This window comes from Candidatus Methanoperedens sp., from assembly GCA_027460535.1.
Lineage (GTDB): Archaea > Halobacteriota > Methanosarcinia > Methanosarcinales > Methanoperedenaceae > Methanoperedens.
Genome location: JAPZAR010000027.1, coordinates 1 through 57,022, shown reverse-complemented (window position 1 = coordinate 57,022; position 57,022 = coordinate 1). Strand labels below are relative to the sequence as shown.

Annotated in this window: 64 protein-coding genes and 2 tRNA genes (1 of these 66 cut by a window edge); 40 read left to right on the top strand and 26 right to left on the bottom strand. The window is 44.4% G+C overall.

The features are described from left to right. The 4 genes in view from O8C65_11580 to O8C65_11565 are tightly spaced (at most 36 nt apart) and all read left to right on the top strand, a layout consistent with a single transcriptional unit that may run on beyond the window. On the top strand, window positions 1-402 hold the 3' portion of the coding sequence (locus tag O8C65_11580; GenBank protein ID MCZ7357565.1) for a tRNA (cytidine(56)-2'-O)-methyltransferase. 126 nt of this gene lie to the left of the window's left edge; only the last 402 of its 528 coding nucleotides appear in the window; the start codon falls outside the window, past its left edge; the stop codon is at window positions 400-402. Beyond that, window positions 399-1,502, top strand: coding sequence for an ATP-grasp domain-containing protein (locus O8C65_11575; GenBank protein ID MCZ7357564.1), 1,104 nt, complete (start codon window positions 399-401; stop codon window positions 1,500-1,502). The genes O8C65_11580 and O8C65_11575 overlap by 4 nt, the downstream gene beginning before the upstream one ends. 36 nt (window positions 1,503-1,538) lie before the next feature. Beyond that, complete coding sequence (locus O8C65_11570) at window positions 1,539-2,051, top strand: transcription factor (protein MCZ7357563.1); 513 nt, start codon at window positions 1,539-1,541, stop codon at window positions 2,049-2,051. Beyond that, window positions 2,048-2,575: an HD domain-containing protein gene (locus tag O8C65_11565; GenBank protein MCZ7357562.1), complete on the top strand. Its 528-nt coding sequence runs from the start codon at window positions 2,048-2,050 to the stop codon at window positions 2,573-2,575. The genes O8C65_11570 and O8C65_11565 overlap by 4 nt, the downstream gene beginning before the upstream one ends. On the opposite strand, the gene O8C65_11560 is transcribed toward O8C65_11565, so the two are convergent. Then, window positions 2,572-2,889 (bottom strand): DUF2551 domain-containing protein, encoded by a 318-nt coding sequence (locus O8C65_11560; protein MCZ7357561.1) that lies wholly within the window; start codon window positions 2,887-2,889, stop codon window positions 2,572-2,574. The genes O8C65_11565 and O8C65_11560 overlap by 4 nt on opposite strands. A gap of 140 nt (window positions 2,890-3,029) precedes the next feature. Between O8C65_11560 and O8C65_11555 the strand changes: the two genes are divergently transcribed. The 8 genes from O8C65_11555 to O8C65_11520 all read left to right on the top strand — a co-directional run bounded on the left by O8C65_11555 (window position 3,030) and on the right by O8C65_11520 (window position 13,429). After that, entirely contained in the window at window positions 3,030-3,347 is a 318-nt protein-coding gene (locus O8C65_11555) for an iron-sulfur cluster assembly accessory protein (GenBank protein ID MCZ7357560.1), read from the top strand. Window positions 3,348-3,352: 5 nt separating this feature from the next. Then, window positions 3,353-3,703: a nascent polypeptide-associated complex protein gene (locus O8C65_11550; GenBank protein MCZ7357559.1), complete on the top strand. Its 351-nt coding sequence runs from the start codon at window positions 3,353-3,355 to the stop codon at window positions 3,701-3,703. A 56-nt stretch (window positions 3,704-3,759) separates the two neighbouring features. Then, window positions 3,760-4,581, top strand: coding sequence for a pyrroline-5-carboxylate reductase (gene proC / locus O8C65_11545; GenBank protein MCZ7357558.1), 822 nt, complete (start codon window positions 3,760-3,762; stop codon window positions 4,579-4,581). A 191-nt stretch (window positions 4,582-4,772) separates the two neighbouring features. Further along, window positions 4,773-5,567 carry a methanogenesis marker protein Mmp4/MtxX gene (gene mtxX, locus O8C65_11540; protein ID MCZ7357557.1) on the top strand — a complete coding sequence of 265 codons (795 nt, stop codon included), beginning with the start codon at window positions 4,773-4,775 and terminating at the stop codon, window positions 5,565-5,567. Between the two features lie 7 nt (window positions 5,568-5,574). Then, complete coding sequence (locus O8C65_11535) at window positions 5,575-6,369, top strand: class I SAM-dependent methyltransferase family protein (GenBank protein MCZ7357556.1); 795 nt, start codon at window positions 5,575-5,577, stop codon at window positions 6,367-6,369. A gap of 893 nt (window positions 6,370-7,262) precedes the next feature. Further along, window positions 7,263-11,495, top strand: a complete 4,233-nt coding sequence (locus O8C65_11530; GenBank protein ID MCZ7357555.1) for a hypothetical protein — start codon at window positions 7,263-7,265, stop codon at window positions 11,493-11,495. Window positions 11,496-11,869: 374 nt separating this feature from the next. Then, on the top strand, window positions 11,870-13,144 hold the full coding sequence (thrC, locus tag O8C65_11525) for a threonine synthase (protein ID MCZ7357554.1): 1,275 nt from the start codon (window positions 11,870-11,872) through the stop codon (window positions 13,142-13,144). Between the two features lie 9 nt (window positions 13,145-13,153). Continuing rightward, complete coding sequence (locus O8C65_11520) at window positions 13,154-13,429, top strand: MoaD family protein (protein MCZ7357553.1); 276 nt, start codon at window positions 13,154-13,156, stop codon at window positions 13,427-13,429. A 2-nt stretch (window positions 13,430-13,431) separates the two neighbouring features. On the opposite strand, the gene O8C65_11515 is transcribed toward O8C65_11520, so the two are convergent. The 3 genes from O8C65_11515 to O8C65_11505 are packed head-to-tail and all read right to left on the bottom strand — an operon-like array spanning window position 13,432 to window position 16,979. Continuing rightward, a complete protein-coding gene (locus O8C65_11515) occupies window positions 13,432-13,959 on the bottom strand; it encodes a phosphatase PAP2 family protein (protein ID MCZ7357552.1) in 528 nt (175 codons plus the stop codon). 25 nt (window positions 13,960-13,984) lie between these two features. Beyond that, the gene (locus tag O8C65_11510; protein MCZ7357551.1) at window positions 13,985-15,133 is read right to left on the bottom strand and encodes a UDP-N-acetylglucosamine--N-acetylmuramyl-(pentapeptide) pyrophosphoryl-undecaprenol N-acetylglucosamine transferase; all 1,149 of its coding nucleotides are present in this window, start codon (window positions 15,131-15,133) and stop codon (window positions 13,985-13,987) included. Window position 15,134: 1 nt separating this feature from the next. Continuing rightward, window positions 15,135-16,979 (bottom strand): hypothetical protein, encoded by a 1,845-nt coding sequence (locus O8C65_11505; GenBank protein MCZ7357550.1) that lies wholly within the window; start codon window positions 16,977-16,979, stop codon window positions 15,135-15,137. A gap of 55 nt (window positions 16,980-17,034) precedes the next feature. Between O8C65_11505 and O8C65_11500 the strand changes: the two genes are divergently transcribed. Together O8C65_11500 and O8C65_11495 are read left to right on the top strand one after the other, a co-directional pair. Then, window positions 17,035-17,919, top strand: a complete 885-nt coding sequence (locus tag O8C65_11500) for a DUF1743 domain-containing protein (GenBank protein MCZ7357549.1) — start codon at window positions 17,035-17,037, stop codon at window positions 17,917-17,919. Further along, entirely contained in the window at window positions 17,916-19,361 is a 1,446-nt protein-coding gene (locus O8C65_11495) for a thiamine pyrophosphate-dependent enzyme (GenBank protein MCZ7357548.1), read from the top strand. The genes O8C65_11500 and O8C65_11495 overlap by 4 nt, the downstream gene beginning before the upstream one ends. An 18-nt stretch (window positions 19,362-19,379) precedes the next feature. Here the strand turns inward: O8C65_11495 and O8C65_11490 are convergent, their stop codons facing one another. Next, entirely contained in the window at window positions 19,380-20,537 is a 1,158-nt protein-coding gene (locus tag O8C65_11490; GenBank protein ID MCZ7357547.1) for a homocitrate synthase family protein, read from the bottom strand. A gap of 205 nt (window positions 20,538-20,742) precedes the next feature. On the opposite strand from O8C65_11490, the gene O8C65_11485 reads away from it, so the two are divergent. Beyond that, entirely contained in the window at window positions 20,743-21,144 is a 402-nt protein-coding gene (locus tag O8C65_11485; GenBank protein MCZ7357546.1) for a 30S ribosomal protein S8e, read from the top strand. Window positions 21,145-21,409: 265 nt separating this feature from the next. On the opposite strand, the gene O8C65_11480 is transcribed toward O8C65_11485, so the two are convergent. From O8C65_11480 to O8C65_11450, 7 genes are all read right to left on the bottom strand, one after another. Next, window positions 21,410-21,844: a nucleoside deaminase gene (locus O8C65_11480; GenBank protein ID MCZ7357545.1), complete on the bottom strand. Its 435-nt coding sequence runs from the start codon at window positions 21,842-21,844 to the stop codon at window positions 21,410-21,412. 34 nt (window positions 21,845-21,878) lie between these two features. Next, a complete protein-coding gene (locus O8C65_11475) occupies window positions 21,879-22,133 on the bottom strand; it encodes a hypothetical protein (protein MCZ7357544.1) in 255 nt (84 codons plus the stop codon). Window positions 22,134-22,153: 20 nt separating this feature from the next. Next, complete coding sequence (locus O8C65_11470; protein MCZ7357543.1) at window positions 22,154-22,660, bottom strand: hypothetical protein; 507 nt, start codon at window positions 22,658-22,660, stop codon at window positions 22,154-22,156. A gap of 312 nt (window positions 22,661-22,972) precedes the next feature. Next, window positions 22,973-23,785, bottom strand: a complete 813-nt coding sequence (locus tag O8C65_11465; GenBank protein MCZ7357542.1) for a flavodoxin family protein — start codon at window positions 23,783-23,785, stop codon at window positions 22,973-22,975. A gap of 502 nt (window positions 23,786-24,287) precedes the next feature. Next, entirely contained in the window at window positions 24,288-25,325 is a 1,038-nt protein-coding gene (locus O8C65_11460) for an NAD(P)/FAD-dependent oxidoreductase (GenBank protein MCZ7357541.1), read from the bottom strand. Next, entirely contained in the window at window positions 25,310-26,053 is a 744-nt protein-coding gene (locus O8C65_11455; GenBank protein ID MCZ7357540.1) for a biotin/lipoate A/B protein ligase family protein, read from the bottom strand. Before O8C65_11455 ends, O8C65_11460 begins: the two co-directional genes overlap by 16 nt. Before the next feature lies 1 nt (window position 26,054). Then, window positions 26,055-26,354: a hypothetical protein gene (locus tag O8C65_11450; GenBank protein ID MCZ7357539.1), complete on the bottom strand. Its 300-nt coding sequence runs from the start codon at window positions 26,352-26,354 to the stop codon at window positions 26,055-26,057. Window positions 26,355-26,437: 83 nt separating this feature from the next. Between O8C65_11450 and O8C65_11445 the strand changes: the two genes are divergently transcribed. The 6 genes from O8C65_11445 to tcmP all read left to right on the top strand — a co-directional run bounded on the left by O8C65_11445 (window position 26,438) and on the right by tcmP (window position 31,318). Beyond that, entirely contained in the window at window positions 26,438-27,346 is a 909-nt protein-coding gene (locus O8C65_11445; GenBank protein ID MCZ7357538.1) for an ATP-dependent protease, read from the top strand. Between the two features lie 110 nt (window positions 27,347-27,456). After that, window positions 27,457-28,797, top strand: coding sequence for an FAD-dependent oxidoreductase (locus O8C65_11440; protein ID MCZ7357537.1), 1,341 nt, complete (start codon window positions 27,457-27,459; stop codon window positions 28,795-28,797). A gap of 131 nt (window positions 28,798-28,928) precedes the next feature. Next, window positions 28,929-29,108 carry a hypothetical protein gene (locus O8C65_11435; GenBank protein ID MCZ7357536.1) on the top strand — a complete coding sequence of 60 codons (180 nt, stop codon included), beginning with the start codon at window positions 28,929-28,931 and terminating at the stop codon, window positions 29,106-29,108. Further along, window positions 29,095-29,265, top strand: coding sequence for a type II toxin-antitoxin system PemK/MazF family toxin (locus O8C65_11430; GenBank protein MCZ7357535.1), 171 nt, complete (start codon window positions 29,095-29,097; stop codon window positions 29,263-29,265). Before O8C65_11435 ends, O8C65_11430 begins: the two co-directional genes overlap by 14 nt. Before the next feature lie 172 nt (window positions 29,266-29,437). After that, window positions 29,438-30,391: a hypothetical protein gene (locus O8C65_11425; GenBank protein MCZ7357534.1), complete on the top strand. Its 954-nt coding sequence runs from the start codon at window positions 29,438-29,440 to the stop codon at window positions 30,389-30,391. A 6-nt stretch (window positions 30,392-30,397) separates the two neighbouring features. Next, the gene (gene tcmP, locus O8C65_11420; GenBank protein MCZ7357533.1) at window positions 30,398-31,318 is read left to right on the top strand and encodes a three-Cys-motif partner protein TcmP; all 921 of its coding nucleotides are present in this window, start codon (window positions 30,398-30,400) and stop codon (window positions 31,316-31,318) included. A 34-nt stretch (window positions 31,319-31,352) separates the two neighbouring features. On the opposite strand, the gene O8C65_11415 is transcribed toward tcmP, so the two are convergent. The 11 genes from O8C65_11415 to ribC form a co-directional block, all read right to left on the bottom strand. After that, a complete protein-coding gene (locus O8C65_11415; GenBank protein MCZ7357532.1) occupies window positions 31,353-32,033 on the bottom strand; it encodes a hypothetical protein in 681 nt (226 codons plus the stop codon). 4 nt (window positions 32,034-32,037) lie between these two features. Then, window positions 32,038-32,508 (bottom strand): hypothetical protein, encoded by a 471-nt coding sequence (locus O8C65_11410; GenBank protein MCZ7357531.1) that lies wholly within the window; start codon window positions 32,506-32,508, stop codon window positions 32,038-32,040. 6 nt (window positions 32,509-32,514) lie between these two features. Continuing rightward, entirely contained in the window at window positions 32,515-33,261 is a 747-nt protein-coding gene (locus O8C65_11405) for a dihydroorotate dehydrogenase electron transfer subunit (GenBank protein MCZ7357530.1), read from the bottom strand. Next, window positions 33,258-34,148 carry a dihydroorotate dehydrogenase gene (locus tag O8C65_11400; GenBank protein ID MCZ7357529.1) on the bottom strand — a complete coding sequence of 297 codons (891 nt, stop codon included), beginning with the start codon at window positions 34,146-34,148 and terminating at the stop codon, window positions 33,258-33,260. Before O8C65_11400 ends, O8C65_11405 begins: the two co-directional genes overlap by 4 nt. Before the next feature lie 91 nt (window positions 34,149-34,239). Continuing rightward, entirely contained in the window at window positions 34,240-34,875 is a 636-nt protein-coding gene (locus O8C65_11395) for a class I SAM-dependent methyltransferase (GenBank protein MCZ7357528.1), read from the bottom strand. Between the two features lie 193 nt (window positions 34,876-35,068). After that, window positions 35,069-35,326 (bottom strand): SemiSWEET family transporter, encoded by a 258-nt coding sequence (locus O8C65_11390; GenBank protein ID MCZ7357527.1) that lies wholly within the window; start codon window positions 35,324-35,326, stop codon window positions 35,069-35,071. 32 nt (window positions 35,327-35,358) lie between these two features. Beyond that, window positions 35,359-35,949 carry a hypothetical protein gene (locus O8C65_11385; GenBank protein ID MCZ7357526.1) on the bottom strand — a complete coding sequence of 197 codons (591 nt, stop codon included), beginning with the start codon at window positions 35,947-35,949 and terminating at the stop codon, window positions 35,359-35,361. 313 nt (window positions 35,950-36,262) lie between these two features. Next, a tRNA-Ile gene (locus O8C65_11380) sits at window positions 36,263-36,337 on the bottom strand. A gap of 23 nt (window positions 36,338-36,360) precedes the next feature. Continuing rightward, window positions 36,361-36,433 (bottom strand) — tRNA-Asn (locus O8C65_11375). Window positions 36,434-36,496: 63 nt separating this feature from the next. Beyond that, window positions 36,497-36,805, bottom strand: coding sequence for a cupin domain-containing protein (locus tag O8C65_11370; GenBank protein ID MCZ7357525.1), 309 nt, complete (start codon window positions 36,803-36,805; stop codon window positions 36,497-36,499). Between the two features lie 15 nt (window positions 36,806-36,820). Continuing rightward, window positions 36,821-37,282 (bottom strand): riboflavin synthase, encoded by a 462-nt coding sequence (gene ribC, locus O8C65_11365; protein ID MCZ7357524.1) that lies wholly within the window; start codon window positions 37,280-37,282, stop codon window positions 36,821-36,823. Window positions 37,283-37,495: 213 nt separating this feature from the next. On the opposite strand from ribC, the gene O8C65_11360 reads away from it, so the two are divergent. From O8C65_11360 to O8C65_11275, 18 genes are all read left to right on the top strand, one after another. After that, on the top strand, window positions 37,496-37,624 hold the full coding sequence (locus O8C65_11360) for a hypothetical protein (protein ID MCZ7357523.1): 129 nt from the start codon (window positions 37,496-37,498) through the stop codon (window positions 37,622-37,624). Window positions 37,625-37,912: 288 nt separating this feature from the next. Continuing rightward, window positions 37,913-38,860, top strand: coding sequence for a hypothetical protein (locus O8C65_11355; GenBank protein ID MCZ7357522.1), 948 nt, complete (start codon window positions 37,913-37,915; stop codon window positions 38,858-38,860). A gap of 80 nt (window positions 38,861-38,940) precedes the next feature. Next, window positions 38,941-39,654, top strand: a complete 714-nt coding sequence (locus tag O8C65_11350) for a hypothetical protein (GenBank protein MCZ7357521.1) — start codon at window positions 38,941-38,943, stop codon at window positions 39,652-39,654. A 1-nt stretch (window position 39,655) separates the two neighbouring features. Beyond that, the gene (locus O8C65_11345; GenBank protein ID MCZ7357520.1) at window positions 39,656-40,021 is read left to right on the top strand and encodes a roadblock/LC7 domain-containing protein; all 366 of its coding nucleotides are present in this window, start codon (window positions 39,656-39,658) and stop codon (window positions 40,019-40,021) included. An 85-nt stretch (window positions 40,022-40,106) separates the two neighbouring features. Further along, window positions 40,107-41,678: a phosphoglycerate dehydrogenase gene (gene serA, locus O8C65_11340; GenBank protein MCZ7357519.1), complete on the top strand. Its 1,572-nt coding sequence runs from the start codon at window positions 40,107-40,109 to the stop codon at window positions 41,676-41,678. Between the two features lie 42 nt (window positions 41,679-41,720). After that, entirely contained in the window at window positions 41,721-41,906 is a 186-nt protein-coding gene (locus O8C65_11335; protein MCZ7357518.1) for a hypothetical protein, read from the top strand. A 315-nt stretch (window positions 41,907-42,221) separates the two neighbouring features. After that, on the top strand, window positions 42,222-43,997 hold the full coding sequence (locus tag O8C65_11330; protein MCZ7357517.1) for a class I SAM-dependent DNA methyltransferase: 1,776 nt from the start codon (window positions 42,222-42,224) through the stop codon (window positions 43,995-43,997). Beyond that, a complete protein-coding gene (locus tag O8C65_11325) occupies window positions 43,998-45,041 on the top strand; it encodes a Fic family protein (protein MCZ7357516.1) in 1,044 nt (347 codons plus the stop codon). It begins immediately after the preceding gene. 146 nt (window positions 45,042-45,187) lie between these two features. Further along, window positions 45,188-45,505 (top strand): hypothetical protein, encoded by a 318-nt coding sequence (locus O8C65_11320; protein MCZ7357515.1) that lies wholly within the window; start codon window positions 45,188-45,190, stop codon window positions 45,503-45,505. Continuing rightward, window positions 45,502-46,722 carry a restriction endonuclease subunit S gene (locus O8C65_11315; protein ID MCZ7357514.1) on the top strand — a complete coding sequence of 407 codons (1,221 nt, stop codon included), beginning with the start codon at window positions 45,502-45,504 and terminating at the stop codon, window positions 46,720-46,722. Before O8C65_11320 ends, O8C65_11315 begins: the two co-directional genes overlap by 4 nt. Window positions 46,723-46,818: 96 nt before the next feature. After that, window positions 46,819-47,097, top strand: a complete 279-nt coding sequence (locus tag O8C65_11310) for a hypothetical protein (GenBank protein ID MCZ7357513.1) — start codon at window positions 46,819-46,821, stop codon at window positions 47,095-47,097. Beyond that, entirely contained in the window at window positions 47,064-47,390 is a 327-nt protein-coding gene (locus O8C65_11305; protein ID MCZ7357512.1) for a hypothetical protein, read from the top strand. The genes O8C65_11310 and O8C65_11305 overlap by 34 nt, the downstream gene beginning before the upstream one ends. A 70-nt stretch (window positions 47,391-47,460) precedes the next feature. Beyond that, window positions 47,461-47,754: a nucleotidyltransferase family protein gene (locus O8C65_11300; protein ID MCZ7357511.1), complete on the top strand. Its 294-nt coding sequence runs from the start codon at window positions 47,461-47,463 to the stop codon at window positions 47,752-47,754. Further along, entirely contained in the window at window positions 47,747-47,881 is a 135-nt protein-coding gene (locus O8C65_11295) for a hypothetical protein (protein ID MCZ7357510.1), read from the top strand. Before O8C65_11300 ends, O8C65_11295 begins: the two co-directional genes overlap by 8 nt. A 2-nt stretch (window positions 47,882-47,883) precedes the next feature. Then, window positions 47,884-48,843, top strand: coding sequence for a DUF1186 domain-containing protein (locus tag O8C65_11290; GenBank protein MCZ7357509.1), 960 nt, complete (start codon window positions 47,884-47,886; stop codon window positions 48,841-48,843). Further along, window positions 48,783-51,866 (top strand): HsdR family type I site-specific deoxyribonuclease, encoded by a 3,084-nt coding sequence (locus tag O8C65_11285; protein ID MCZ7357508.1) that lies wholly within the window; start codon window positions 48,783-48,785, stop codon window positions 51,864-51,866. The genes O8C65_11290 and O8C65_11285 overlap by 61 nt, the downstream gene beginning before the upstream one ends. Beyond that, window positions 51,850-52,419: a M48 family metallopeptidase gene (locus tag O8C65_11280; protein ID MCZ7357507.1), complete on the top strand. Its 570-nt coding sequence runs from the start codon at window positions 51,850-51,852 to the stop codon at window positions 52,417-52,419. The genes O8C65_11285 and O8C65_11280 overlap by 17 nt, the downstream gene beginning before the upstream one ends. Before the next feature lie 56 nt (window positions 52,420-52,475). Next, entirely contained in the window at window positions 52,476-53,039 is a 564-nt protein-coding gene (locus O8C65_11275; protein MCZ7357506.1) for a GMP synthase subunit A, read from the top strand. Here the strand turns inward: O8C65_11275 and O8C65_11270 are convergent. After that, window positions 53,005-54,099 (bottom strand): MFS transporter, encoded by a 1,095-nt coding sequence (locus O8C65_11270; protein MCZ7357505.1) that lies wholly within the window; start codon window positions 54,097-54,099, stop codon window positions 53,005-53,007. The genes O8C65_11275 and O8C65_11270 overlap by 35 nt on opposite strands. Before the next feature lie 55 nt (window positions 54,100-54,154). Here O8C65_11270 and O8C65_11265 point away from each other — a divergent pair, with 55 nt between their 5' ends. Continuing rightward, window positions 54,155-55,570 (top strand): replication factor C large subunit, encoded by a 1,416-nt coding sequence (locus tag O8C65_11265; protein MCZ7357504.1) that lies wholly within the window; start codon window positions 54,155-54,157, stop codon window positions 55,568-55,570. Window positions 55,571-55,578: 8 nt separating this feature from the next. Here the strand turns inward: O8C65_11265 and O8C65_11260 are convergent, their stop codons facing one another. Next, window positions 55,579-56,583, bottom strand: coding sequence for a hypothetical protein (locus O8C65_11260; protein ID MCZ7357503.1), 1,005 nt, complete (start codon window positions 56,581-56,583; stop codon window positions 55,579-55,581). Between the two features lie 144 nt (window positions 56,584-56,727). Beyond that, a partial coding sequence (locus tag O8C65_11255; GenBank protein ID MCZ7357502.1) for a hypothetical protein occupies window positions 56,728-57,022 on the bottom strand: 295 nt, incomplete at its 5' end.

Below are 57,022 nucleotides of genomic sequence, written 5' to 3'. Positions count from 1 at the left end.
ATCGAGAAAAGCGTAAGTGAGGTAACAGAGAGATGGGGTGGCTCCTTCTATGTTAAGAGGATTTCGAACTGGAAAAGCGAGATCAAGAAATGGAAAGAGGAAGGAGGCAAAGTGATGCACCTAACAATGTACGGGGTCAATCTTCCGGATGCGATTGATGAAATAGTAACTCACGATCTTTTAATAGTGGTTGGAGCGGAAAAAGTGCCTCCTGAGATATACGATATGGCAGACTGGAATATTGCTCTCGGGAACCAGCCCCATTCAGAAGTTGCAGCCCTTGCGGTGGTCCTCGATCGACTTGCGGCTGCGGCAGGCAAAGACCCCCTGAAATCTGAATTTGAAGGTGGAGAGATTGAGATCGTTCCGAAAAGACGGGGAAAAGAGGTAAGGAACAAATGAGAATCCTGGTGATCGGCAACAGTACCCGCGGTGTTGTCTGCTCTGCGAAAAAGGCAGGATATACGGTCTATGCCCTTGACCGCTTTGGCGATGTGGATATGCGTAAATGTGCCGACAAGTATGGATTTTTTGAAGGCATGCCTGAAAGAAGATTGTATGAACTTGCTTCAGCTTTTGGCGAGGTCGATTCCGTGGTACTGATGCCTGGTTTTGAGAAACTGAGATTTAAAAATGTCCTGAATAACAGGCTCCAGGTTTTGGAGGAAGTCAATGACAAACTTAAGATTGCAGAGAATTTTAGCAAAATGGATATACCTCACCCCGAAACCAGGTCATTGAACAAGGCATCAGAGCTTGGATTCCCCTTGATGATCAAACCAAGGTTCGGCTCAGGCGGGATACAGAATTCAGTTCTCAGGGATGAAGACGATCTGTCATCGTTCATGGAAAGGAGCAACACAGAGGAGTTCATAGCACAGGAATTCGTGGAAGGAATTCCATGCAGCGCATCTTTGATCGGCAATGGCGATGAAGCAGTCATAGTTGCTTTAAATGAACAGCTTATCGGGATTCCCTGGCTTACCAGGTTGCCATTTGCATACTGCGGCAACATCACGCCATTCAATTCAAAATTCAATAACGAGATGATACAATATGCCACCAGGATCGCCCTGGAATTCAGGCTCCTGGGCTCCAATGGTGTGGATTTCATGCTGACTGAAAAAGGGGTATCTGTCCTAGAGGTAAATCCCCGTTTTCAGGGTAGTATTGACACGGTCGAGCTTTCCATGGGGATCAATATTTTTGACGCCCATGTCAAATCTTTTAGCGGCGAACTTCCGGAACGTGGGAAGCCGGTATGCTTTGCCGCGAAAGCCATAGTTTATGCGAATAGGAACATCGTAATAAATGAAAAAATCTCAGGTACTCTTGCCAGATGCATGGAAAAAGGTAGAGCTTCCGACATTCCACAGGCAGGCTGGATAGTAAGACCTGATGAACCGGTGGTTACAGTTCTTGAAACTGGTAAGACGCGGGAAATAGTCCTCGAAAAAATTGGAACATCCTCACGCAAGATCAAGGAAATAACGGAAGCTTAAAGAACTTATAAAAACAAATAAAGTATGGTGATATTTTTGGCAGATTTAAGTGATCCTGTTATTAAAGGTTATCTCGCAAGGCTTGTTGGTGAGGAGGGGTTCAAAGTCGTAGAAAATATGCCTGAAGGCGAGGTCACTGATGAAAAGATCGCAGAGGCGACAGGGGTTTTGCTGAATATTGTGAGGAGAACGCTTTTCATATTATATGAGAATCGTCTCGCAGTTTATCGAAGAGTAAGGGATACTGACAGCGGCTGGCTTACTTATTTATGGAAGCTTGACCTTAGCAATCTGGACGGCCAGCTTGAGCTCGAATCGAAGAGACTTTTGAAAAATCTCAAGACAAAACTTGAATTTGAGGAAGATAAGGTGTTTTATACCTGCAAAAACAATTGCGAACGTTTTCTATTTGAGACGGCGGCTGAGCTTAGTTTTATCTGTCCGGTTGACGGTGAGGAACTTGAGTATCAGGAAAATGAAGCCATAATAAAATCTCTCAAAAAGAGGATTACAGAGCTTGAAGAAATGACTTCAGGTGCTACCGCTTGAATGAGAAGGATGCTATAGGTCTGCTCATTAGTTCCGGTTGTTCTTCCAGTGTCATTGGGCATTGCAGGACCGTTGCCGCATATGCGAGGAGAATTGCGTTCGATATTGAGAAGTGTGCAAAAAAAAAAGGGACTTCAGTTAATATTGATATCGATGCTATTTATCTGGGTGGTTTGCTTCATGACATAGGCAGGGCAAAAACACATGGCATTGGGCACGCAGTCGCTGGTTCTATAATAGCTCTTGAAAACGGATTAAGCGATAAAGTTGTAAATATTATAGAGCGGCACATAGGGGCTGGAATTTCCCGGGAAGAAGCGGTTGCCCTCGGTCTCCCGGAGAAGGATTACTTCCCTGTAACAATGGAAGAAAAGATAGTCGCACATGCGGATAATCTTGTTTTTGGTGAAAAGGTGGGTACCATTGATGAGCTTGTCCTGAACCTTCAAAAAAAACAGGTTGATGAAAAAATAATTCGCCGCATCATCGATCTAAATGATGAGATTACTGCAATGATATGCTAACAGGTTTGTGCTTTCTCACTCAGTGCGTTTTTGATTATGTCCACGTATTCCTCTTTTAACGAGTATACTGTTGGTATCTTGTATGATTCCTTGTAAGCATGGAGAATTCCGAGTTTTGAATGGATATATCCCAGCGTTGAGGCAACCGCACTGTAGGAAACCCTGAATTTTCTGTTAAGTTCACGGTATAGCATGTCCACGGTTACCTTTTTTAATTTAAGCAGTATATTTATTATGAATTCCCTGATACCATCTATATCAAGCTCAAGATATACTTCTATGCGTCTCTTAATTCTAATTTTGAGTGACTCCATCGAACCACCGGATAATTAAAAGTTTCTTTTATTGTATATATACTTTTCTGAAATTATATTTAATTTTCTTTTTATAAAAGAAATCTACCTGTGATATTTTTATATATACCCAAAACATAGAGGGACGATAGGAGATGCAAATGATAGAGATTACAGACGCAGCGGCATCAGAATTGAAACAGTTGCTTGAAAAAGAAAAGAAAAGCGACCACGGCTTGCGGATATTCGCCGCAGGGATAGGTTGCAGCGGTGTACAATATGGACTCACATTGGAAAAAACCCCAAAAACAGGGGACGAGGTCCAGGAAAACAATGGAATAAAATTATTTTTTAGTAAAGACATTCAAAATGAAATGGACGAGCTGAAAATCGATTTCATCGATAATGATTACGGAAAAGGTTTCATAATAGATAATCCTCATGCACGGTGCGGTTCAGGGTGCGGAAGTTGCGGGTGATCTAAATGTTCCCCGGTCTTGGAAAAGGTATCAATCCACGCAAGATGGCTTCCATGATGAAGCAGATGGGAATCGACATAAACGAGATCGAAAATGTGGAAGAGGTCATCATCCGCACACCCGAAAAGGACATAGTATTCAAAGATGCCCAGGTCTCCATAATGGATGCGAGGGGAACGAAAACCTACCAGGTCGTCGGAACGCCCCAGGAAATCGCACGTGAGGTAAGAATTCCCGAGGAAGACGTCAAACTCGTGATGGAACAGGCAAAATCAAGTGAAACAGAGGCCAGAAATGCACTCAAGGAAACAAAAGGTGATATTGCGGCCGCTATTTTAAAGCTCAGTAAGACCTGATTTTCTCTTATGAATATCTTTTTATTGGTTCAGTCACTTTAGTGTAGAAGAGTCTAATGGCAACGTCGAGCAAAAAAATCGGATTTATCGGCACTGGAAAGATGGGTGAGGCACTCATCAAAGGAATACTCGCATCCGGCCTTTTTTCCCCTGATAAAATATATGCAAGCGATGCGGACTTTAAGAAACTTGAGTCGCTGCACAATGAGTACAAAATAAACATCTGCAAGGACAATTGCGATTCTGTTCTCAATTCAGATATACTGGTGATAGCAGTAAAACCGCAGATTGTTCCGAAAGTCCTTGATGAGATCAAAAATTCAATAAAGAACCAGCTCATAATTTCAATAGCAGCAGGCGTATCAATAGAGACATTTGAAAATGCCCTGCCCCGCGGTGCAAAAGTTATCCGGGTAATGCCCAATATAGCAGCGACCGTAAAAGAAGCGGCGTCTGCCATCAGTCCGGGAAGCGCGGTATCGAACGAGGATGTAGCAGTTGCAAGTGGGATCTTTAATGCCGTCGGGCGGACTGTCATATTGCCTGAGCACCTCATAGATGCAGTAACAGGACTTTCAGGAAGCGGCCCGGCATATATTTTCATGATAATTGAAGCGCTTGCCGACGGCGGGGTGCATGAAGGTCTTGACAGGAACACGGCGAAATTGCTGGCAGCCCAGACAGTTCTTGGCGCAGCCAGAATGGTATTGGATAACGGGACCCACACAGGGGAGTTAAGGGATATGGTGACATCGCCGGGCGGGACGACTATAAGAGGCATCAGGGTCATGGAAGAGCGCGGCGTACGTGTTGCAATGATGAATGCGGTGATAGCGGCATGCGAACGCTCAAAGGAACTTGGCAGAAAAAACAGTTAAATAAGTTCAATTAGTTTTGACGAATAATATAAATGGCTTAAAATTCTCTAATTGAAAAATATTATGAAGCTTTGCACCTTCGGGGTAGCAACATGATAAACCGCCAGGAACGCAATGAACTAAAAATCATACCAGCAGCCATGTTAATAATTTTGGCCGGAATAAAAGTATACAAAGTATACAAGTAAACTATGAATTTCCTTATCGAGATAGAGAAAAAAGCAAGGCATAACCATGCAAGAATAGGTGTCGGGATCGGGAAAAATTCAGAAAAACTCATCAAGAACGCTGAGAGTGCGGCTGAGTATGCAGATGTTGTGCTCGTGGGCGACAAGGAGCACATCAGGCCAAGCAGGCTTGAAATAATCCACTCGTTGGAACCTTCTCGAACGCTCATAGAGTTGCTGGATTCCGGAGAAATAGATGGCGCTGTGAGGGGTACGCTGAGTGCCACAAAAACTCTATCCGCATTGAAAATCTCACTCGGGACGACCAGATTATTCAGGATCGCTTTGCTGGAAACAGCAGATGGGAGACCTTTCTTCCTTGCGCCAGTAGGCATCGACGAGGGAAATACGGTAGCGAGTAAGATCGAATTGATAAGAAAAGGTGTTGAGCATATTGGACGACTGGATATAGAAGCAAAAGTGGGCATCCTCTCAGGCGGGCGCTTTGAGGATAAAGGCAGGGATGAGCGGGTGGATATGACGCTTGTTGATGCAGAGATCGTAACAAAAAAAGTTTGCGAGCTGGGGATAGATGCAAAAAATTATTCTATACTGATAGAAGATGCCGTAAAAGAGGCGAATTTCATCATCGCACCGGATGGGATCTCAGGCAATCTTATTTTCAGGACCCTTGTGTTCCTGGGTGGAGGCCATGGGTATGGAGCGCCTGTGCTGATGGAAAAGGTTTTCGTGGACACCTCAAGGGTCAAAGAGGATGCTGCGAGGGCCATTATGCTCGCAAGCGCGTTAATGCGCTAACAAGAACATGTCCCTCAGAGATATTCTGAAAGATAAACTTCCTGAGAAAAAACTTTCTCTTCTCCCGAAAGGCTTTGAGGTCATAGGGGATATCGCCATTATCAATATCCCGCTACAGCTTGAAGATGAAAAGCATCTCATTGCGCAGGCCCTCGTCTCACACAGGAGGGGTGTTATGGTGGTTCTTCGAAAAACGAACAAACTCCATGGTACGAAGCGCGTTGGGGATTTCGAGATACTGTTAGGGGACAGGACAACCACGGTACACAGGGAGAATGGGTGCGATTTCCATGTGGACATAGCCAGAACCTATTTTTCAGGCAAAATGTACTTTGAGCGGAAAAGGATAGCGGAACTGGTGAGAAACGGCGAGGACGTTCTCGTATTATTCTGCGGCGCAGGGCCATTTTTGATACCCATCGCGAAAACAAGGAATGTCAATATAATCGGGATTGAGAATAATCCCCTTGCATGCACTTTCTGCAAGAAAAATACAGAGTTGAATAAGGTCGATGCTGATATCATTCTGGGTGATGCGAACTCGATTAATCTTATCTTCAGAAAGGATTTTGACAGGATCGTGATGCCGACTCCATACGGGCAGGATTATTTCCTGAGTCTTGCACGCTTTATATTGAAACCAGAAGGAACTATCCATTTCTATACATTTAAAAAAGATTTTGAAATTGCTCATTTTAAGAGATTGCTGGAAGAAAAAGGATGGAGGGTCAGGTCTTATCGAAATTGCGGGGGAGTGGCACCGCGGGTGAACAGGTATGTTTTTGATATGCAAATGATCTGAATGCATTTATCTGAGGGAATGAGGTAGTGTTATAATACTAAATGTGCCAATAACTAATCCTGCAGATGAGATACTTGGCTCATATCTCGTGGTCATGTTCATTTTTCTGCTTATCAGTTGGTCTGCATGAGACAGGCCACATTATTTTTATAAGTTGAATATAAGAGAGGATTTCGATCAATCTGTAATTTTCGTTGACTTCTGAAAATATGCAACCGGTGATTTCATGTTAAATCCCGCAAGCTGCGGCGCTTCCTCAGGACTATGGGGTCGCAACCCCTCACTATAAAGCTAATGTTGACCGAAAGTGTTTATAGTACGCTAATCCGCGGTTAGTTTGATCGTGTCAAACGTAATGTAATGGTCACATGTCTCAGGCTGTGGGACAGAATTAAGTCGAGTATAAATTTAGACAGACGCCAGCGCAAAATAGAGCAGTTCCAATTCTATCATCCCTTTTTTGTCCCACCGTCCATCTAAGCAACCTCTTATCCGCTGAAAATCCAAATTCAGAATTATTTGTGAGAAAATATTGTCCAAGGGCTTTGGGACAAAAAGATTAGATTGATGCACGTCTGCCGCCATATAAAGCCGGCAAGTGCTTTTGACATGTGCTTTTTAACATATGCTTTTGATATATGCTTTTGATATATGCTTTTGATATATGCTTTTGATATATGCAATTAAATCTTAATCCTTTTTAAGGAATTAATTCTAATATTTTTTAAAAGCGGGATGCTTTTGGGGGGATAAATGACAAAATGATAGGATATCTGTCCATATAAAATTTAATAGAAATAATAAGCGGAGATATAAATCGCTTCGAGGTTTAATCTCCGCAAAAAAGCAAAATAAGGAGTGAAATAAAGAACGCGAAAAAAGGAGAAAAATATATGGTAAATAATAATGAACATAAATTAAAAAGAACAATATATGCAAGCATTGTATTAATGTTGCTTACTGCTGGATTGACATTATTTATGTTGAACAGCAGTGCTGCCGTTCCGAGCAGCCACACATCAGACACTGGCAATGTCACCACAGTGGACAGCCAGACTCTGGGTGCAAATGCTGCAAAGGATACTCTGAATAAAATTGATCCGCTGAAAAGACGAGAAATGATGATAGATATGCTTGCCAAGAGGAAGGCTGCAGCAGAAAAGTTGAAAAAATCTCTTGGAAAGAAGGGGAAAGCAGCGGTTGGACCCGCAACGATTGCACCTGCAGCGGTTGGAATCGCAGCCATCGCACAACCCGGGCCGGGTACTACACCTGACTATTTCGGCATTTGGCCTAACTATGCCAACAGCCCGCTTCCGGCAGTAACCACAATCGGGAATCCGTTGATCGGGCGGGCGATTCCCACAGACAATGCGGCGAACGTATTCGTTGTCAATACCCATGCCCCGCTGTCAAATGGGACACTCTCATCATTCCAGACATATAATCAGCCGGGATCAGGGCCAAATACATTTAATGCCTACGTGTTGCAGCCCACAGGTGTTCCGAACCAATATACAGTAATTTTTGATAGCGGACCGTTGACAGTACCATCTGTAACGATTGGACAAGTACAGACTTTTACAGTAACGCCAACCACCGTTCAAGCAGGCGACCTGATTGCCCATTACGGGCAAGGGATTGCCGTCGACATTCCAGCTACGCCAGGCGGAGTGGGAAATGACACCTTACTTTATCCGGCTGCTGCGGCCCCTATAAATGGTTCTATAATCAACCTTGGGGATGTCAATTACCCGATGTTCAGCACCGATCGAACCTACTCCATAGCGGTCACTGTCATTTCCGGGGGTATAAGGAAATTCATCAATCCATTACCGAGTCTAACAATTGCCACTCCGACTCCCTGCACATATTCCAGCCAGCCGGCTGATTGCTATGAAATTGAGCTAAGAGAGTACACCCAGGAAATGCATTCAGACCTTCCCCCGACAAAACTGAGGGGATATGTGCAGGTAATGAATGGGGTGGACGTCGCACCTATCAGTTATCTTGGGCCCGTGATCATCGCCACGCGTGACAAGCCAGTTCGCGTCAAGTTCACCAACAAGCTTCCCACAGGTGCCGGAGGCGACCTCTTCCTTCCGGTGGACACAACTTATATGGGGGCGGGGGATGGTCCCAATGCTACTATGAGTACGGATTGTTCGGCGACGCCAAAGCCTACAACCTGTTACTCTGAGAACCGAGCCACCCTGCATCTTCACGGTGGAACCACTCCATGGATCAGTGACGGGACCCCCCATCAGTGGACTACTCCTGCTGGAGAGATTACCGATTACCCTGAAGGTGTGAGTGTGTCCAACGTCCCTGACATGCCCGATCCCGGCGCTGGCTCGCTGACCTTTTACTATACCAACCAGCAGAGCGCCAGGCTGATGTTCTATCACGACCATGCCTACGGGATCACCCGTCTAAATGTCTATGCCGGTGAGGCATCAGGCTACCTGTTGACAGACCAGTTCGAGCAAGATTTGATCAATGGTACCAACATAGCGGGAGCAAATCCTTTGAATGCAGCAGTACTCCCGGGCGTCGGAATTCCCCTTGTCATCCAGGACAAGACATTCGTGCCCGACAACACCACACCATTCACGAACCAGATGGGCACCTTTGCCTCGCAACTGATGGCTCAGGATCCTACATGGAATTCGACGAAGTGGGGAGGCTATGGCCAGCTCTGGTATCCCCACGTCTACATGCCCAACCAGAACCCGGGGGACCTAACAGGAGCTAACCCAATGGGCAGATGGGATTACGGCCCGTGGTTCTGGCCGCCGTTTACAGGCTTACAATTCGGGCCGATCCCGAACCCCAACTTCAATGCCAGTTGCGTTTCCAGCGCCACGCAGTATTGCGAGGGGCCTGAGATCCCCGGGACGCCAGATGCGCGGTTGATTTCGCCGTCCGGCGTGCCTGAAGCGTTCATGGACACCCCGCTTGTCAACGGCAAAGCCTACCCGGTCCTCAACGTGCCAGCAGGACCTGTTCGCTTCCGCATACTTAACGCAGCTGACGACCGGTTCTGGAACCTGCAGCTGTATGTTGCCGACCCGAATGTGACCACCGTAGATGGTCGGAAGAATACCGAAGTCAAGATGGTTCCTTTCAACTCGAACCAGAACTTGATCACTCCCTTCCCTACCTGGTGGTATACCATTATACCAGGTGGCTTTACCTTCGATGACCGTGAGGGTGGCGTCCCGGATCCGAACACCAGGGGCCCAGCAATGATCCAAATCGGCACCGAGGGCGGATTCATGCCTGCTCCAATGGTGGTAAAAAACCAGCCGATCAACTACGTCTACAACCGCAGAGACATAACCGTAGGGAATGTCAAAGAGAAGGCACTCTTCCTCGGACCGGCTGAGAGGGCGGATGTCATTGTTGACTTCTCCAGGTTCGCAGGAAAGACCCTGATCCTCTATAGCGACTCGCCCGCGCCTGTTCCGGCTGCTGATCCCCGTCTTGACTACTATACGAATGACTCAGACCAGACCAGTTCTGGCGGTGCACCATCGACCCTGGCAGGCTACGGTCCCAACACCCGCACCATCATGCAAATCCATGTAGGTGCAGGACCTGATTCGTCCGCGCCCGTCGACGATGTCAACGCAACCATTTTGACGGCCTTGCAAACAGCGTTACCTGCTGTGTTTAATGCGTCCCAAGACACCATTCTCGTGCCTCAGGCTCCTTACAATAGCGTCTACAACCCGCCTGCTCCAGGTTTCCCTGGCAATGCAAGTGCGTATGTGAAAATCCAGGACACCAATTTCACCTTCGACCCAATCGGCCCAACAGGCGCTATCAGGATGGAAATGGAGCCAAAGGCCATCATCGAGGACTTCACAACTGACTATGGTCGGATGAATGCCATCCTTGGTAACGAAATAAGGCATACTAACAATGTTGGGCAGACATCCATCATCCAGGCATACATCGATCCACCCGTGGAACTTATAAACATAACGGACATTGGCACTCCCATAGGGTCTCTAAACGATGGAACCCAGATATGGAAGATCACGCACAACGGCGTTGATACCCATGCCATCCATGTCCACCTGTTCAACGTACAGGTGATAAACCGGGTCGGGTGGGACGGTGCCATCAGGCCCCCAGACCCCAACGAGCTGGGCTGGAAGGAAACTGTGCGGATGAACCCGCTGGAAGACATCATCGTGGCGTTGAGGCCACTTAAGCTCACGAACCTCCCCTTCAAGATTCCCAACAGCATTCGACCGATGGATGTGACGCGTCCACTAGGTTCGACGACGGGATTTACTAATGTAGACCCGAACGGCAACCCGGTAACTCCTGTCATAACCAATCAGTTGGTCAATTTCGGCTGGGAGTATGTCTACCACTGCCACCTGCTTGGGCATGAAGAAAACGACATGATGCGACCAGTAGTGGTGTCTGTTCCACCGGCTGCGCCTTCCAACCTGATTGCCACAGGGCTCAGTGGTCCGCTGAGAGTGGATTTGACCTGGACAGACAACTCTGTCGACGAGATAAACTTCACTATCCAGAGGGCAACGGATCCTGGCTTCACGACAGGACTGACGACTTTCATGGTTGCAGGGAGCGTTCCGAACAGGGCAACCGGAGGGATCCTGGCATTTAACGACAGCACGGTTGCAGCCAACACCAGCTACTACTACCAGGTGCTGGCTTCCAACGTGGTCGGTATCCTCAATATGGGCGCCTATCCCAACAATACCGTCAACTCGGCACCCTCCAATAGTGTCACGGTGGGCCCCCCGGCTGCGGCTCCATCGAGCCTGACGGCAGCTCAGCCTAATCCTGCAAATAACGCCCCCGTCGTTGTCAACTGGACGGATAATTCCCCCAATGTCTCCAATCCGCCCAACTTCAATGCCGAGACGAGCTTCATCGTCCAGAGAAGAACCAATGGTGGTACTACGTGGATTAACGTAGCAACCTTGCCGGCCCACCCGGGGACTGGCCCCATGACATACACGAACCCCACCACAGGTCAGGACGGTGTGAAACGCAGGACAACCTACACATACCGTATCCTGGCAACTAATATCTTCGGTTCCAGTACGTCCACCAACGTGGCTGCAATTACGACGAGGTAGTAACAAATGCCGTTATTCGGGGAAGGATTTTACCTCTCCCCGAATTCTTTTTTTTCTGCTCTTTAGTATCGAAAACATGTGAAAAGGTAACCCGATCCCTAAGATATTATTTCAGAAAGGGAATCTGAGTGTCTTTGCAGATTGGGAGTCTCTGGGAAGCAAGAAATATACTTGGTATAATCTTTGTTCTTCCGCCGGCGATCGCGGGAGCTTTATCCCGCCAATTTTTCTGTTACTGTGCTTGCTTTCGGCGCTATAGCAATGGAACTTCAGAATTATAACAAACTATTCAGTCTTTTATTACTCTGAGTTATCAACATGAATGGTAAATATTATATAAGGTAATGTTCTATTATGGACAGGTGAAGTTTTAGATGAGTCACGTTATAGGATTGAAATGCAGGGAATGCGGTGCTGAGTACCCTGCTGTTATCCAGAATACATGTTATGAATGCTTCGGTCCTCTTGAAGTCAATTACGATTGGGATTATATTTCAGACCACATCAGTAAAGAAAAGATAGCTGCGGGGCCAAAATCGATATGGAGATACGCAGACCTACTCCCGCTCGAATCAGAAAAACGCATCGACCTCGGAGCCGGTTTCAATACTCTCCATCATGCAGACCGCCTGGGAGCGGTATTAGGACTCGAAGAACTCTATATCCTGGACGAGTCCGTGAATCCTACCAATTCATTCAAGGACAGGGTCACATCGGTTGCAATTTCAAAGGCGATCGAATTTGATGTAAAAGCAGTAGGGTGTGCAAGCACTGGCAACCTTGCGGCAGCAGTGGGCGCCCATGCAGCGAAAGCCGGATTGCCGGCATATATTTTCATCCCCAGCACGATAGAAATAGGAAAGATAGTACAGATGCTCATCTACGGCCCGAAGGTGATCGCTGTGGAAGGCACGTACGATGATGCCAATCGCCTCGCAAGCGAGGTGGCGGACTCCCATCCGGATTGGGCCTTTGTGAATATCAATATCCGGCCTTATTATACCGAAGGTTCAAAGACGCTCGCTTATGAGACTTCTGAGCAGTTGAAATGGGAAGTTCCTGACCACATCGTAGCCCCGATGGCAAGCGGCGCGCTCCTGTGCGCCATTTCCAGGGGATACAAGGAACTTGAACGTGTGGGTCTTGTGGAGAAAGCGGATGTCAGGATATCGGGTTCGCAGCCCCTCAACTGTTCGCCCATATCATGCGCTGTGCAAAACAACAGCGAGGTTGTCCCGGTCAGGAACTTCGAGACAGTGGCGCACAGCCTTGCCATAGGCAACCCGGCGGACGGGTACTATGCCAAGAAGACGATCCTGGATTCAGGAGGTTATGCGGCCACGCCGACAGACCCCGAGATCATTGATGCTATCCATCTACTTGCTAGGACGGAGGGAATATTCACGGAACCAGCGGGAGGCACTACTGTCGCGGGATTGAAGAAACTGGTTGAGAGCGGGCACATACAGCGCGATGAGCGGATCGTGATATACGTCACGGGGAACGGTCTTAAGGCGCAGGATACCCTGCTCAAGTCACTGCAACGTCCCCCTGTCATCAAACCAATGCTGAGCGAGTTTGAGCGTCTCACAGAGCCAAAACTTGATATTCACAAGCAGCGAGAGGTTGCACCGATCGCTAATACATAAGGTGATAAAATGGTAAAAATAAGATTTTCTTCTGCATTGAGCAATGTGACCCATGCCCGCGAAACGATCCTTGACTTAGGCGATACGACAGTAAAAGCAGTGCTGGATAAACTTATTCAGCAATTCGGCCCGGACTTTGAACGTCGTATCCTTGAGAAAGGCGAAGTAAGGCGCTTTGTCAACCTGTATGTGAACGGCGAGGATATAAGGCACCTGAAAGGGCTTGACAGCGCCGTGAAAGGCGCGGACGAGATATCAATCCTCCCCGCTGTCAGCGGGGGATAATTTTAATTCTCTTCCTCCCAGAAAATATTCTTCTTTTTTTGCGCCAGCGTTATGATTAGTTTACCAACAATTATTCCAATTATCACACCGCCTATAACATCCCCCGGGAAGTGTACACCCACATAGATCCTGCTCAAAGCAACAATAATTGAAAATGCATACAGGTATTTGCTGTACTCGGGATGGAACCTGGAAACGACCGTGGCTGCAAGGAAACTCATTTCAGTATGTCCTGAAGGGAATGAGGGATCGTGTTCAAGCGGTGTCAGAACCCTTGCGGTCTCTATTTGATCGTAGGGTCTTGCCCTGTCAATGAGAAATTTTACCGGATATGTTAGAACGGCACCGGCAATAATCCCAATTGTGATAAGTAAAGCCAGTTTTCTTTCTTTTTTGAGCAGAAAATACACGATCAGGGTAAACCAGAAAACATACGTGAGATCCCTCAAGGTCGGAAAAAAAACATCAAAAACAGGATTTGTGATGCCATGATTGATATCAAGGAAAATCGTGTGGTCCAGCGATTCCATGTATGTCAGGAAGCTCATCATTGACCTAATAGCATTGTATGCTTTCTGATAATTCAAGGATCAGATCTGTTGCTTTTTGAGGTCCATTCATTTTTTTTGCAAGCTCTGAATACTCCTTAGCTCTCGTCTTGAACCCGGGGTCATTCAGCAATATATCGATTTTTTCATAAAGCGACTCGGGATCAAGGGACGCATAGTCCAGAGTTTCGGCTACCCCGAGTTCCTTCATCCGCCGCGCGTTACTCTCCTGTTCTATCTGTCCTTTATCCGGGATTATGAGGGCTGGTTTTCCAAGCGCGAGTATCTCCATGGCCGTACTGTGCCCTGCCTGCGTTATTATAATCTCTGCGGCCTGCATATATGAAGAAATATCGAAAGCGAACTTAGAAACTTTGACGTTTTTGGGTACAGAATCGCTCTCGAATTTTGTAAAAATAAGGAAATTGATGCCGGGAAACCTGTCCGCGATTTTCAAGATCCCCTCAAAGATGGGGAACCGGAATGAGTGTCCCCCCAGAAGGGTTAATACAAAAGGGGTTTCGACATCAACCTTTTCATTATGGTTTCCATTGTAAAAGCTTTCTGCGACCAAGGGTCCGGTAAACCGCTGTTTTTTCTTTATATGCTTTTTTCTGCTCAAGGTATTGAGACATATGGTATGGGGAGGGGGAAAATCCGGGATTAGCGTGTTATCGGCAAGCGTGGACATGGTCTTTAGCGTCAGTTCCACGGGTTTTCCGAGAAGGCGGATAAAAAAGCTGCATTCCCTGAAAAAAGGCTCAACGCTTGTCTGATTGGAAATAATAACACACGGTAGACCGAGCTTGAAAGCAGCAAAAACCGCGGCACATCTGCCATCTGCCACAACACACGTGGCATTAAAATCCTCCATCCTTTCTTTTTCCTGGGAAATTAGTCTCGAGAAATGAAGCGCAGTATTTTTACTTCGGAATATGGTGGCTTTAAGGTCAAATGCACCCTTGTCCCCGATCATTTCGAACTCCCTCTCCACCTCAACGACCCTGAAATTTTTATTTAAACGTTCCAGAACATATCCGTAGCTTCCCATTAGAACATCAGCTCCGGACCGGGCGAGCACATCTGCGATTGCCATGTCCCGGCTTGAATGCCCGTATCCTTCCCCGCATACTGAAAAATAGATCCTGTGAGCCATATTAGCTTCTGTTCAAACGCCTTACAACCAATATGACGGCGATTGCTGCGATAGCTTCCAGAGCCGGCACTTTTTTTGCGGTTTGGTTCGTTGCAGCAGGTGTTGCTGACGGTATTGCCTCATATACAAAAGGAGTAACTGTGGGCTTTACTGGTTTTCCTGCGGCAGGTACGGCATAGGAGTTAAGTACAAGTGATGTCTTGGCCACCATTCTTGCGTATGAATATTGGGAGATCTCTTCGAATGGAGTGGTCAGTGTACCGGCGTATTCATACGCGCTTACCGCTAACGTAGGTTCGATCCCGCCCAACCGGGCTTCGTTGATTTGCGATTTTGCTGCATCCGCGCTCTTATTGGTCTTTGACGAAGTATCCACATCGCCGAATAACCCTATGGTCGTGCTTGCCTTCACGGTTGCCTGAAGTGAATCAAAGATAGCACCTGAATAATATCCCTTCTGTAACTCTGTCTGCGCCTGGTTTATATCCTCGTCTGCAACACCCGTGATCCCGGCATGCGCTCCAGAATCTGCCAGCAGCGCCTGGATGTAAGTGTTAATTGACTGTGCCTGGCTCAAGTACCATCCAGCGCGGGCTTTTAAAATATTTTCAGGTATTGTTGTATCACCCGGCGATGCAAGCGTGAGCCACCACTGTGCAGTTCTTGCCCTTTCATTTGCGAAAGCAAGCGACATGATCTTATCCTCGCTATTATTGAGTTTTTTTGCCTCATCGAGTCTGGCCCTCGCTGTGGTTATCCTGGATTCCGCTGCACCCACAGCTTCAACATCGCTTACGCCATACGATTTGAAGGCGTCAAGATCTTTTTCTGAAAGTTGTATCTGCGTTTCGACCTTATTTATCAGATCGGTAAGATATTGTTCTTTATCAACGGCTTTGCCATAACCGTCATCCCACTGCACAAAACGCATATTGATCATTGAATTAAAATATAAAGAGGTAGCTGCGTAGTATTTCTGGTCTTTATACATCGTATCTGCCCTGCCAAGGATGTCTTTTGCCTGGTCAAGGAACTGATTTTTCGGCAATGCGCCAGCCAGTTCTCCATACCAATCGGATGATTCTTTTTTCAGCCTGGTAGCCAGCGGTTCAAGCAGATCAATATAATTCGAGGTCAGAACATTCCCTTTGAACTCGGGTTTGATTATTTCATGGCCAGTAAAAACAAATACGGCATCCTGTATTGTTCCCACCTCTTTCACTGTTACGTTCAGTTTCTTTCCAAGGTCCACTACGTCCACTGTTTCCTCCTGGGTCTGCGAAACTATGATCGGCCCTTTTGCTCGGCGAACGATTTTTGTTACAGTTACGGTGCTTTGCCCCTGTGGAACAAGGAACAGTGTGGTGTTTTTGGCTGCCGCAGCTTCAAGTTTGAAAGGAATCCCTCCCACAGGCCCGATGGACTCATCAGGGTCTATCATACCTGTCATGACAACACCAGGTTTTAATGTCCAGTTTTTTAAAGCTGCTATCGTAGCCACGGTCAATGCCCCCCCGGCCGATGGTCCCCCAATAATGGGTGAACTTATATCGATGATATAATAAAAATCATAAGCTCTCTGGTCAATTCCCAGCACATCAGAAGCCACCATGGCTGCAATCCTTGCTGAGCCCTGCAGGTCGACCTGGGTATATGGGCTTGTATCCACAAAAACATGACCTGTCCCGTTTGTGACTATGACCTGTGCCCCCAGTAGAATGCCGGTATCACCTTCTGCTGTGCTGCTATCCGCCACGAGAGGAACGCTAACTCCGCCATCAAGGGCTTGAGCGCCCCCTGCAGTCACTAAAATCAGGGCAATCATTATAATGAATTTGTTGAACATTTTAATTAACCCAGATACTCATATATGGGATAGAATACTTAAAACCACTGTAAATATGTATCTATCTGACCCATACAACATCGTTTATAAGGGTATTTACGCAGTGGCGGACCGCAGACATGAATATGTGGAAATAATGGAACATTCAAGCTGCTACGGCGGCTCGGCCTGGGCGCTCTACCATTACTCCAAAAGCCCTCTTGTTATTAAGAGTAGGGCGGTAGGAGACATGATGCGCTATCTTGTAAGATGCGGGAATTCAGATCTTGACCTGCGCTCTTCCGTGGCAGCGGCTGGCATTGAGTCCGTTGTCATAAATGATAATGAAATCGAGATAACGTACAGCGGCCTAGGAGGCGGCGGGGTTGGAGCAACGACGTGCAGAGCATTCGCGAACGGCGTCCTGCGCTGCCGGGTTTCGGAATCAGGGGGAGGAAAGCGCGCAAGCGGCACGATCATAGTCCCAAGAAGAGAGAGAGTGCTTGTGGGAATTGATAACACGGACTCAAAAGAGGTGGGAGCGACATGGACGCTTGCTCATAATATCGCAGCGGCTGTGGATTCAATTGAGAGTAAATATATCTCGCATACCCTTGTCCAGCTTTACCCCGTGCCTGATAAGACCCAGAACTGCGTCGCGACGGTGCTTGAATTCGCATGCATGGATGGTGCAAAAAAAAGCTTGATCGAGAAAATAAAGGAAGGTCTTGAAGAATATAGCGTATCCAGCGAAACGGGCATGGTAGCGCTGGCGGACTTCGATGCGTCTTCACTTGCGGAATACAGCAGACTTTGCAGGAGCGGCATGATTACAAAGGAACTCACAATAAAGACCGCCAGGGAGAGCGGTGTTGAGATCTGCATCGGGGGGAAAGGCATCATCGGTGCTCTTGCAGCTCTTCCCTGGTTCTCGCGGAACGATGAATCGGTGGCTTTATGAAGGGGATTGATGCTGCAGCCCTGGGTCTTCTTGATAGCGATGTTAAAATTGTGACAGGTGTTCCCGGTTTTCCGATAACTGAACTGATGGAAAAAATGGGGAAGATCAGGCATGAATGGTGTGTCAATGAAAAGGTAGCTCTTGAAATCGCGCTGGGCTCATCGGTATGCGGAGAGCGCGGCGCAGTTATCACAAAGCATGTGGGTATGAATATCCTGGCCGACCCGCTCGTGACCTCTGCAACGCATACCATAGGTGCCGGGGTGGTGATAATTGCAGGGGATGACGCGGGAGTTCAGAAATCCCAGAATGAGCAGGATTCGCGGTTCTACGGATTAATAGCGGAAGTCCCTGTTTTTGACCCATCAACTCCACAGGCACTTTACCTGAGTATCAAAGAGGCTTTTGGATTATCAGAAAAAGTGAGTACTCCCGTGATAATCAGGGTCACGGACAGGTTACTGAAAAGCGAGAGCGATGTCGTAAGAAAAAGCAGAGGCACACCCCGGGCAAAGTCCCTTGACAGAAATATATGGCTCTTTACCATGCTGGGCAAGCACCAGCGCTTTCACTCCGAATCTTATCCGGAGATGTGCAGGTATGCAGAAAGCTCAAAATTAAATACATGCGAGGATAGAGGCAGGAATGGAATAATTTCAGCGGGTTTTCCTTCAACACTTGTAGATCGCATCCTTCCAGATGATTATTCCCACCTTGCACTCACTGTAACAAATCCCTTTCCTCTGGATCTGATAAATCGATTCATAGGGGACCATGAACGCGTCCTGGTAGTGGAAGAGACAGAACCTGTCATTGAGAGACAGCTTTCAAAAAGGGTGCTCGGAAAGCTTACAGGACACATGCCTTTCGGCATGGTCGAAGTTGAGGATATTCAAAAGGCGATTAGAGGTATCAATGAAAACAAGATCTCACGCGATATTGCACCACAGACCATAGAGGAACGCGGCGCACGCCCTTTATGTGATGATTGCCCGTATTTGCCCCTTTACAATGCAGTAAAAGAGTTGAATGTGCCCGTGGCGGGAGACCTCGGGTGCTCAATACTGGCTTCCGTTCCTCCACTATCCCTCCTTGATGCTGCATTCTCCTTGGGTTCTTCGATAGGCACAGCCTCAGGGTTCAACAGGAAAGGGATAGCGATAGCGGGTGATTTCGGGCTTGCGCATTCAGGGATTTCGGGGCTGATCAATGCGGTTCACAACAGACATGAAGTGGTTGTAATAGTGCTGCAGAACCAGATCTCTGCCATGACCGGGGGCCAGGATGTACCCGATCTCACCGAACTTGTCAGGTCTCTGGTCAAGGATACTGAGATAATAGACCCGCAGATGTATATGGATATTAAAAATCTATTGGAGAAAAAGCTCGATAAGAAAGGAATATCCGTAATTCTTGCAAGGGCAAGGTGCCCAAGGTACTGATACGGAAATATCTTATGATCAATCAAGTTCCTTTACGAACTCAGTCAATCTATCGCATGTAACTTTTTTCTTTGCCTCACTGCATTTCTTAACCCTATCCAGAATTGTGCACATCTGCTCGCGCGTAAGATCATAACCCATTTTCTGGAGTACGCCCTTTAATGCCTTGCCTCCAGTATGCTTGCCAATTATTATTTCCCTTTTCGCTCCTACCATTTCCGGAAGGAACAACTCGTAGGTCATCGGATTCTCAAGAACCGCAGCAACATGGATTCCCGATTCGTGAGAGAAGGCATTGGCTCCAACAATGGGCTTCGTCTTGGGTATCGGGAGACCGGAATATTGTTCCACAAGCCTGGAAAGTTCCATGAGCTGGCTTACATCATACCTCTCGATGCCGTACTGCACACGCAATGCGACGAGAAGTTCCTCAAGCGAGGCATTCCCGCATCTCTCCCCGATCCCGTTGACTGTGGTATGGAGCTGGAAAGCTCCTGCTTCGGCCCCGCTTATGGTATTAGCGACGGCCATCCCGAGATCATTGTGACAGTGGATGCATACTTTAGTTTTCACGGTTTTCTTGATCTCATTGACAAGATAGAATGCAGTGCTGGGATTCAGTATCCCAACCGTATCCGCGATGCTGACATAATCCGCGCCATGTTCTTCCGCCGCTTTAAATATGTTTTTCAAAGTCTCGATATCGGTACGTGTTGCATCCTCGGCAGCGAACCTCACCGTAAGCCCATGGTCCTTGGCGTAGTCCAGAACGTCAAGGGCGCAGGATTCGGCTTCTTCGAAGGTCTTATGATACTTGTATTTGAGATGCAAATCAGAGGTTGCGATAAAGATACTGACAAAATCCACGTCGCAGCGCAGCGCAACATCCACGTCCTTTGCCACCGAACGGGCAAGGCAGCATACCCTGGCATCGAGCCCGAGATGAGCGATCTCCCTCACTATGGCTTCCTCGGTGTCTGAGACCACAGGGAATCCGGCTTCAATTACCTCGACCCCAATGCTATCAAGTTTTTCCGCGATCGCGATTTTCTCTTCCCGTGTGAAGACCACGCCAGGTGTTTGCTCCCCGTCCCTTAGAGTGACATCGCATATCTCAATATCTTTTGGTTTTGGATTTATGAACTGCATAAAGCTGTTCTTTGAATATTCGGCCATATTTATCAGGGTTCAATAAACATGTTTATTCATTACTTATATCTTTGCATTTTATCAGGGTGCCCGACTGGAATTCCGGATTATTTTTCTCGTTTATTTATAACCCGACATCTTCATGAATCTTCCAGAGCGAAAGTTTTTATTACATTAAAGCGTCTGTGAGAAAAATTATTAACATAGATAATGATAAAAGAGGATTAATAATATGAGATGGCAAGGCAAATCAACACGTAAATACACAAGCGGTAGAATTATCAGGGCAAGAGGCAAGAGAAGGTATGAACTCGGCGGCGAAGAGGCAAACACACATCTTGGCGAAACCAACCGGAAAACAGTCAAGACTCTGGGAGGCAGGGAGAAAATCCGACTCCTCCGGGATAGCACAGCAATAGTCATGGACCCTAAGACAAAGACCTCCAGGAAAGCAAAGATAGAGACGGTTTCGGGAAACCCTGCAAATTCACACTATGTCAGGCGTAACATTGTGACAAAGGGCGCGATCATCAAGACAGAACTTGGCACGGCGCGCGTTACCAACAGGCCCGGACAGGAAGGCAGCATAAACGCAGTACTTATTCCCGGTACTGCTTTTCCCAGTACTGCTTAACTGACAACGGCCTAAAAGGAACATGGTTCTGGCTTCGTAGCATCTGCAGTTGGTCTGCTGTGCAGCTTAAGCAACCATCTTTTTTAATATTGCTTGATTGGATATTGAATACTTTCGCTCCGTTTGGGTTTGAAATATAAAGGTAAGTGTACGTTGTAAAACTGTGCCTGTCTCAACAGGTTTCATTAACAACGAACTAATACGAACTCAAGCTAAAAACTTTTGAGGGTTTGAATTAGTTTTTTAGCTTAGCGGCTTTAATAGCTCAAAGTTTTCCGATATCTTCATTCCACAGCAGAGGATGGTTCCGTATGAACCCGCTCATCAATTGCTTGCATTCATCATTGTTCAAATCGATGACAAGAACCCCATGCGATTCCATAAATTCCCTGGCGCCTGCGAAGGTCTCAGATTCTCCCACAATAACTTTCTTGATCCCAAACTGGACAATCGCTCCGGCGCAAAGATAACAGGGCATCAATGTGGAATAAAGAATAGTCCCGTTGTACCTGCCAATTCTTCCGGCATTACGGAGGCAATCAATTTCTGCATGCATAATCGGATCATTATCCTGAACACGCCTGTTATGTCCTCTCCCTGCAATCTTCCCATCCTTCACGAGGATAGAACCGATTGGAATCCCCCCCTCATTTAATCCCTTTTTTGCCTCTTCAATAGCTGCTTCAATGTAGACATCCATAATTAACTTCTCTTTGATATTTGCCAGAGTTTGTTTATCGTTTAAACGCTACTGTGTAGACGGCGTATATAACTATCAGATAGGCAAGCGTTCTGATTATTATCAACACTAAACTTTGTTTAAAGTCGAGAAGTGTTGCAATATGCGAGACGCCAAAGAGCCCGAAGGCTATACCAACATAAAGAGGCACCTTATCGTTGCTCTTTTTATAGCCCCAATAGCCTAAGACCAGTACTATGACGCTGAGCACCAAATTTACTGCAGTGATCGGATCCCATATGAATACCATTTCTCATCACCTCCTTTTGTTTAAATCCAATAATTTCTAACATATACTCCCGATTTTTTAATGAGAGGCGTAATGTATCTGAGCAGCAATGGAGTGACTGCAATCGTTACTATTAGATTGCCTATAAGCCAACCGATGAATTCATCCGGGGTATTATTCCATGAAATAATCCCACCAACGGCGAGAGTACCTGCACCCCAACCAGCCCCCACAAGATTATTTAACACAAGGCCAAAGATCAGGAATACTAAAAAATCCCTTTTCGTTCTAAGACCCGCATCAGCACCTAATGTCTTGAAAGCTATCAATGGTATCAAAACCTGCCAGAGATCCGCTAATGACCAATAGACATTGAAGCCGGGTGGCAGACCCGCAGTCATCCCTGCGCCTATAAAACATCCAATATATGCTGCTATTGCACCCCAAATCCCGAACCATAGCGTAAAGGCGATCATAAAAGCAACTGCAAAATATAATCCAGAGATCCCAGGGGCAATCTGCCATGTCAATACGGCAAAACGAGCCAAGAGCGAGTTTATTATAATAATTATTACTAAAATTATCAGGTAAAAATACAATGATTTTTGTTTCTGATCTCCCCCAATATTCATTTACACCACTATTATATGGGTTCCAAGCGAACCTCATCCCTTAATTAATTAATTCATATTATTGGTTAATAAAACTTTGTATTATGTTTTATCATATAATCGACTGTGGAGAAAGCAAAGTTGAATTGCCTTAGGATTATGCCTGACAATTTTGAAATATTTATGATGAAGTTGTGGAGCGAATGATAAATCAGGCATAAAATTTCGAGGCGCCCCAAATCTTTTGGTTTAATGGAATTTTTCTTCCTTCTTAGTCACAGGCCATGAGACATTACCCGGGCCCATGTCCTTCATCATATACACAGTGATTTCAACGATGGCCTTTGCCGCAGCCGCCTTGATCGGATTTACCTTCGTATCAAAATAGTAGACCTTACCATTATAAAACATATAGTCCGCTGGTAGATATTGCCGGCATTCAAGGCTGAACTTTTGCATCATGAGAAAGTCCATATAGCTATTAAACGTCGGCAATGGTAGAGATGTGTCCAGACAGGTCAGGTAGAACTTTTTGGCTGCAACATCGATGGCCCGTTCCTTCTCGGCGACCGCGCGTTCTGTTTGCGGCCACGGGGGTGTCGCTATCGCAAGCTCATGGACGATCCGGGCGCCTCGATCGTATCCCAGTGCGATCTTAAGGGTCGATAGCGCCCCCTTCTTGCCAGTGATTGACGTGTTCACCACTGTCAACATTTTCTGACGGTGGAATCGAGGCCGATGGCTCAAGTAGGCGAACCGGTCGATGAAATTTTTCATGAGCCCGCTGACGCTGCCCATGTACACGGGCGATGAAAGAATGAAGCCGTCCGCCGCCAGCAATTTTTGCTCTATCGCGGCGCGATCATCCTTGAGCGGGCATTTGTCCTCACCCTTTGCCATGCAATTATAGCAGCCGATGCATAGCTTGAGGTTCGCATCCTTAAGGAAGAGGTATTCGAATTCCACGTTGCCCATCGCTATCATCCTGTCTTCGATCATTTTCACGATCTTATGGCCAGAACCCTTTCCCTTGGGGCTCCCCATTATAGCTATTATTTTCATGACTCTGTCTCCCGATAGTCGATCAGCACATATATGCCCGAATTATTGAATGCAGTCGCACAACATTTTCAGGTGAAATTGCCATAATAGATCTCACAAACGGAGTTTTTAATTACTTTGTAATTTAAAGATATCAAAGTTAAGAAATCCGAATTATATATAGATTACGATGATTGATTTCTGGTTCAAGATATTCTTATGGATGCACGAAAACCCATAGTAGCAGTCATCCCCAAACCCCGTACGATGTACGAGGCCTATATAAGACGCATCAATCTCTATTATTTCTTATTTTCATATAACTATTTGATGTGAACGGTTCTATAGAGCCGGCATTGAAATCAAAAAACGGAATAAAAATTTGGTATAAACGTAACTACAATTTACTCTAACCCCGGACTTAAGGGAGGCCTGTACATAGCGTTTTTTTGCATGGTGCACATCCTGAGTTTCAATATATTTAGTTAAAATCTCCCATCTTATGCTCCCAGAAGAAATTTGCCTATAAATTCTCCCAGTACTGCCGGAAGGTCACCCACAACTCCGGCAGATGCTTCTGTAACATCTCATTATTACAGTCACTTAGCTTTTTCCTTTTTCCAAGCGCTCTTGAAAGAGGCTTCCCCATCAGCCTTCTAATTTTCGCTTCGTACTGATCAAGCAAAGTCAGGTCCTCGTTTTCAAGTGCGGATATTATCGTTCTTCCCGCAATCTCGCCTGCTATCATCGCATTATTGATGCCAGCACCCGTGACAGGGTCGCACATGCCAGCGCTGTCTCCCACAAGAAGAATATTTCCAAAACAGAGTTTTTCGCGAAGTGCGCTTATCGGCAAGGCGCCTGTGATGTACTCCGTATTCTTCCCGCCAAATCTGATAGATGCTTTGACAAAGGCATCCAGGTATTTACGCGGATTGCCACTGGTCGTGCCGACACCGACTTTTGCAGAATCTTCCCCGGTGGGGTAGACCCATGCGTATCCTCCCGGAGCATAATCAGCGTTAAAAAAAATCTCGGCAGTATTGGGGATTGGTTTTGTCCCCTTTAAGTGGTACTGCGCACATACTGCAACTTTTTGCCTGTGCAGTCCAAGAAGTGCCGCAGTTTTTGAAAAAACACCATCTGCACCGACGATTATTCTTCCTTTTGCTTCTCCTTTACTAAATTTAACAACACCACAAGACAGGACTGTCAGCGGCGAACCCCATTTGATATCGGCCCCTTCACCTGCCGCCCGCACAACCAGTGACCTGTCAAAGGATGGTCTGTCCACCACAAATCCATTCAGATCGAAATCGTGAAAAGAGAGATCCGGAGAATAGGTGCGCATTTTTGTGATTTTTGACTGGATAACAGAAGGATCAGGCAACTCAAGATTAATGGTGTTGCTGATATACCCCGCACAGGGGGACATGCATTTTTGGTTTTTTTCAAGCACAAGTACGCGATAACCAGCCTTTGCAACGGCAGTTGCCGTAACTGACCCGGCCGGCCCCGCACCTATGATTATGACATCGTAATCCATCAGCGGTATACCCATTCGGGAGAGTAATATTTCGACAGAAGCATATTTGTAAGTTCCTTTTCTCTGGGGCTGAGAGCCCCGGTTTTCAATCTTACCTCAAAGCATTCCTCGAATTTTTTCTTCATCACATCCTTCACTTCTTCCATGTCGCGTTCTTCCCCGAGTTCCCTGTCAAGCCAGGTGAGCCCTTCCCTTATGGAAGCTATTTTTTTATCAATGAATTTCTCTTTTGGGATATTGGATATCCGAAGCATCTCCTCTATGTCAAAATCAAGCAGCAGGGTACCATTCTGGAGCAACAGTCCTTCCCATCTTGTCTGGGCGTTGCCGGAGATTTTCCTGTTGTCCACGACTACATCGTTAATGGGGCGGAACGCTGCATTCAGCCCATAATGAACAAGCGTGTCAATTAGCACGCCACATATCTGTTTATACGATTCTATTATATCAAGCGGGAAGTGGTCATTGTCTATTGTCCCTACTACGCCGTAATTTATCTGCCTGCACCGCTCATCTGAAAAGGCAATACCACCCCCGCTTATCCGTCTCGTGATTGTATAATCCCTGCACTCATCAAGGTTCAATTCCACCTCTGCCTTCTGGAAGAATCCAAGGATTATGGATTTCCTGGGTGTCCAGAAAAAGAAGGTATTTCCTTCTTTGCCTTTTAATATGGCTTCGTCCATTGCCATCATTTCGCGTATATCCACCAGCCCGAAATCAATGAAGCGCCACTCTTCCATTTCATCCCTCCAGCGCTTTCATTATTGATTCAGTGAAATCAGCCGGCGTCGTACCCGGTGACTGGATATTCTCTTTCTCGTATATCTCTTCGATCCTCCGCTGTATCTCCAGACGCGCAGCAGGAATTCCTTTCAATCCCGTTAGAATTTTAAAAAAAGCCTCCTCAGGGAACAAAAAAAAATCCCCTGAGATAGATATGTCCTTGATAATCCCTTTTTCAGTTGTTAAGAATGACCTTATGAGTCCTCCCCTGGACTTATGGATCCCTTTTTTCACATCAGATGGTATAATTTTACTCATGCCATCAAAAAAGCAATGTTCGTATAAAAAAATAATGGGTGCCTAATCGAAAATATTATAATCCAATCCGTTAATCGTATTTCATGAAAAGCAGGATCCTGACAGTTTTGCTTATTTTATCAATTATGACAAATTTCTATCTGGTCATGAGCCAGCCAGCGCAAAAAGACCTAAGCCTGCTGAATGACCGGATAAACAAGCTTGAAAAGGTTAATGCAGACCTGAGCATGCAGGTTCACAGCGACAATCTCTCCATCCAGAACTACGCATCACAGCTTGATCTCTACAGGAAAAGGATAGCGTATCTTGACGGCAGGCTGAACAATACTCCCACCGGATTGCAGGGATCGGCCGAGCTTCAGGCGCCTGCGGTGATGCAAAAGGTCGAATATGTAAATGATTATCCTTTTGTGAGGCAGACTATCGTGGAGGAAGGTTCCATGATGAATATCTCGGTTGAGATACGGCCGGGGAAAGGAAGGGTTCTGGTTCAGACCAGGCCTCTTATGGGCGTTGTTTTCCAGGATGCAGCCAATACCGCGGTCTTTGTAGCACAGAATAGAACCGGGAAGGACCTTTCGGGCAGCGACATGATCTTCTCCATCGAGGCACAGGGGGAAATCCCTGAGGTGGACGGGCCAAGCGCGGGCGCTTTGATGACCCTGCTCGTGATCTCAGCCCTTGAGAACCAGAAGGTACAAAACAGCTTGACATTGACAGGTACGATAGACCAGTACGGTCAAGTCGGGGAAATCGGGGGAGTTATCGAAAAGGCAAAGGCAGCGAAAGAAAGCGGGAAAACCTTGATCCTTCTTCCGAAAGGGAATAGCAGGCTCGTTCAGTACACCGAAAGCAGGAGAAACTATTATGGTATAACCGTAATCGAGCAGGTACCGGAAACAATTGACGCAAAGGAATACATAGAGAAAAACATAGGAATAACTGTGGAATATGTCGAAACGATCAGCGACGTCCTGAAATACGCTGAATAACTGAAGCTGCGGGACGTTTAACTGTTTTATCCGCCACTTCTCTGCTAATGTCTGATCTGCCGAATGGGCAATCGGAAGGTTATAATAAGTCAGCCGGAAATGAACCAATTATGCCGAAAGTAATAATTTTAGGTCTTGGAAGTGGAGGTTTTGCAGCCTCTCTTGCGATACGGAGAACGAACCCTGATGCTTCAATAACAATTATCGAGAAAAGATCGTACGAGATGTTTTCCCCCTGCGGTATGCCTTTTGCGATAGAAGGGATCGTGAGTCTTGATGATCTCAAATTCTCTTTGCCAACAGATAAACAAATAACAAAACTTCTTGAGCATGAAGCGCAGGCAATAATTACAGCAGAGAAAAAAGTCGTAGTAAAGAACCTGAAGACCCTGGAAACCGCATCGGTCCCATACGACTCGCTCATATTAGCAACAGGTGCGGCGCCATTCATCCCACCGGTTAAGGGGGCACAGGAAAATGTCGGTAAAGGCGTTTTTGTGCTTCACGACCTTGAGAGTGCCCAGAAAATCATGGAGCATGCTGAGGAATCCAAAAAAGCAGTGGTAGTGGGCGCGGGGCCTATAGGTCTTGAGATCGCTGTCGCTTTGTTGAAAAAAGGTCTTGATGTAACTGTGGTCGAGATGCTTTCATATGCCCTGCCCCGCGCACTTGACCGGGATATGGCAAAAATAGTTGAAGAATCGCTTGCAGGAAAAGGGATAAAACTGGTGATGAATAAAAGCGTGAGCAGTATAAACGGCGCTCCTATAGAATCAGTTACAGTAGGTGAGGAAGTTATGGGCACGGATATGGTCATCCTCGCTTCGGGTGTGAGAGCGAACTTTGAGCTGGCAAAAAATGCGGGGATCGAGATAGGGAAATGGGGCATCAGGACGAATGCGAGGATGGAGACGAATATCAAGGATATCTACGCCGTGGGCGATTGCATCGAGACCGTAAGTCTCATAAACCACAGGCCAACGATGATGCAGCTCTCCTCAGCGGCATACAGGCAGGGGATGGTGGCGGGCACGAATGCCGCAGGCGGGTATGATACATACGAGGGGGCGCTATCCACTTATGTTTCGCTTATCGGTGATATGGAAGTGGGAGCAACAGGTTTCAGTGAGTTCTTCGCTGAGGCCGCAGGATACAAAGTGATCTCGGGAAAGGCACGAGGAAAGAACAAGCCAGAGTATTATCCCGGCGCAAAAGATATTACGGTCAAAATAATCGCGGATGCAAAGACCGGCAAGTTACTGGGAGGGCAGGTTATAGGCGAGAGTGCAGGGGCGCGCGTGAACGTGCTATCCATTGCAATAAAATGCGGAATGGATGTGTATGCTCTCAGCCAGACCGAGATGGCTTACTGCCCCATGGTGGCGGAGAATTATGATGCACTGAACAAGGCGGCGGATTTTGCGGTGAGGAAGCTGGAGAAGGGGAGGTGAGACTGTTTTTATTTTTTTTATAATGCTGGAAGGCATCTTTAAATACATCATTCATACAGGCCAATAATGCATCGATTGAGGTCTATAATGAATACAATTAGAATCATAACTTGCAGGCAGAGATTGCAGAAATGTTAAAAAATGTTAAGAATAAATCTGCCTTCATGGCCGAAGCGATCAAAGAAAGGATCGAGAAAGAAGAAAAATTGACTCTCGTAAAAGAATTAAGCGAAGGTTATAGTCTGAGAAGGCCAGAGGATAAGAAGCTTGCTCTTGAATGGGATTCAACCTCTGGAGATGGAATTGATTAAAAGGGGTAATATTTATTGGGTCAAACTCGACCCAATTGAAGGATCTGAGATTGGGAAAACCAGACCTGCCGTTGTAATTTCAAACGATATTAATAATGAATTGGCTGAAACTGTAACCATTCTTCCTATCACTTCAAGCTTAGAAAAGGTTATCTAAAGAAGAGGAGATGATATTATGACTGCAGATGAACGCGGATGAACGCAGATATTATAATTAAGAGAAAATACTTTCACTCCGCTCTCCAAAGTTTTGTATATAGAGTGCTCTATAATTTGTAATTAAATAGCTTCAAGATAATAATAAGATATATTTATGAGGATCAAAATCAATGGAACAATCAATGCAGATAAAAAAACAAGTCTATCCGACGCTTGATGGTTCTAAAAAAAGTCTTGTCCAGAAAGTTGGGGATGGTTCAATAATTTGCAGATTTGAAAAGACCCCGCTGCCTGAGAAAAAGACTGATGTCATCTGTCCTCATTTTTTAGAGTTGAAATGGGCAAATGGATGTGCATACGACTGTGCATGGTGTTTTTTGCAGGGGACATTCAGATTTACAGGAAAGCAGCCAAGACAAAAAGACCGCTTTAAAGTGAAAGAACATGTCAGCACTTTTTTGAATAATGGCTCTCTTCCAGAAGTATTGAATACAGGCGAATTAAGTGATTCTTTATTATCTGAGAACTCTCATGACCCTTTTTCAAAATTCATTATTCCCCTGTTTGAAGCTCAAAAAAAGCATAAAGTGCTTTTCTTAACGAAGTCAACTAATGTTGAAAATTTATTAAAAATCGATGAGCATAGAAATGTTATTGTCAGTTTTAGTATGAATGCTCCAGCAGTGTCAAAAAAGTGGGAAAAAGCTCCGGGAGTTGAAGAAAGGATTAAAGCTGCAAGAAAAGTTAGCGATGCAGGGTATGAAACAAGAATTCGAATTGACCCGATGGTTCCTGTTTTCGAATGGGATACGCATTATACAAAGCTTGTCGATATGATATTTGAGCAATTTACTCCTGAAAGGATTACTCTCGGTTCGCTGAGAGGGCTTCAAAGCACGATAAATAACTCTAAAGATAAAACCTGGGTAACTTTCCTATCTGAAAAATCAAATTGGGGTAAAAAGATAGATTCTGACATCAGGTATGAAATGTATTCTACGGTTATTGATCATTTGAAAAATAAATATGATTATACGAATGTTGCATTATGTAAGGAGACTGTTGAAATGTGGGAAAAGATCGGGTTAGATTATAAGAAAATTGGGTGCAATTGTATTTGGTGATATTAATTGGACATAGTTAGACATACTCTGAAAAAATATGAAATCATTGAAAAATATCTTGGGGCGTGTAAGATTTTATTTGAATCCGAGCGAAAGCCAAATTTTCTCTATATAGATGGATACTCGGGCCCGGGAAAAGTACATTTTGAAGATTCTGATTGGGGAATAAATAAATTGATTGCTGGTTCTCCTCTAATAGCAATTGAAAAACTGCAACCTGAAAAATCAAAAAAAATAAGCTGTGTTTTTATAGAAAATGATCCTAAAAATTTTAGTGATTTAGAAAGCTATATTGGTGAAATAAAAAATGTGAAATGTTTGAGAGGAGATGCAAACATAAAAGTTGTTGAAGTTCTAGATAAAATTCCCTCATTCACTGTAGTCACTGTTTTGTTGGATATCACAAAATACAATGAACTAAAATGGAGTACTGTTGAAAATATTGCTCAACATGAAAAACCTTATGGTACCGACATTATTATTCATCTGCCATTTTATACTATGAATGCGTATAATAATTGGGAAAATGATCCTGAAGGTATTACAAATTTCTTTGGCTGTGATTATTGGAAACAACTCTATGAAAAAAAGGTAAACGGATCATTGGAAATTCGTGAATTTGAAGAAGAAATTGTTAATTTGTACAAGAAAAGGTTAAATGAGATAGCTGGTTATTCGGTCGTTAAAAGTGTACCAATAAGGCATGTTCTGTCCTTAAAACAAACACAGAGAACAATATATTATCTGATTTATGGGAGTAATAATGAGACGGCTGCAAAAAACATTATGGATTATGTCATGGACGATAAGAAATTATATAAATATTTAAATAAATATATAAAAACTTTAGAAGAATGGGGGAAATTAGAAACAAAAAAGAATGAAAAGATACCGACGATTTTTGATTTTGATAAATCAAAAGATTGAAATTACAGTAATACTAATCAGTTTACTTTTAAGGTCATCTTCTTATACTCGCGGGTTTAGTGGGGATTTCCTGAAGTGGTAATCCATACAAATCTTTCGAATCACGATCGATTATACTAATACGATAGCCTCTTTCGAGTATCGTTGCAATAACACCTTTTGCAGACGGATTTGAAAATCCAGACACAAATAAAAAAGGGTGTGGATGAATAGGGTTCCCTATTGGTGTTTTGTGCCTTTTTAATCGTTTAGGCAATAATTCATGAACTATTCCGATAAACCCGCCAATCAATTCTGCAAAAGCTGACATATGCTTTGCTTCTGAAAAAGTAATTAAATTTCTATTTTCAACAGAATCATATGTTGAAAAATTTTCAGCACTATGAACTTTTAATACTCCTACATCAACAACAAATGAGGCTACCGGACTTTCATAATCACTATGAGCTGAACGTATTCTAATATTATGTCGAATTTCAATTTGTTTTTTTCCTTTGACAGCAACTGCATAAGTATAATTTTCTGGTTTACCTCGTGTTGAATACTTAAGACGAACTTTTCCCCCATAATTCTTAGGATGTTCAAACCTGATTCTCCAACCATTTTCTTGATACCAATTTATTATAGATGCGAAAACAAAAGCTTCAAATGTCTGATTTACTGTGTTTCCGAAAGTCGTTAAATCTTTTTGTTTGTATTCAAAAAAGTCCGCCAATAATCTACGTATTCTTCTTTGATCTATCCATAGATTGTTTATTTGAACTCCTCCTTGCTAGTTCTAATATTACCTGAGAAATGGATTTATCTTCTTGTAAAAAATCCAATTGGTTTGTCTCAATTAGCAACTTATTCAGCTCTTTGGATAATTTCTCTCCCCTATATGTATCCTCACTTTGGTCTGTAAAAATGGCATTGCCTACAGTGAAACCATCAGCGCCCAAAACGCCAAAAACTCTAATTGCCTGTTTTGTTATAATTGTTCCTTGTTTAAGGAAGACTTTTAATGAAAAAATTAATGCAATAAGTTTAATCCCATCAATATCTTCTTCGGAAAGATTCCATCCCCCTTTTGGCTCTTTTTCACTCAAAATACCTTCTACATAATTTCCAAAGCTTTCAAATCGTCTCTGCAATTTATAAGGAAGTTTACGAATTAATTTGGAATATGTAGGTGGGCTATTTTCTGGCATAAATATTCACACCCTAACCCTCTCCCCGCACTCGTTCCTCCTGTAAATCCCAAACTCGGTCTTCTTCAAAACATCGCCAGAGAACACAGGCCCGTCCTTACAAACCCGCAGCCCGTCCACACAGCACGCCCCGCATATCCCCAATCCGCATTTGATATAGCGATGGAGGCTGAACTGTGCTTTTGACGTCGGGACTTTATCGAGTACTTTTTTCATCATGACCTCGGGGCCGCAGCAGTATATCTGATTATAGCTTTTTGCATCATCGAGCAACTGTGTCACATACCCATGCATTCCTTCCGAGCCATCGTCAGTGGCAACCCGTACCTCTCCTGCTGCTTCAAAGCGCTTCCTGAACAGCAACTCATCCTTTGTCTTTGCGCCGAGCAGCGTCGTAACCTTTACGCTCTCCTCATAGGCCTTTTCAGCCAGCGGCGCCAGGGGAGCTGCCCCAACTCCACCCGCGATCATCAGAACGTGCCCTTTCTTTATCTCAAATCCCTTGCCGTAAGGCCCTCTAATGCCTATCGAGTCGCATTCTTCAAGCTCGAACAATGCTGATGTCGCAGGCCCGACCTTCTGCACCGTTATAGCATTTTCGTATGAAAGTGCCATGGGGATCTCATCCACTCCCCTGATCCAGACCATCACGAATTGCCCCGGAATTGATTCAAAGGAGGTATCAAAGAAGAAAGTCCGGATGGTGGGAGTCTCATCAACTACTTTTGTGATTACTGCATTAACAGGTTTCATAATTCATGCGCCATCCCGTATATCTCTTCAAGGGTCAATTCCTTTTCCTTCAAAAAAGCTTCCATGCCTGAGGAAATATCCATGAAAATATCCATATTGTTCCCCACTGCGGAGCCTATTTGCACGGCGCGTGCGCCTGCCATGATGAACTCCACAGCATCTTTCCAATCTGAAATCCCGCCAACACCTATCACAGGTATATCGAGGGCTTCATAGAGGTCATAAACGCATTTTATCGCCACAGGTTTGATGGCGCGGCCCGAGAGACCTCCAAACCTGTTGCCAAGGATCGGATAGCCACTTTCGATATCTATGGCCATGCCGCGAAGGGTGTTTATCGCCACCACAGCATCAGCCCCCCCACGCTGCGCCCCAAGTCCTATGCTCTTGATATCCGTGACATTGGGCGTGAGCTTAACCCAGACAGGCACTTGAGCGGCTTTTTTGACCTCATGAGTAATATCCTCGACCAGACCAGAGTCCGTGCCGATATCAGCGCCGTATCCATGGGCATGCGGACAACTTACATTGAGTTCAAGAGCATCTGCTTTGATTGTACCGGCGATTTCCGAAAATTCTTCAGTACATCCCCCGAAAATGCTGGCGACAACTGGCACGCCCCCCTCTCTGGCAATATCGATCTCATCCTGGAAGTTCCTGAAGGAAGGATTTGGAAGACCCATTGCGTTCAGATAACCGCAATCTACCTCTACCATGCTCGGGTTTCTGTGCCCTCCCTTCGGTTCTAAGCCGATGGATTTTGTGACCACTGCACCTGCCCCCTCCAGTGCTATTCTTTTCAGGGAACCGCCCGTTGTGCCCATTATCCCTGCTGCAAGCATCAGGGGGTTCTTGAGTTTAAGTCGTGTAAGTGTCAGAGACAGCATTCTTGGTAACAATGTTTAATATGTACTTAGCCTTTTTTATTAGATAATCAATTGAGAGCAGAACAGAATTTTTAGTCATATCTTCGCGGGTTCAGAACTTCCGCGCCACTGTCACTCCATCGCGTATCGGGATCATGACGACTTCCACCCGTTTATCGTTGTAAACATGCCTGTTGAATTCGGCAATTGCTCTACTTGTTTCATCATGGGGATCAAGTACATCACCGCTCCAGAGTACGTTATCAACGACCAACATACCGCCTGAGATCGTTTTTGGCATGCATAATTCCCAATAATTAATATAATTCTCCTTATCGGCATCGATAAACACCATATCGAAAGGGCCTTCGAGGGTTTTAAGTGTATCAAGCGCAGGACCAAGTTTGAGTTCTATCTTTTTTCCATGCCCGCTCCGGCTCCAGTAACGTCTTGCGATTTCTGTAGCATCGGGATCATTATCGCATGTTATCAGTTTTCCATTCTCTGGCAGCGCCTCTGCCATGACAAGCGAGCTGTAGCCCGTAAATGTTCCCAGCTCAAGAACGCGCCTTGCTTTCGCGATTCGAACGAGCATCTTAAGAAATGCGCCTTCAAGATGCCCTATTTGCATTTCAGGAAACGCTGTTCTTGCATAAGTCTCTGCGACAAGTTCGCGCAGGATTCCGGACTCCAGAGTGGTATTTTCTCTGCAGTATTGCTCGATTTTCTTCGATACAATTCTCCTCATACATTTCGGTATATTCAACCCGGCCAAATATATAGAGATGCTCCCACAGAGCCGTAAAAATATATCAGCGACGTTTCCCATGAACCGTTTCACACAAACCGAGACCAACATTCCTATACCCTAGGATTTGACCGCCAACGCCCAAATCCTGCCTTTTCCAGCCCCTTTGACATCCTGTTCCAGGAAAATATACTTATTTCATACTATAATAATGATACAAAACTATTGCCACGACAAGCGTCATGAAACTGACGGCGTTGGCCGCAATAATGATGATATCCCCCAGGTGGATGCCATACAGCGTCCAGAGGACAACCCCTGCGCAGAACTGGTAAAGCGTGGCAGGGCTGACATCCCTGGCCGATTTTGTCCTGTGCATTTTTATTATCTGCGGCACGAACCCGAATGTTGTGAGGAGCGCAGCCCCACTTCCTATCAAATACCATTCCATTTTGATTTCCCGGCAATTCTAGGCGCTATTGATCATAGTCTTTTTTCTCCATTTAATATTCGTTCAAGCAATGACAATTTAATTTCATTTGATTTAACTACCTCGCGAGATTTCTCAACTTCACGATAGCCTGCTATAGTTCTTTCTTTAGGGACATCCAGGTATCTCGTTACTTCTCTTGTGGGTTGATATACCCTGTATGTAACATATGAAAATCTGCCGCTAAATGTCTTTTTGATATCACGGCTTTCACCCGGCATCAAAAACATCTTATCTGTTGTAAAGTCAAATGACCCATTAGTGCTTTCTACATGAAAAGTCACCCAAAATTCTCCCCTGGCATTATCCGTATTTCTTATTGATACCATTAAGTCAAACTCATCGCTAAAACTATGATCAGTTATATCCCAGTTCACGGTTGTTGTTAGATTCAAAGGCACATTGTCTATATAAGGTTGTTTTTCATAGTATGTTTCTGTCGATACATATGGTTCCTGCGCCGTGTAATATTCCTTATCCGTATAAGGTTCTTTGGTCGTGTAAGGGATATTGATGGAGATCAGAATAATTATAATAAAAATACTTATAATAATCCAAGGGTCAATGATTTTTCTCAGGTTCATTTCTTAATTCTATATAAATTGGGATTTATGAAGCTTACAACCTACTATAATGAGTTCCTGGTACCGATATCTTGCTCAACTGCCTTTCTCATTGAAAATATGGCCTAAACCTCATCGCATACTAATAACAACGTCTGGTTTTGTGCAATCAATAGAACTGTATTCTTCTTCATTACTTTTTTTAAAATAATTTTTGATATTTAGATATTGTTTTATCCCTTCTTTAAGATAAACTTTTTTGTAATCCAGGATCCTCAACACCTTTGTTAATGCTAAGATCTGATTCTTGAATTCAGTCTCTGAAAATCGAGAATGGGCCCGACCGGATTTGAACCGGTGACCGCCCGGTTATGAGCCGGGCGCTCTAACCGGACTAAGCTACGGGCCCTCAAGAAAAACTAGTCCGGTGTACGCCGCCAACAGGGCTCGAACCTGTGACATCCTGGTTAACAGCCAGGCACTCTACCAGCTGAGTTATGGCGGCTCTTGGTCAAGGAGTTTCATAAAAGGCATTCTCTAATTTAAGCCTTTTGTTAATGCATTGGAATCATGACCTCAGCATTGTCAGCAGCATTTTGAACTTTCGTTCACCTCTTACGGCATGAGGAACATTCGCCGGCATAATTATCATCTGCCCTGCTTTCAGGTTATGTTCTTCAGAACCGATTTTGAAAAATCCGTCGCCTTCTATTACCTGGACAACGGCATCAAAAGGCGCTGAATGCTCGCTTAATCCCTGTCCGGCATCGAAGGCAAACAAGGTTATAGTGCCTGCAGGGTTCTGTTTCAGGGTCTTGCTTACTACCGAACCTTTGCTGTATTCAATGAAATCTGTTAAAGTGATGGGCTCAACCATTTACGGCCTCCACTACTACCTTATCGCTCCGACATCGGCAAAACCCTGCCTCTGACCGGTGCCGGCCTCACGCTGAAGTTTTTCCTGGTGGAACAACAACTTTATAACATTCTGCGCATGCTCACGCGTGCGTTTTTCCATAAGCCATGCAAGCTCCTTCTCATCCCCGGCTTCATCCTCATGCACAAAAACTTCGATTATGTGTTTATTTGTCATCAACTGCGCCTGGATTATGCCCTGTGAAGCTTCATGGGCGCACATCTTGTCGATCGGCTGCGAACCCGGCATACCAAGAGCCATGACAATATCGCATCCTTTTTCCTCCATCAGTTTCTTGCAGGCTACGGGCAGGTCTTTGACTCCCGGCACCGTGTAGCGTTCGACCTGCAGGGATGCACCTTTTTTCAGCTCGTCGATCGCTATTTTCCCCATATTGATGCGCGAGAATGTAGTATCAGCGATTCCAACTTTTGGCATATGTTACTAAAAAAGTCTTTGAACCTATATTAATTTGATTCAACTCAAGATAATGAACTCTATCGTGCCCCGGATCAACTTGAAAATATGAGCGTTAGTGGGATCCGGTAATCATAGGTTCGACAGAATAATTGAACTATAAAAATGAAAAATACTATATTTCAATGATTAAATTTAAATCGAATGGTAGCATTATAAGTCATCAGCAAGGCCATGCACAAAAAGGAGATCAGCTATCTCATTAAAGATGAATCGGGACTTTCAGATAACCTGGCATCCGAGTTCGTCGAACCCATGATGCCCAATGAAGGCGATATGAAAGATGCACTGGCTCGGGCTTAAACACGTGATCAAGAATGAATGAGGAAAATGTGAAACGTATATGTTACAACAGAAAATTTTTGTGTAAATGTGCCGGAGTTTACGCATATCAGCATTCTTTGAGCCTGTTGGGATCCGGGGAGGTAATTACCTCTTCCCCCCAGATAGGGGAATGAATATGTTTTTTGAGTTGCCAACTTTTGTAGCAACCGGGCATATATTGTTGTGACTCTAATAATTAATTAAAGATAAACTGATAGAAGGATTATCAAAATGCCCTGGAATGAAGAGCGGTGATGGAGAAAAGGAATGAAAACTGGAGAACCCCTCATAGGCTATGATATAACAGAGGAGCATATGGCTTTAGCAATTAACAATAAATACGTTTCAAAGATCGATAACCTTAAGGATGAGCTTGCAGGGAAAAGAAAAGATCTGGCCAAAGAAGACCTTAAGAAGGGTATGACGATGGAGTCGAAAAAAGGCAAGGCAGGTCAGTTAAAAGGCATGATATTTGAAATCGCAAAGGATAACGGGGTTACGTTATCTGAAATAGCAAAAAACAAGCAATCGAATTATCAGTTGATCGAAAATTTGAACGATCTGGGCTTATTGGACTTCGGGACCGGGAATAGTATACACGCAGAAGACGGAAATCGAGGGGATATTCCCCTGGATTTTATAAAATTTAAAGATGATATTGGAACTTTTAAAAAGATAGCCATACTATTAGAAGATAAAGAATTGTCAAGATTCATGGAAACAAAATATTTTAAAGAAAATTTAAAGTATTATTATACAAATTTGTGTGATTTTTTGAATGATAACAAGCTTTTTCCATTACCGGATCATGATTATTTTGAGTATGCTTTGAAAAATTCACCTGCCAATGTCAGGTTCTTTCTGGTTGATAACGACACAACCTCCCTGAAATCTATCTATAAAAAATGTATTTCTTCTACAAATGAAAATGCTAAAGGCAAGATCAAGATCGAGCTACTGGAAAAATATAATATGTATCTTGTCTGGGACTATCTCATATTTGGAAAAATCCAGCAGGATCTCCAGAATAACCTCATATTGGATCACGTTCAATACTTTGATGGATATCTCCCGATAGCAAAAAAAACATTAGAAAAACTATCGGAATTGTATGATATCAATGGGAATGAACAGAAAGATTCGTTTTTGAAAGTGGAAAAATTGCTTGAGTCCATCAAAATTAAAGCTCACCACCCGCTACAGCATGCAATTTGAAAAATTAACGCGATTTAAATTTCAATATGGCTTGCCTTATCAAAAAGTAATATATAACCCATAGGTTAATTATCATGCTCATGATTAACCTGGGTCAGTATGGAATTGAGGAAGACGTAGGACTGCATATAGTCTTTTCTAATTTGTTCTGGTGGGTCTCGGTCATACTTACGATAGCTGCCTACAGGTACAGGCACTTATGGAATGTGGGCGACATGCCATGGACTTTTTTGTTTTTAACTTTCCTTTCTTTCGGAATTCGTGAATTGGGACATTTAAGTACATCGCTTTATATTGGCTCTATAAGATACGTTTTTGGCATATGGTCCGCAATTTTCATGGCATCCGCATTCATCTACTTATATATGAGAATATGCGAGAGAAGGAAAGAATCGAAGATATTAACATACGCCCCGTTCGCTCTCGTCATAGTATTTCCGTTAATTCTCCTCTATCTGTATTTTTCAGGAACAGATATTACCATTCTAAAAAATGAGATGCAAGGCATGGAAAGTCTTGTATGGATGATAGCAAGTGCAATAATAATCTACGCCACATATATGCTTGGAACGCACGCAACCGGAAAATTTACGAAAGTATATATGTTCTTCCAGTTTTCGGCATTCTCCGCGTTCACCTGGAAATTGATGGGATTCATAGAAAGTATAGGCTCACCGATACCTTACTCAATTCGTGAAATAGTTGAAACGCTGTTCGGCTTTTTTGCAATAGTTTCCATGTATATGCTGGCAACAATGCTGCGAAAATTATCAAAACATATGCAGAGTGAGTAATATGGCAACAAAAGCTGAATTATATCTGCACCTGCTTCAAGAATTAAAGAAATCCTCCAATGATATCCTGAGCACGGCCATAGTGACCAATGACGGATTGGTTATGTCAAGCGCCTCATCCAATGGGATAGACAATGAGACATTTGCGGCATATGGCGCCGCGACGTTCAGGTATGCCGGGGAGACCATGGAGGAGCTTTCAAAAGAAACCAATGACACATTGCTCTGTGAATCAAAAAATCACAGGGTCATGATAATCCGCAGTGGAGATGATGCTCTTCTTGTTGTAATGACCGGAAAGAATGCGCAAATGGGCCTGGTGCTGTTTGAAATGCAAAAAGCAGCCCAAAAAATAAAGGAAATTTGATCGAATTTTTGCGTCAATCCAGGGTTATAAACGAAAAGCTGAAATGCTTGTAATCCTATTATGCGGACTTATCTGGTGATAATACGTGAAAGTACTTGTAAGCGACCCCGTGGCCGAACAGGGTATTGAGATATTAAAAAGAGAATTTGATGTTGATATATCAACGGGTCTTCAACCGTCAGACTTGATCAAGAAGATAGGGAATTATGAAGCGCTAATTGTGCGCTCCGAGACGCAGGTGACAAAAGATGTCATAAATGCGGGCAAAAAGCTCAAGATCATCGGGCGTGCAGGCGTGGGCGTGGATAATATTGATGTCAGCGCCGCAACAGAGCGCGGGATCATCGTAGTCAATGCACCGGAAGGCAACACGATCTCAGCGGCCGAGCATACAATAGCAATGATAATGGCCATATCACGGAATATCCCTCAGGCCAATGCATCGCTTAAAGGCAAGAAGTGGGAACGGAAAAAGTTCATGGGGGTCGAGGTAAGGGACAAGGTGCTGGGAGTTGTTGGGCTCGGGAGAATAGGTTCTGAAGTCGCAAAGCGTGCTCAGGGCATGGAGATGAAGATCCTGGCGTATGACCCGTTCATATCGCCGGAGAGGGCCAAAGACCTGGGTGTGGAGCTAACCACGGTTGAAGATATAGTCAAACGTGCGGATTACATCACCGTACATACCCCGCTCACAAAAGAGACCAAAGACCTCATCAGTACCAGGGAATTCGGGGTGATGAGAAAAGGTGCCCGAGTAATCAACTGCGCGAGAGGAGGCATCATAAACGAAGAAGCTCTTGCAAAAGCCGTCAAAGATGGAATAGTCAGCGCCGCGGCGATCGATGTCTTTGTAAAAGAGCCGCCGTTTGACAGCCCGCTTCTTGGTCTGGATAATGTTGTAGTGACCCCTCATCTGGGAGCATCGACCGAGGAGGCCCAGATCAATGTGGCAGTTTCTGTGGCCGAGCAGATAGTCAATGCACTCAAAGGGCTGCCCGTAAAGAACGCCATCAACATGCCGTATATTAAAGCCGAGGTCATGCAGATCCTTGAGCCGTATTTCCCTCTTGCAGAAAAAATGGGTAAGCTCTGCATGCAGCTTATAGGGAGCAATTATGAAAAAGTGGAGATATCATACTGCGGGGAGATATCCGAGCAGAATGTGGCTCCATTAACACTTGCCGTACTGAAGGGACTGCTTGAGCCGGTACTGGGTGCAGGTGTGAATTATGTTAATGCGCCCGGAATTGCAAAAGATCGAAGGATAATGGTAATAGAGAGCAAGTCAAAAACCTCTGCGGATTATCCGAGCCAGATCTCCGTCAAATTAAGCAAGAAGGATGAGGAGAAAGTGGTCAGCGGTACCGTCATAGGGAAAGAACCGCGCATCGTTCAGATAGATGAATACAGGATCGATGTTATTCCCACAGGTTTTATGATTGTGACAAGAATCGAAGACCATCCCAATATCATAGGCCCATGCTGCATGATCCTGGGAAAGAACAATATCAATATCGCAGGCATGCAGGTAGGCAGGATAACCGCAGGTGGCAAAGCAATAATGGTGCTCAACATCGATAGCGAGGTGGAGAGCGGGATTCTGGACGATATAAGGTCTGTTGATGGTATCATTGATGCGAAGCTCGTAGCATTGTAGGTGCGCAATCTTGATATATTATAGATTTAGAGTATAGCTGTTATGGAAAAAATGAATCTTGAGATAATTGCATCAGTTAGTTCCGTAATCATATTGATCATTCTAATTACTTCGTCGAAACTCCTTCTTCCTGCATCTCCGGGCTATGGCTACACCATTGCAGTGCTTGTCTTTGTTACCATAATGGGTCTGGCGGGATTGAAGCTCGCCGAAATGCCGGATAAATGATAACAGGGCGACCAACAGAAGTTAGATTCCCCTTAAAAGAATTTAGACGCCGGGACACCTTGAGTTGCATAATTCTTATATTTGGCAGTTCTTACCTTTCAAGGTTATTCCAGTTTGAGTTCTTGCTTGAATTATGTATTTGACTCTAAAAGTACATCTTTAATTTTTGTCCCGTACAACTAACGTAAATTTTATTTTATGTTATATATCAGTCAAATTATCAATCAATTGGAATAAGGATAAAAGATAAGCAAATATATATATTACTTATTGATAAGCAAAAATTTAAATAGCTTATTAGTCAATAGAGCATTCATGGCAAAGGTGGAATTTAAAGTACCAACATGGGTCGAGAAAAGATATTCTTTGTTATGGGATTCATTCAGCGATTCTGAATTTAATATTGAGCAAGCTGCAAAAATATTGGAAGAGAAAAATAAAGATAGAAGGGAAGAAATACCCGTTTACCTTTCTGAAATAAGAAAGGCCGGATGGCTCAACGACGAACCGGATCCAAATGATGCAAGAAAAAGGATATACAAACTAAAGAGCAAGGAAAAAATCATTGGTGAGATTTTCGCTATTACCAATAATAAGTTAGACCGGGGAGAGGTTGAAAGGTTATTAAAAAAGGCAGCAGATCTCATCAGGACAAGGGTTGACTATAAGTTCATTTTAATCCTCCTGTTCCTGAAGAGATTCAGCGATAAGTGGGAGCTTGAATTCGAGAAAGCATATAGGGAAGCTATTGAGGATGGTCTAAGCGAGGATGAGGCAAAGGAAGAAGCCAAAAATTCCGCGTATCACGATTTTGACTTTCCTCCCGAGTTCTTGTGGGATAATATCAGAAAAGATGTAAGTACACTTCCAGAAAAGCTATCCCATGCATTGAAGACATTAGCTGAGCGAAATCCCCATTTAAAGGATGTCCTTGATAATGTTGATTTTATCCAGTTCACCACAAGCAGGGAAAATGCCGAAATATTGCGGCAGCTTGTAGAACTTTTCAGTATTCAGAAGCTCCACCATGTCTCGCCCGATATTCTCGGGGATGCATACGAGTGGATTTTAAGATATTTCGCGCCGATGAAAGCAAAAGAGGGAGAGGTTTACACTCCGAGAGAGGTTATCAAGCTCCTGATCGAGATTCTTGACCCCAAGCCGGGAGAGAGCGTGTATGACCCTGCATCAGCCTCTAACGGTATGCTGATCGTTTCGTACAAGCATGTTGAAGACAAGTATGGGAAGTCAGAGGTTGATAGGTTGTTCCTTTATGGCCAGGAGGCAAACCAGAAGACTCTTGCGCTTGGCAGGATGAACCTTTATATCCATGATATAAAAAATGCCAATCTTGCATATGGCGATACTTTGCTATATCCCAAATTCAAAGAAGGTGAGGGGCTGAAACAATTCGATGTGGTCATTGCCAATCCTCCATGGAACCAGGATGGCTATGATGAGGAAGTCATAAAGAAGGGCGAGTTCTGGAAGCAGCGCTTCAGATACGGTTTTGTCCCGAAGCAATCAGCAGACTGGGCATGGGTGCAGCACATGCTTGCAAGCGCAAAGGATGATACTGGAAGGGTGGGTGTGGTTATTGATAACGGCTGCCTTTTCAGGGGCGGCAAGGAGCAGGCAATCAGGAGCAGGATGCTGGAGGATGATTTAATCGATGGAGTGATACTGCTGCCTGAGAAACTATTTTATAATACAGGAGCGCCGGGCGCCCTGATATTTCTGAATAAGAATAAGCCGGAGGAGAGGAAAGGCAAGGTTCTGTTCATTAACGCCAGCAGCGAGTTCGAGCAGCACCCCGAGGTAAGAAAGCTCAACAGGCTCGGCGAGGTGCATATACAGAGGATTGCGGAGGCTTACAGGAAATTTGGCGCTAGCGATGGGTTTGTTCGCGCAGTTCCTCTGGATGAGATAAAAGAGAATGATTATAACCTGAACGTTACGCTCTATGTTTTTCCACAGGAGGCGCAGGAGGAAATAGATATAGGCAGGGAATGGGAGGAGTTGCGTAGCATAGAGAAAGAAATCGCAAAGGTAGAGGAAAATATCCAGGGGTATCTGAATGAGGTCATGTAAATGTTCAAACCAAATTTTCGTTATACCGATAAGATGGTGAATAATCTGACACAGATTGCCGTCGCGAGAGAACTAATTCTGAATTCCCCATTAGTTCCTAAATGGGAAGTTGCCCTTCGCCGCGAGGCAATCGTGAGAAGTGCCCACTCCTCTACCAGTATAGAAGGAAATAGATTATCCCTTGAGCAAGTCAGCGATTTGGCTCACGGACGCGAAGTAATGGCAGAGCGAAAGGATAGGCTGGAGGTCTTAAACTATCTTGAGGCACTGGAAAATATTGATAAGCTAACCGACGGCGAGGAGATTACCGAGAAAGACCTTTTGAAGGCCCACAAAATGCTGACACAAGAAACTTTGGAAAATCCTTCTGATTGCGGCGCCTATCGCAGTCGTTACGTAGTTGTTGGGAACAGGTTAACCGGCGAGATTTTCTTCAGACCGCCTTCAAATGAAGACGTCCCCAAGCTGGTAAGGGCTCTGCTAGAGTGGCTTAACTCCCCCGAAGCCGATGCATTTGATCCCGTCATCGAAGCCGGGATAACCCACTACGAATTGGTTAGAATCCATCCTTTTGTGGACGGCAATGGCAGAACGGCGCGCGTCCTTGCTACCCTGATACTCTACCTGCGGGGCTTTGATTCCAAGCAGTTCTTCTGCTTAGATGATTACTACGATTCGGACAGACCTTCTTATTACAGGGCGCTTCAAGGCGTTGACCAGAATACACTTGATTTAACTAATTGGCTCGAGTATTTCGTGGAAGGGGTCAGGGTCAGTATTGAAGCAGTGAAGGAGAGGGTTGTAAGGCTCAGCAGCGAAAGGCTGAGAAAGGCACAGAAAGGACAGATTGCCCTTACAGAGAGGCAGATGATGATTGTGGAGTTCATAAACCGCAATGAGAGGATAACGAATCGGGACGTAAGAGAGATGTTCAAGATTTCTTCACAGGCTGCTCATAAAGAGCTTATCAAGCTGGTTAGATTAGATGTTGTTGAGCCGGCTGGAAGAGGGCGAAGCCTTTCCTATCGCTTAAAACAAGGTTGATGATTAGATTGATGATTGGGTTGATGATTAGAAAGGTAGTATTGGGACACAAAAGGGGCATCAAAGACGCAAAAGCTGAAATAACGGACTTGTTTCAGACATTTATTGGACATATATCAAAGGTGCCGCAGCGACATCGAACACGGATGACACGGATTGGACGGATTTTCACGGATATTTTTAATCCGTGTGCATCCGTGTCATCCGTGGCCTCCGTGTTCCATCCTGAATGTAACGAACCGCAGATGAACACAGATGAACGCAGATACCCTACTGCAACTGATTTTAGCAAAATAATTCACCGCAAAGAACGCAAAGAGCGCAAAGCTGCGCGGCAGGAATCTCTGCGTCCTCTGCGCTCTCCGTGGTTAAACGCCTCTTCCGCCCCGGCGCCTGGGCGCGCGCCGCAGCCTGCGTTTCATCCGCGGTTGAGCCGCGCGGGGGGATGGAGGGCGGGAGGATGACAGGAATCGGGGAGATACCGGGGGAGTGGGCAGTGGTAAGAATAGGTGATATTTGTAAAGTAGTGACAGGTGGGACGCCAAGTACAATGCATCCAGAGTATTTTGGAGGCACTATAAAATGGCTTAAATCTGGTGATATTAAAGAACTTTATATTTATGATACCGAAGAAAAAATTACGCAGTCGGGTATAGAAAACTCAAATGCAAAAATTCATCCGCCTGGCACCGTTGCTATTGCTTTATCCGGGAGGGGACAAACAAGAGGAAAAACTGCCATAATAAAAAGACCGATGGCCTGTAGCCAATCTGTTGCCATAATGATACCAAATTCGGAACTTGTTCCAGAATATCTGCACTATAATTTATCAAACAGATATTTGGAAATAAGAAACTTGACTGGGCATTATGATAGAAGTGGCCTTAATTTAGCAATCGTTAGCAACATAAATATCCCCCTCCCCCCTCTCCCCGAACAGCGCCGCATTGCCGAAGTCCTGGGCACGGTTGACAGCGCCATCCAGAAGGTGGGCGGCGCCATCGAGAGCACGGAGCGCCTGAAGAAGGGGATGATGCAGAGGCTGCTGACGAGGGGGATAGGGCATGAGAGGTTTAAGGAGAGCGATGTTGGGAGGGTGCCGGAGGAATGGGGGGTGTCGAGGCTGGGGGATGTATGTAACCATAGAAGTGAAATCACTATGCCTTCAGGAAAAGGAGAGAATAAATTTGTGGGATTGGAACACATAAACCCAGGTGAACTAAAAATACATACATATCAGTTAGATACTGATGTTAAAAGTTCTAAATTTAGATTTCGCAGAGGAGATATATTATATGGAAAGCTACGACCTTATCTTGACAAAGCTGTTATAGCAGATTTTGATGGCATTTGTTCAACAGATTTATTAGTTTTAACCAATGCTGAAAATAGAGCGTTGGCAGAATTTCTTATATATTTAATTCATTCAAATCAATTTATTCAAAATTCAATTTCTGCAACATCTGGAACAAACCATCCCAGAACTTCTTGGAAGGAAATAAGCAAATTTAAATTTGGACTTCCCCCTCTCTCCGAACAGCGCCGCATCGCCGAGATTTTGAGCGCCGCTGACAGGAAGCTGGAGCTTGAGCGCAGGAGGAAGGAGAAGCTGGAGAGGGTGAAGAAGGGGCTTATGAATGAGCTGCTGACTGGGAGGAAGAGAGTTAAGATCCGAAATTAATTATTGCATCAGTATAATGGAATAAATGTGTTACATATAGAACAATATGTATAATGAAGAAAATCCTTAAATAAGTGAGATCACATAAATAAGATTATGACCAACATAACCCTTTCGATATCGGACGAAGTATATGCGAGAATGAAGCTACATAAAGAAATAAGGTGGAGCGAAGTCGTAAGAAAAGCTATAACCGAGTTTATTGGAAAGCTCGAAGAGAGAGGCTCTGAGACGACGACTAAAGACCTCCTTGAAGAGCTTGGCGATGATTTTAGAAAAACCTTGAGCGAACTGAGTTTTGAGAAAGCTGAAAAAGGATATGAAAAGATGAGGGATGCAGAGTGGAAGAGAGTCTATACGACACAAATACATTAATCGATGCGTACAGGAAAAAGGAAACAATCGAAGGCTATACGACCATTTTGAACATTATAGAGTTTCCAAAAGCAATGGAACTCAAACTTCGAGTTCTTTTCCCGTCAAAATCTGACTACCATCTTGCTTTAATAATTTCAACAGAGCTTTTAAAAATCGGCAAACCGATTCCAGCCGTGGATTCGGTGATCGCGTCTGTTGCATTGAACAATAAATTGAAGCTTGTTACGAAGGATAAACATTTTCTAATGGTTAAAGAGGTTAAGAAGGAGTTCATGATTGAGGTAGTTTGATATCTGGTCTTATAGACTCTGAAGGACAGCGCCAGATAATCAAAATCATAAATACAAAAAGCGTGAAACAATGAAAAGCAAAAATGAGATCCTGAAAGTCCTGAAAAAAGAACTCCCCAACCTCAAGGAAAAATTCAAAGTAAAAAGCATAGGCATATTCGGCTCTTACGTGAGGGGAGAGCAAACAAAAACAAGCGACATCGACATGCTTGTTCAGTTTGAGGCGCCAGTGAGTTTCTTTAAGTTCATAGAACTTGAGGATTACTTGACCGAAAAGCTTGGGGCGAAGGTTGATCTGGTAACTCCTGATGCGTTAAAGCCTCTGACAAAACCTCACATAATTGAGGAGGCTGTCTATGCTTGAGAAAAATGTGAATGAATGGGAGAATATTATGCGAGAGACAAGAGGTGAATGGTGCAAGCATCCGGTATTTAAAGAAATGGATGATGCGGTTGAAATAGTGAACTGGATGCGTGGAAAAAAGGATTGAAAATGGCAATAGAAAAAGATGAAGATCTCGCGGATCTGATAAATAGCCACACCAGGATGGATTGGGATTTAATGATGAAAGATATGCATGAAATCTCAACCGGAGAATTGATAGAGGGATTAACTGCTCTGGGGCTTTATGTTAATAAAAAATTTGCACAGGAGATCGCAGGAAGGGAGGATGCGGTTTTTCATATTAGGAAGCTGATACAGGATGGACAATACTGGAGCCAAATAGCTCCAGGAAATCGCTGGACTCCGATCCATGCAATTCACATACTTGCCCTGATAAAAAGTAAAAATGCACTATCGCTCTTGCTGGACACTATCAGATTTAGGAACTTTGAATTATATGATTGGCTGACAGAAAATGTCACAAGCTTGCTTGTTGCCTTCGGTGAGGAGGCTATAGAGCCCCTCAAAGAATTCACAAGAGACGAAACTCTGGAATCTTTTGCACGAGGGACAGCCACGACTGCTCTTGTTATACTGTCGAGAAACAAGCCTTCTTATAAAAATGGAGTCGTGAAACACCTTATAGAATTGCTAAATACAACCAATGATATTACATTCGCAAGTCTGATAATTCAAGACCTTGCTCGGTTCCACGATATGTCCGTTATGCCAGAAATACACAGGGCTTTTGAAGAGGGCAGGATCATGGAAATCTTCATGAAAGAAGAAGATGTGGAATCGAGGATCAAGCGTTCAGATGACGGTGACGATATCAAGAGAAATACGCGTGATCCTTTAGACCATTTTTCCAGGGAGAGCATTGAAAGTTTGGATGATCACAGCTCAAAATCCGAAGAGGAGGACTTCGCATGGCTCGGAGAGGATGACCCTGAATCTGAAATGGATGATGAAACAATTAAAAGAGAAAAGATCGGAAGAAATGAACCATGTCCCTGTGGTTCGGGGAAAAAATACAAAAAATGCTGCATGGGCAAGGAGAAGTCATAAGACCCATGCCAAAGTTCTCTGAAAAATCCCTTGTCGAGGATTACATCATTGAAAAACTCATTGAAAAAGGCTGGCGCTTCGTGCCCGCAAATGAGCTTGAGCGGGAAAGCTTCAGCGAACCTCTGCTGCTCAATAATCTTGTCAGGGCAATAAAGAGGCTGAATTCAGAAAAAGGAATCGGGGACGAGGAATTAAAACACGTCCTGAACGAACTCAAACTCAAAGGCTCCGGGAATGAGGGATTAAAGCAAATTCTCAACTATCTCAAGTTCGGCGTACCAATAAAATTTGAAAAAGAGCGGATTGTTAAGTATGTCAGGCTTTTTGATTTTGAGGAACTGGACAATAACGAGTTCATCGTGAGCAGGCAGGTTATCTATCATGGGAGGGATGATATACGAACCGACATAATGCTTTATGTCAATGGTATTCCTCTTGTGGAGTTCGAATGCAAGAATCCTGCAAGCTTCTCTGAAAACTGGTTCGATGCATACAGACAGATAAAGGACTATGAAAAAATAGTTCCGGAGCTTTACAAATATGTCCAGATAGGCATAGCTTCAGAGCAAACCGCCATGTATTTCCCTATTGTCCCATGGCAGGATGAGATCAAAGTCAATCAGTGGAAAGAAGAAGGGAAAGACTCCATCGATTCTGCTATTGAAATGCTCTCAAAGGACATATTGCTGGATATCATCCGCAATTTCATGTTCTTCAGGGTGGAGATGGGAAATGCCACGAAAGTCATCGCAAGGTACATGCAGTACAGGGCAGCCAGAAAAATAGTGGAGAGGGTATCAGCCAACCTGAAAGGAGAGGACGAAAAGAATAAAGGGCTGATATGGCACTGGCAGGGGTCGGGCAAGACGCTCACCATGATCTTTGCAGCCCATAAGCTCTATCATCTAAAGAGCCTTGAAAACCCCTCTATTTTCTTCATTGTGGACAGGATCGAGCTGGAAGAGCAACTCTACACGGAATTTAACTCGCTTGATATAGTAAAGCCTGAGATTATCGGTTCCATCGATGAATTGAGAAAGGTTCTCAAACATGATGAGGGAAAGGGCAAGCGGGGTATAATGATTACTCTGATACACAAGTTCAGGGTTGAAGAACTTGGCGAATTGCAGAAAGAACTGGAAGAACTCTCAAAGCAAAAAGAAACAATTCTGACCAGAAAGAATGTGGTTGCGTTCATCGATGAAGGGCACAGGAGCCAGTATGGAACCATGGCTGGCCAGATGAAAAAAATCCTGAAAAATGCCTTCTTCTTTTCCCTGACAGGAACCCCAATCTCAAAGAGAGGAAAGGATACCTATCTGGAATTCAGCTATCCCCCTGAAGAAAAATATCTTGACAGGTATTTCATTACAGACTCTATTCAGGATGGTTTCACGGTAAAACTTGTCTACCAGCCGAGGCTGGAAAAGGAAGTTCACCTGAAAAAAGATATGCTTGAGACCTTCCTTGAGGTGGAATTTGAGGAACTTTCTGATGATATAAGGGACAAGGTGGAAGAGGGAGTAAAGAAGCGGCTCAATGCAATAAACATGTTCCTCGAAAATCCCAAAAGGATTGAACTCATTGCTAAGGATATCGCAGAGCACTTTAAAGAAAATGTTGATGGAACATTCAAAGCCATGGTTGTTGCAGCTAGCCGGAAAGCTTGCGCCTACTATAAATTATATCTGGATAAGTGGCTGCCGAAAGAATACTCAGAAGTCGTCATGACCTACACTAAAAAAGACACCGAAATCGTCCAGCACACCAGCACAGAATCAAGAGCCAGATACGGCGAGAAAGAGATTGACGAGATACGAAAGGAAGTAATAGATAAATTCAAAGAAGAAGAGTATCCAAAGATTCTGATAGTCACAGATATGTTATTGACAGGTTTTGATGCGCCCATTCTTCAGACCATGTACCTTGACAAACCGTTAAAGGAACATCGTCTACTCCAGGCAATAGCAAGGACAAACAGGCCTTACAAAGGAATAAAAGAAGCCGGGGTAATATTAGACTATATAGGGATATTAAAAGAATTCAAGCGAGCTTTTGAGATATACAGCGAAGAGGAAATAAAAGGTGCACTCTCCGGGATGGGAAGTCTGAGGGAGGACTTCAATATGCTGCTTGATGGCTTACTTGCGCTATTTTCTCACATTCCTAAAGAAAGCTATGACAGGCTTACCATGCTCAGAGCCATTGAAGTTCTCACAACAGATGAAGAGAATAGCAAGAGATTCCTGGAAGATTACAGAGAACTCAGGAAGATTTTTGAGCTTTTAGGACCTGCTGAAATCAAAGTTGAACGATTCTCTGACTATAAATGGATCTCTAGTATTTACACATTTTATATGAATACTGTTTTGCAGAGTCAGCTTGGGCATGAAATGTATGTCCAGAAATATTTTGAAAAGACCTTAAAGTACGTTCACAGGACAACTGAACTTGAAAATTTGCGAAAGGATCTGCCTGTAATAAGTTTTGATGAAAATTATCTTAAGGATCTGGAAGAAAAAGTAAAAAGCAAAGAAGAAAAAGCCGCAAGCATCGTATTTACATTGAACAGGCTTGTTTTAGTTGAAAAGCATAAAAATCCGGTTTATGAATCCCTGACCGATAAAGTGGAAAGGATTTTAAATCTCTGGAAAGAAAAAACCAAGGATTTTGAAAGAATTTACACTGAAGGGATGGAAGTATTTAACAAGATTGAGAAACTCTCCCAAAGACAAAAGGAATTAGGTTTCTCAGACATGGAATATGCTTTGCTTCTGAATTTAGAGAAGAATTTCGGAGAGGGTAGCGAATTTACAAGAGATGTAAGAGAGCTATCAGAAAGATTACGAAATCATATCTTTAACAACTGGGCAGTACAGCAAACAGCAAGAAAAACTGTTGAAAGAGAAGTCCGCCGTTTTGTACGCAGATATGTTAAAAGATATGGATTGAAGCTTGACGAGCTTGATAGTCTATATCAAAATCTAATGGAAAATATAGAGAACTATGGTAAACCAAATTAGAATCAGTGATTCGACTTTAAGCTACGAAGTAGTTTATCGGAACATAAGATACCCAAGGCTGGAATTTAAAACTGGCGAACTGGTTCTGGTCTTGCCGAAGAACTGTGAAAATCAAAGTGATATCATAGAAAAACATAAAAAATGGATATACAAACGAAATAGTGAGATAGCAGCGGCATTAGAGGAAGCACGGAAAAAAAGACTTGAACTGAGAAGAACAGATGAAGAATTCAAGCAGTCAATACACTTTTTTGTTGAAAAGATTTCAAAGGAATTAAAAATCACCATTAGCAACATTTATTTCAGGAAAATGAAATCAAAATGGGGAAGCTGCAGTTCTAAGAAAAATCTTACAATCAATACTCTTTTGAAGTACTTGCCAGATGATTTAATGGAATATGTGATTTTTCACGAAATGGTCCACTTGATTGAAAGAAAACATAACGATCATTTCTGGAATATGATATCGAACAAATTCGAAAATTATGGCGAAAAAGAAAAAGAACTCTTTGAATACTGGTTTTTGACTCAACAACTTGTAAATAAATCTTAATTCGGCAAACAAACTATAGAATAATATTTAAAACCAAACAACAATCTCACAACAGAATGGTAAAGATCATCGTCATCAATAACTACGGCCAGTTCTGCCACCTGATACACCGCGCCGTGCGGGATCTTGACCAGGAGGTGGAACTGATGAAGAACACATCGACTGTGGAAGAAATCCTTTCGAAAGGACCTGACGGTGTTATACTCAGCGGCGGACCCACGCTTGAGCGCGCAGGTAATTGCGCCAGTTACGTAAAGGAACTTGACCTTCCAATCCTTGGTATTTGCCTTGGCCATCAGGTGATGGCGCTATCTTTTGGCGGAGCGGTGAGAAAAGGCACTGCAGGAGGCTATGCATCCGTAGAGATAGAGATTCTCGATGAGGATGATATTCTAAAACGTATCGGCCCCAGGACGAATGTATGGGCATCGCACGCAGACGAGGTATCTTCTCTGCCGCCTGATTTCACCAGGCTTGCGCGTTCGCGTATCTGCGAGACTGAGGCCATGAAACACAAGACAAAGCCTCTGTATGGCGTGCAGTGGCATCCGGAAGTCTCGCATACGGAACGCGGGAACGACCTTTTCAAGAATTTCTTTGATGTCTGCCTGAACTATTGAAACGCACGATGACGAAACCCAGGACGGCAAAAATTGCGCCCATTGCCATTACAGCCCTGAAATTGTAATATTCAAGGATCACACCTCCAATAAGGGAGCCTATTATTGTTGCAAAAGCGATAGAGGAATTGAGCAACCCCGTGGCCGCCCCCTTCTCTTCATTTGTTTCAATCAGCATTCGTATTGAGCCCACATACAGGAAAGAATAGGAGAGTGCGATCAGTATCATTCCCGTCACTGCCTGGTAATATACAGTCAGCGGTATCAGGGCTATAAACGCGGCAGCGGAGAACAGGTCCCCTGCATGAATAAGTGTTGAAGTGTTTATCCTGTCAAGTCTCCTCATTATGAAAAATTGCAGGGCGGGGTTCAATGTGTAAATTAATCCCACCTCTAATTCATTTGCTCCGAGGCTTGCAAGATACAGGGGGAAAATTATCCAGACATTGTTAGCCCCGATCTGGCGAAGGAAAAATCCAAAATAGACATTCCAGTTCTTTTTCAGAATTTCCGAGGAAAAATAATCCGCTTTCTTTTTTGTACGGATTTCCCCTGGCGGCAAGGTCAATGTGATCAAGAACGCCAGCGCAAAAAATAATGATGAAACAACAAAAATCCCCCTTAGGGTCCAGTAAATTGCGATAAATCCTGCCAGCATGTTCCCGGCTGCCCATCCCAGGGGCATGAAGGAACTGAACTTTGCTATGCTCCGCTTCAGATTGTAAACGTAAAGCATCAGCACTGCGGGATATATTCCGATGCTGAACCCCACAAGCGCTCTTATCACTCCAAGAGTTAAAGGGGATGTTGCGAATATCTGAAGAAAAAAAGATACAGTTGCGCTCAGAAAACCTGCGTACAGCAATGTTTTCGGAGAATATGCATCAGTAACCCTGCTGAATATATACGTCGAAATAAAAAGCGATGCCCCATAGACAGCGCCTATGATACCTATCTCGGTGTCCGTTGCGCCGAGATCTTGCGCAAGCACGGGGATGAAAAGATTTGACATCATCACAGCTGAATTGATGAAAAGCTGGATAGCGTTTATTCTCATCATGTGTTTAATGAAAAGATATCTATTTAAGCGATACAGTTTGTAAAACCACCTAATAATGACATCACTCGATTGGACAGAAAAATACCGCCCGCAAATGCTTTCCGGGGTCGTGGGCCATAATAAGGCGGTGGAGGAACTCAGGCGCTGGGCGCAAACCTGGAGGCATGGGATTCCAAAAGAAAGGGCAATCGTCCTGTACGGAAGGGCAGGGATAGGCAAGACCACTACAGCGCATGCACTTGCCCGCGAGATGGGATGGGAGGCGATCGAATTAAATGCAAGCGACCAGCGCACTGCGGAGATAATCGAGAAAGTGGCTGGCTCGGCCTCACAGATGGGAACGCTGGATGGAAGCGGCGTGAAAAGGCTCGTGATAATGGATGAAGCCGATAACATCCACGGCACGGCAGACCGCGGAGGAGAGAAGGCTATAGTGGAACTGATAAAGAAAACAAGCCAGCCCATCATTCTTATCGCAAATGAGCTCTATGATATGTCAGCAGGTCTGCGTAACGCCTGCAAACCTGTCCAGTTCAATTCAGTAATTTCGCGTTCCATGATACCTGTATTGAAGAAAATCGCCGAAGCGGAAGGCGTTATGTGCGGTCTGGGTGTGCTCGAGGAGATCGCGGAGAATGCAAACGGAGATCTTCGAAGCGCTATAAATGACCTGCAGGCTATTGCGCAGGGCAGATCCAGTATCGAACCCGGGGACATTGCCACAGGAGAAAGGGATACCAGGGAGAACATATTCAAGGTATTGGCGAAGATCTTTAAAGGGAGTGATATAATCGTGGCACATAAATCCACGTTTAATCTGGATGAGAACCCGGAGGATCTGATACAGTGGGTGGATGAGAATCTTCCACTTGAATATACAAAGCCGGAAGACCTCGAAGAAGGGTATCGCTGTCTCTCCAGGGCATCCCTCTTTCTGGGCCGGGTGAGGAGAAGGCAGAACTACAACATGTGGAGGTATGCAGGCGTTATGATGACCTCGGGGATCGTGGTTGCGCGTTCAGCCCGCTATACCGGATTTGCAAAATTCCAACCCCCTTCCCTCTGGAGGAAGCTCGGTTCGACAAAGGGGATGAGAAATATACGCGATTCGACGGCCAAAAAGATAGGAACGCACTGCCATGTGTCAAAGGGTTTTACCCGTTCCCAGCTGTTGCCGTTTTTCAGAATGATGATGAACGACGAAAAATACGCCCCGAAGATCGCGGCTTTGCTAGGCCTTGAGACCGAGGAAATTGCATTCCTGCTGGAATCAAAAACAATCACCAAAAAGGTGCAGAAAATATATGAAGAGTCCCGGGCTCTGATCGAAAGAGAGACCGAGCATGAAATAGAAGTATTTGGTGGGTTTGGCTTAAGGGGGGAAATGGTAGAAGAAATTGAAGTTGAAGAAGAACCTGAAATCAAATCAAAAAAGGATGTCAAACCCCAGAGTTCCTTGTTTGACTTCTGAGTAAGCACTTATTTTTTAATCAGCCTTATTATGTTCTCTTTGCCTTTCTTTATTTTAATTATCCTTCCATCTTCCTTCATCTTGGCAAGAACTATACTTATCTTGGATTTTGAGAATCCACTCTCTTTGACGATATCTGACTGATAGGCCTGTCCGCCCGATTTGTGAAGGAGGTTCTCTATCATTTCTTCATCCCCAAGATCAATCTCTGAAAGAACAAGTGTTAAATCCTCCTGGTGTGACGGCTGTATCTCAGTGCCTGCTATCTGAGAGGCTCCAGTGGTGAGTGCATTGATTTCAGGTGGAGTGGGATCGTGAATCTTATCTCCAAAATCCCTTGTCTGCCTTTTTTTCCAAAGTATCAAGGAGGTTCCTGAGGCCAGACTGAACATGACAATTCCTATTATGTACCATGTGAATCGGCCTTTTTTGGAGAGTGTGATGGAAGGTTCTCCTCTACCGAAGCTCCTGAACATTCTACCATCCCATATCAACCTGTTCCCATCGCGCAGATCGAAAGCCGGAGAAACTGTCTCTACCTCATAATTTTCAGGTATTTTAATGATAAGAACATTGTCCTGGGAAAGCACCATGCCTTCTGAAAATGCATCCCCTATGAAAATATTTGATGAATCCACGCGCGAAAAATTCTTCCATTCAAAGGTGTAACTGATAATGCTGAAAACTCCTGCCAGAGTTTTTGTCGTACCATAGGAAATATTAAAATTTTTAGCTTCCATTGAGCGGTTTGAGAATTTTTCAGCTGAACTTATGAACCAATCTATGCGGTCTCTGAAATCTGCAATATCCTTCCCATCCTGATCAGTGTTCTCCCCCATGCTAACGAATTCTTCCCAGTCTCCTATTTCTGTCTGGTTGGTGAGAGGCAAACGCTTTTCGGTAGTCCACATCGCCGTCCCATTCTCGAGCACTTCAATTGTGATGACAGTTTCAGCACTGGCTACGTGCACCAAAAGTAGTAGAGAAATAAACAGCAAAGCTACTATTCTCATTTACACTGAACTCGGCGAGATAAGTAATAAGATTTACTGCTTGATTGCTGCCGGGCCCCCTTTACTTTTTTCATACTGTTCTTTTACTTTCTCGCTTTTGACCCAAATCCTTCTTCTTCATGATCCTCAATTTTTTGGTTTTGTTCATTTCACGATTTTACTTGTTCCCTGAATTCCCCCCTCCACCATTCCCGGAATTTCCTCCTCCGCTATTCCCGGCGCTTCCTCCTCCACTATTTGCTGAGTTACCTCCACCTCCACTATTTGCTGAGTTACCTCCACCTCCACTATTTGCTGAGTTACCTCCACCTCCACTATTTGCTGAATTACCTCCATCTCCACTATTTGCTGAGTTACCTCCACCACCACTATTTGCTGAGTTACCTCCACCACCACTATTTGCTGAGTTACCTCCACCACCACTATTTGCTGAGTTACC

Bases quoted from the DNA above. Each gene is read 5' to 3' on its own strand.
- O8C65_11575 (MCZ7357564.1), top strand. From the start codon at position 399: ATGAGAATCCTGGTGATCGGCAACAGTACCCGCGGTGTTGTCTGCTCT.
- O8C65_11560 (MCZ7357561.1), bottom strand. From the start codon at position 2,889: ATGGAGTCACTCAAAATTAGAATTAAGAGACGCATAGAAGTATATCTT.
- O8C65_11555 (MCZ7357560.1), top strand. From the start codon at position 3,030: ATGATAGAGATTACAGACGCAGCGGCATCAGAATTGAAACAGTTGCTT.
- O8C65_11550 (MCZ7357559.1), top strand. From the start codon at position 3,353: ATGTTCCCCGGTCTTGGAAAAGGTATCAATCCACGCAAGATGGCTTCC.
- proC (MCZ7357558.1), top strand. From the start codon at position 3,760: ATGGCAACGTCGAGCAAAAAAATCGGATTTATCGGCACTGGAAAGATG.
- mtxX (MCZ7357557.1), top strand. From the start codon at position 4,773: ATGAATTTCCTTATCGAGATAGAGAAAAAAGCAAGGCATAACCATGCA.
- O8C65_11535 (MCZ7357556.1), top strand. From the start codon at position 5,575: ATGTCCCTCAGAGATATTCTGAAAGATAAACTTCCTGAGAAAAAACTT.
- O8C65_11530 (MCZ7357555.1), top strand. From the start codon at position 7,263: ATGGTAAATAATAATGAACATAAATTAAAAAGAACAATATATGCAAGC.
- thrC (MCZ7357554.1), top strand. From the start codon at position 11,870: ATGAGTCACGTTATAGGATTGAAATGCAGGGAATGCGGTGCTGAGTAC.
- O8C65_11520 (MCZ7357553.1), top strand. From the start codon at position 13,154: ATGGTAAAAATAAGATTTTCTTCTGCATTGAGCAATGTGACCCATGCC.
- O8C65_11515 (MCZ7357552.1), bottom strand. From the start codon at position 13,959: ATGGAATCGCTGGACCACACGATTTTCCTTGATATCAATCATGGCATC.
- O8C65_11510 (MCZ7357551.1), bottom strand. From the start codon at position 15,133: ATGGCTCACAGGATCTATTTTTCAGTATGCGGGGAAGGATACGGGCAT.
- O8C65_11505 (MCZ7357550.1), bottom strand. From the start codon at position 16,979: ATGTTCAACAAATTCATTATAATGATTGCCCTGATTTTAGTGACTGCA.
- O8C65_11500 (MCZ7357549.1), top strand. From the start codon at position 17,035: ATGTATCTATCTGACCCATACAACATCGTTTATAAGGGTATTTACGCA.
- O8C65_11495 (MCZ7357548.1), top strand. From the start codon at position 17,916: ATGAAGGGGATTGATGCTGCAGCCCTGGGTCTTCTTGATAGCGATGTT.
- O8C65_11490 (MCZ7357547.1), bottom strand. From the start codon at position 20,537: ATGGCCGAATATTCAAAGAACAGCTTTATGCAGTTCATAAATCCAAAA.
- O8C65_11485 (MCZ7357546.1), top strand. From the start codon at position 20,743: ATGAGATGGCAAGGCAAATCAACACGTAAATACACAAGCGGTAGAATT.
- O8C65_11480 (MCZ7357545.1), bottom strand. From the start codon at position 21,844: ATGGATGTCTACATTGAAGCAGCTATTGAAGAGGCAAAAAAGGGATTA.
- O8C65_11475 (MCZ7357544.1), bottom strand. From the start codon at position 22,133: ATGGTATTCATATGGGATCCGATCACTGCAGTAAATTTGGTGCTCAGC.
- O8C65_11465 (MCZ7357542.1), bottom strand. From the start codon at position 23,785: ATGAAAATAATAGCTATAATGGGGAGCCCCAAGGGAAAGGGTTCTGGC.
- O8C65_11460 (MCZ7357541.1), bottom strand. From the start codon at position 25,325: ATGGGTATACCGCTGATGGATTACGATGTCATAATCATAGGTGCGGGG.
- O8C65_11455 (MCZ7357540.1), bottom strand. From the start codon at position 26,053: ATGGAAGAGTGGCGCTTCATTGATTTCGGGCTGGTGGATATACGCGAA.
- O8C65_11450 (MCZ7357539.1), bottom strand. From the start codon at position 26,354: ATGAGTAAAATTATACCATCTGATGTGAAAAAAGGGATCCATAAGTCC.
- O8C65_11445 (MCZ7357538.1), top strand. From the start codon at position 26,438: ATGAAAAGCAGGATCCTGACAGTTTTGCTTATTTTATCAATTATGACA.
- O8C65_11440 (MCZ7357537.1), top strand. From the start codon at position 27,457: ATGCCGAAAGTAATAATTTTAGGTCTTGGAAGTGGAGGTTTTGCAGCC.
- O8C65_11435 (MCZ7357536.1), top strand. From the start codon at position 28,929: ATGTTAAAAAATGTTAAGAATAAATCTGCCTTCATGGCCGAAGCGATC.
- O8C65_11430 (MCZ7357535.1), top strand. From the start codon at position 29,095: ATGGAATTGATTAAAAGGGGTAATATTTATTGGGTCAAACTCGACCCA.
- O8C65_11425 (MCZ7357534.1), top strand. From the start codon at position 29,438: ATGGAACAATCAATGCAGATAAAAAAACAAGTCTATCCGACGCTTGAT.
- O8C65_11410 (MCZ7357531.1), bottom strand. From the start codon at position 32,508: ATGCCAGAAAATAGCCCACCTACATATTCCAAATTAATTCGTAAACTT.
- O8C65_11405 (MCZ7357530.1), bottom strand. From the start codon at position 33,261: ATGAAACCTGTTAATGCAGTAATCACAAAAGTAGTTGATGAGACTCCC.
- O8C65_11400 (MCZ7357529.1), bottom strand. From the start codon at position 34,148: ATGCTGTCTCTGACACTTACACGACTTAAACTCAAGAACCCCCTGATG.
- O8C65_11395 (MCZ7357528.1), bottom strand. From the start codon at position 34,875: ATGAGGAGAATTGTATCGAAGAAAATCGAGCAATACTGCAGAGAAAAT.
- O8C65_11390 (MCZ7357527.1), bottom strand. From the start codon at position 35,326: ATGGAATGGTATTTGATAGGAAGTGGGGCTGCGCTCCTCACAACATTC.
- O8C65_11385 (MCZ7357526.1), bottom strand. From the start codon at position 35,949: ATGAACCTGAGAAAAATCATTGACCCTTGGATTATTATAAGTATTTTT.
- O8C65_11370 (MCZ7357525.1), bottom strand. From the start codon at position 36,805: ATGGTTGAGCCCATCACTTTAACAGATTTCATTGAATACAGCAAAGGT.
- ribC (MCZ7357524.1), bottom strand. From the start codon at position 37,282: ATGCCAAAAGTTGGAATCGCTGATACTACATTCTCGCGCATCAATATG.
- O8C65_11360 (MCZ7357523.1), top strand. From the start codon at position 37,496: ATGCACAAAAAGGAGATCAGCTATCTCATTAAAGATGAATCGGGACTT.
- O8C65_11355 (MCZ7357522.1), top strand. From the start codon at position 37,913: ATGAAAACTGGAGAACCCCTCATAGGCTATGATATAACAGAGGAGCAT.
- O8C65_11350 (MCZ7357521.1), top strand. From the start codon at position 38,941: ATGATTAACCTGGGTCAGTATGGAATTGAGGAAGACGTAGGACTGCAT.
- O8C65_11345 (MCZ7357520.1), top strand. From the start codon at position 39,656: ATGGCAACAAAAGCTGAATTATATCTGCACCTGCTTCAAGAATTAAAG.
- O8C65_11335 (MCZ7357518.1), top strand. From the start codon at position 41,721: ATGGAAAAAATGAATCTTGAGATAATTGCATCAGTTAGTTCCGTAATC.
- O8C65_11330 (MCZ7357517.1), top strand. From the start codon at position 42,222: ATGGCAAAGGTGGAATTTAAAGTACCAACATGGGTCGAGAAAAGATAT.
- O8C65_11325 (MCZ7357516.1), top strand. From the start codon at position 43,998: ATGTTCAAACCAAATTTTCGTTATACCGATAAGATGGTGAATAATCTG.
- O8C65_11320 (MCZ7357515.1), top strand. From the start codon at position 45,188: ATGACACGGATTGGACGGATTTTCACGGATATTTTTAATCCGTGTGCA.
- O8C65_11315 (MCZ7357514.1), top strand. From the start codon at position 45,502: ATGACAGGAATCGGGGAGATACCGGGGGAGTGGGCAGTGGTAAGAATA.
- O8C65_11310 (MCZ7357513.1), top strand. From the start codon at position 46,819: ATGACCAACATAACCCTTTCGATATCGGACGAAGTATATGCGAGAATG.
- O8C65_11300 (MCZ7357511.1), top strand. From the start codon at position 47,461: ATGAAAAGCAAAAATGAGATCCTGAAAGTCCTGAAAAAAGAACTCCCC.
- O8C65_11295 (MCZ7357510.1), top strand. From the start codon at position 47,747: ATGCTTGAGAAAAATGTGAATGAATGGGAGAATATTATGCGAGAGACA.
- O8C65_11290 (MCZ7357509.1), top strand. From the start codon at position 47,884: ATGGCAATAGAAAAAGATGAAGATCTCGCGGATCTGATAAATAGCCAC.
- O8C65_11285 (MCZ7357508.1), top strand. From the start codon at position 48,783: ATGTCCCTGTGGTTCGGGGAAAAAATACAAAAAATGCTGCATGGGCAA.
- O8C65_11280 (MCZ7357507.1), top strand. From the start codon at position 51,850: ATGGTAAACCAAATTAGAATCAGTGATTCGACTTTAAGCTACGAAGTA.
- O8C65_11275 (MCZ7357506.1), top strand. From the start codon at position 52,476: ATGGTAAAGATCATCGTCATCAATAACTACGGCCAGTTCTGCCACCTG.
- O8C65_11270 (MCZ7357505.1), bottom strand. From the start codon at position 54,099: ATGATGAGAATAAACGCTATCCAGCTTTTCATCAATTCAGCTGTGATG.
- O8C65_11265 (MCZ7357504.1), top strand. From the start codon at position 54,155: ATGACATCACTCGATTGGACAGAAAAATACCGCCCGCAAATGCTTTCC.
- O8C65_11260 (MCZ7357503.1), bottom strand. From the start codon at position 56,583: ATGAGAATAGTAGCTTTGCTGTTTATTTCTCTACTACTTTTGGTGCAC.